Consider the following 57,671-nt stretch of genomic DNA (forward strand, 5'->3'; position numbering starts at 1 on the left):
AGCTACATTGCCTGCATTCATGTAAACTTCATCTGGCATACTCCCCATAATAAACTGTACACAGTCTAACTCATGTATATGATGGTATAAGTGTCCACCTGATTTTGAACGGATTTTTTTCCATGAGACAGATTCTTGTATGTCTTCCCAACCATTTCTTGCAGAATGGCAATAAAGTATGTCTCCAATCACACCTTCATTAATCATCTTTTTCGCATGTCTTACCCCATTGAAGAAGTTCATAACATGCCCTGCCATGAATATTACATTATTCTCCTTACAGGCCTTTACCATTTCATCACAATCTTTATAACTTAAAGCAATTGGTTTTTCACAGAAAACATGCTTGCCATGTTGGGCTGCCTTAATAACAGGTTCTTTATGTAAGTAGTTTGGTGTCGCAACGATTACAGCATCTACATCTTCTCTTGTAACTAACTCATCTAAAGAACTACATGCATTACAATCTATTTCCTCAGCAACTTCAGTGCCATGATAAGGGTCATATACTGCTGTAACCTTGGCATCTTCCTGCATATTCATAATGCGGCATAACTCCGCCCCAAAATATCCTACTCCTACAACTCCATATCTCATCATATTATCCTCACCTTTCATCTATTAAAATATTTATTTACTTTTCTGCTCCATCATACAGTCCACCAGCAATCTTCTTCTGGATAAAACAGAAGAACACAATAGATGGAACAACCACAAGTACTGAAGCTGCCATCATATCACCCCAGTCTAGTATTTCTGCTCCGTTCAACGAACGTAGGGCTACTGCAACAGTCATTTTTTCTGTATTGTTAATTAATATCAAGGCGTATAAGAATTCATTCCATGCATTGATAAATGTATAGATGGCTGTTGCCACAATCCCAGGAGCTGCAAGTGGCAGTGCAATCTTTGTAAATACTGTAAGCTTACTTGCACCATCTACCTGGGCGGCCTCTTCTATACCAATAGGTATAGCCTTAAAGAATCCAACTAGAAGCCATACCGCATAGGGTACACTAAAAGATAGATAGACAAGAATAAGTCCTGTACCTGTATTTGTCAGTCCAATCTTAGCCATAACAATTGAATAGGGAATCGCTAAAAGGATAGGAGGGAAAACATAAGATACTACAATCAATTTCGACATAAGCGTTCCCACCTTTGGGAAGAACCTGCAAATGCCATAAGCAGCTAAAGATGCAATAGTAATTGCAATAAGGGTGGTTACGAGTGAAATAATGATACTATTTTTTATGTTGTTCATAAATCCTAATTCAGTAATAACGTGCTTATAATAATCTAACGTAAATGTCGAAGGCCAAAACTTGGTTGGATTGCCTGTTAACTCTCCTCTTTCCTTCACAGAAGAAAGGATAATCCATACAAGCGGAAATACCGAAATAACTGTAAGCAAGATCAAATACACATGGGATATGGAATCCCAAAACCATTTACTTTTATTACGCATCTAGTTTTCCTCCTTTTCCCAGTGTCTAAGCTTTATAAAGTAAGCAGCAAGTACAAGGATTAAGAAAATAAATAGGAGTACCGTAACAGCTGATGATCTACCTATTAACTTTGTTCCCCAACCCATGTTATAGGCTAAGATTGGTATGGTTTCTGTAACACCTGCTGGCCCACCACCCGTAATAAGATAAATGATATCAAAACTATTAAATATCCATACCGTACGTAAAGCTATCAAAAGACCCATAACCAATTTGATATGTGGCATCGTAATATGGTAAAAAGATTGCCATGTTGTTGCACCATCTATCTTGGCAGCTTCATATTGATCCATTGGCACAGTTTGTAATGCGGATAAAACATTCACCATAATAAGCGGTGCCCCAAACCATATATTAATAAGTACCAAACAAATAAATGCACCTGTTTTATGAATCAAAAACTGTGGAACTGTTTCACAAATGCCTAACTCGACTAACATATTCGGTATGTAACCGTATACACCATTTAAAATCCATTGCCAGGAGAAAGCAATAACTATGGATGGGAACGCCCATGGAATAATGAGCAATGTACGGTAAGTTGATTTGAATAGTCGCACTCTATTTAATGCAAGGGCTCCTGTAAAACCTACAAGAATCTGCCCACCTAAAGAAAGAACTGTCCACTTAATTGTATTGAAAAAAGCATTCCAAAAATCTTTACTCATTAAAACGATTTTATAATTTTCTAACCCCACAAAATCATAGCTCGCTTTGATTAGGTTTTTGTTCGTAAAACTATAGTAAATACTTGAGCATATTGGGTAAAAAAGTAATACCCCTATTACTAGTAAAGCTGGAAGTACAAAGAACCACCTTGTATAATTCTTTCGCGTCACCATAATCACCACCTTTTAAAAAAGCAAGATAATTTATTATCATTATCTTGCTCTAATGTAATTTACTACTGAGTAAGCTTAGCGTGCTGCATTAAATAAGTCATTTAATCCATCTTCAGTTGCTTTAGCCGCTGTCATTACATCCGTACCATTTGTAATAATATCTTGGAACATGCCTTCAATAAGATGTTGACTTGTCATGATACCTGCTTCTATGTTTGGTCCATGTTCAAATCCAATTGCTGTCCCGCTATCCACTGCATTACTAATAACTTCTTCTGCATGTGCAAATTGCTTAACTATTTCATTGCTCTTGTATGCTTCTGTATCTGCAATACCACTAATAGCTGGTAGCATACCAACAGGTGTCGCATGTAAGAAATTAATATAAGCATCCTCTTCATATAATGTTTTCATAAATTCTTTACAAATTTCTGGGTACTTTGTATTCTTCCAGATCACCATAGGTTGGTTAGCGGTTGTAATACCGTAATCTGGGTCATTTTCATTAATTTTTGGAATTGGATAAGCATCTACATATTGAAGTAAATCAGGTGAGTTTGTCGCCACCCCAGAGATTTGGAAGCCACTATTAAAGTCAAATGCTGTTTTCCCTTGATAATATAATGTTGCTTGTTTAAGGACATCATAACTAATAGAGTCTTTAGGTGAGCAATCTCTATAAACTTTTAACCAAAAATTGATACCATCAATGGCTAATGGACTTGTAAGATCTGCTTGCAGTTTGCCATCTACTGATTTTAGTAAGCTACCCCCACCACTCTTTACATAGAAGTTAAGGAAATTAGTTGCTTGGAAGTCTGTAGAACCACTTGGGAAAGAACATCCATAGATACCATCTTTTGTAAGGGCTTTTGCTGTATTGTAAAATTCATCCCATGTCTTTGGAACACTTAAGTTATTTTCTTCAAGTAAATCTTTACGAATCCACATTACCTGTGCATGTGAATAAAGTGGAATAGAATATTCGTTGCCATCAACCGTTCCCTCTTCTAAAGCTTTTGCACTAAATTTATCTCTTCCAATATCATCAATCAAATCATTAATAGGAAGAAGCGCCTCTGCATTAATCATTTCTGCAACTTGCCCTGGTAATCCCGTACTCATATCAGGTACATTTCCTGAAGCAAGTCCTGTTGTCCATTTAAGATAAAAGTCATTCCACGAAAAGGTTTCGATCTTGATATTTACTTTTTCATGTTCTTCCATAAATTTATCCGCTGCTTTTTGAATGTTTTCAAGACGAGGTCCTTGTGTGAATGAATGCCAAAAAGTAATTTCTCCCTCTAACTGTCCATCTGCATTCCTGCCCGTTGTCTCCACCGCTTTATTTCCGCATCCAGAGATCATTGTCGTGATCATCGCTACAGCTAATAGACTACTTATTATTCTTTTCTTCATTTCAAAACTCCCCCTCTTGTTATCTGTTTTTTGTGCATAACGCTATCTATAGTCTAATTATATTGTTTTTATATGTGCAATTCTACACACAAAAACACTATTACTAGCATAAAACAACTACGTTATAATCTTTTTTACCTATTCATTTATAAATTAATTCAAAGTTTATAGTAACGTTTTACATAAAAAGAAAAAGGTATCTGCAATATTACAGATACCTTTTTCTTTTTATGTATTGACTTAATCTTATATAGCCAGCCTTTTAAAGTTAATACTTTGCATTATCACGATATTGCTTAGGTGTCATACAAAAATACTTTTTAAAGATACGACTAAAATAGTTGGGATCTTCAAATCCAATCTCATAGGCTATATCACTAATATTATCTCCTGATATAAGAAGTTTTCTCGCTGCGGTCATCATTCTAATTTCATTGAGATATTCTAGTGGTTTCTTCCCTACTTGCTTTTTAAATAACGTTCTAAACCTAGATTCACTTAGCTCTGCCATCCTACTCATCTCCAAAATAGTATACTGTTCCGAGGGATGAAGAATAATATAATCAATAACAACTTGTATTCTAGAATCTAATTGAACATCTGATTGTTGTATACGGGTTTTGATGCGCTCCAATGTAAAGTCCTGTTCAAAAAAAGGCGCACTCATCTTTTGAGAAGCATCTTTTTTTCCCTGCTCAATCATATATCCTATTAACAAATCCAAATAGCCTCTTACTCTAAACATCTTAGTTTCACTCTCTGACTTAACCCATTGATAAATATGATCAAAATATTGCCGTCCTAATTCACCTTGATCTTTTATAATAGTAGGAACATAAAAATAATCTGTTAATAAATCGCCATTATTATAGTTCACTGATGTGGCAAATCGCATGCTATAAAACTGAAAGTCTTCATTGAGTGCATGGCAAGATAACCTACAACCCACAGGTAGATAGACTATATCTCCTACAGTGACCTTAAATTCCTTGCCATCTACAAAGAAGCTTGCACTTCCACTTAGTATATATCTCACAATGCAGTAAGGTAAGTAATCTTCAGGATATACCCATGTCCTTCCAAAAGAATAAATATCAATATACAAAAAGTTAAATCTTATGGCATTAATGTATGAATTCATGAGCCTCCTTCATTAATCACTATATTCTGTTATATTTTTTTAATCTTAATATACTATACTTATCCGTCTATTTCAATTACAATCTAGTCATTTAATGCTATCATTAATCATTTTTCCTATTTATTCACACACTTCATAGGTACTATACTTATGTTATTAAACTCATTATGGAGAGGAGTCTATTAGATGATAAAAACAAAAGAAGGCTATGATCGGTTAGAATATTTCTCAGAAAATGTAGCCTCCGACCAAAGGAGAAAAGAATTTGATATCAAGAATCACACTATAATAGAAAATAAACTCACTCCAACCTTTCTATTTATTGGTGATTCTATTACACATTTTTGGGAACTTAATGCATACTTTAATCATCCTGACCATTTAATCATTAATCGAGGCATAGCAGGAGACACAACAACCTATTTACAAAAACGCCTATGGGTAGATGCCCTTCAGCTCCATCCCACCTATTGTATTGTAGGTATCGGTATTAATGATTCCATTGATCTGGAGGGAGACTATTGGAAGTTAATACCTGGCCTCTCCTACGAAACAGTCCTCAATCGTGCAAAGAATAATATTATAGATATAGCCTCACAATTTCGAGCATCAGATACTACCCCCATCTTCACTTCTTTACTGCCTATCAATATTCCTATATCTCTTTGTGAATATTTACGCAAAAAATACATCTGTGAGATGAACCATTTTCTTTATGAATATTGCAAAGCTGAAAATATTATTTTTGTAAACTATTATCCCTCAACAACACTCCCAGGCACAAATACCCAACTCTATGGAATCACCTATGATGGGCTACATCCCAATGCAAAAGGTTATAATATTATGGCTACCGTACTACGTAATACTTTAGAAAATCATAGTATTGTTATTTAAAATTTATGTTTTAATTATACTTATTGTAAGTAGTACCTCATTATTGAAAAAACACTACAGGAACACCAAAGTAGCTCGTCTGTAACTTGGTAACTCCACTAGGACTTCACTTATCAGTTATAATTTTTATCATAAAATAATAAGCCACCTTAATAATGGTCTTTCCGAAAACGTATAGGGAGGAAAGGACCATCGTTAAGGTGACTTGTTGTGTTTTTTATCTACAGATTAAATTGTGTTTAAATTGTTAAGTACCTGGTATATTAGTAAAGGCACAGCCTTGACTTGTTACGAATAGCAATCTTATTACCTATTTCTTTTATGCCGTTTTAACACTATATTTTTTGTTTGAAATAGTTAGGAAAATGATTGCAATAATCGCTGTTATAAACTCTGCACAAGGCACACTTATCCATAATCCCTTTGCTCCAAATAGCCCAGTTATTGCAAAAGCTCCTGCGACAGGTAAAATAATCCCTCTTGAAACCATGATGATAAGTGATTCAAAAGATAATTCAATGGCTTGAAAATACATACCGATTGAGATGCTAATCCCCATCAATGCATATGCCGGCATATAAAGGCGAATACTCTCAACAGATTTTTCAATTAACTCTGTACTGTCTGATGCGAATACTGAAACCAATTGTTCTGTAAAACCATATCCAATAAGTAGAAAAAGTCCCCCTGCAATCAAACTTGATACAATGGCATATTTTCGATACACTTTAACCTTATCTTGCTCATTTGCCCCATAGCTAACGCTAATCAATGGCTGAACTGACTGGGCGATCCCCATCGTCAAATTAAAGCAAATCAATGTCCAATTCATAATGATCGTATAGATGGATGAACCGACCGTTCCATAGAGGTTTGTTGCCTGCATAATAAAAACAAAGGTAACGATACCCGAAGAACATTCCAGTACAAAGACACTAAATCCATTTTTTATGATCCGAAACATTAGCCTAGGATTAAAATTCTTTATGATTGGTACAATATTCAACTTTTTAACCAAGCTATAGATAATATTAATAAGGATTGAAACTGCCGATCCAATGCAAGTTGCAATCGCTGCACCAAACATCCCCCATCCAAACACCATAACAAATAGCAAGTCAAGAACCACATTAAGTCCAGTACCTACGATTGTTGCTGTCATTGCTACATTGGGATGACCGTCATTTTTCATATAGCACATTATAAAAATATCCAGCATAAAACCTGGAATATAAATAAGAATACAACGAAGATACGGCATAACAAATGCTATATTTACATCGTCTGCTCCTAGTAGATATGCTAATGGATGAATAAAAACATTGCCTAGTACAGCAATCAAAACACCTACACACAACAACATAAAGAGTGATGTCGTAAATACTTTATTCGCACCTTCTTTATCCTTCTTACCCATACAAATAGAATATAAGGCGCCACCACCTACTCCAAATAAAAATCCTAGCGCAAAGGTGATGGTGATAACAGGCGTACAGATCCCCATTGCCCCTAACGCGATAGCTCCAAGTTTTTGTCCTACAACAAAAGTGTCAGTAAACGTATAGATTGCCACTAACACCATACCTAGCATACTAGGTATCAAGTACTTTAGAAAAATCTTTAATGTAGTATTTTCCTTTGATGTAATCATATTAATTCCTCCCCAAAAAAATAGAGCCAGACAAGATAATTGTAAAACAATCATCTTGTCTGGCTCATTACGTTTTGTAATTACCCTCCGACAGTATCCAAATACTACTGCCTTGTCCAGTGTATAAATACACCCTCCGATGGAATATTTGATATGTTAACACTTTCGCCTATCAAAGTCAAGTTGTAATGGTAATTGAATATCCCATATCACCCTACCTTTCTTTGTAACTCTTTAGGCTTATCCTATTTCTATATATATTCTTTAGCCTATTCATCCCTTACATACGTTTCTCTTACTTACGTTACTATATGTCTTGTTTTATATACTCCTCTAAGGACATTCATTCTACAACGCCTTCTCAGCCTGGCTAATTAGTCTTGCTGGTAGCGCCTCTTTAAGTTTCCATATAATATTTACTGGCTTTTGTCCATTATGTCTGACATAATATGCTGTACCTAGATATACAAAAGGACTTGTAAGCCCATTTTCTTGCTTATGTTCTCTTACAAAGAGTAAGATATGATGTTTCTTATCTTTATGTTGGATATAACGTTGACAGGTTGGTGAATCTGGGCTTATCTTACTCTGTGTTTGCCAGTGAAAAAGCGTTTCATTGATCGCATAATCCTTGTACATCGTAGAGGGTGAATAATGTTTCTCGACCTTATTTAGTGTTATAAATAGGGCATCAAGGTTTTTCTCCTTTACGTGTAATACGCCTTCTTGGAAATGGTATTTCTTATCTGCCGTATGCTTTCCAAGTGCCACAAGGATTTGATCTGTCGTATATTCCCCATGACATTCGAGTGGATTGTTTGCAAAGGTATGGTCCAAGGTTGTTACGCTATCAATACGTTCATAATTGTAGGTTAATATGCTTAGGATTTCTTCATAAATAGGCCTATTTTCATAAAGCCTTAAAAGACTATCATTAAGAGAATGCATCTCTACTGTATTCAAAGCTTCTCCCCACACTGTATAGTGGAACATCAGCATATAAGCCGCTTCTCTTCCCTCAAAGTTGTAGTCCTTATAGGTCTCTATGTTTTTCAACACTTCTATTATAAACCTCAAGAAATGCACACTTCGCATAAAGCTTAGTCTGCCTAAGGCATTGGCAAGCTTCAGTTCATCTGGATAATCACTTGCTTTCAACACGCCTGCTTCGATGCACAGTCTATAATAACTACCATTGATTGTCTTACCGTGAAGCTTTATTTTAATCTTATAGATTTCAGACAAACTCAGTCCATATACCTCAACAAATTCAGCTACTGAGCCTATTTTACCTTGGCTGTAATGGTAATCCTTAATTTTTTCTATAATCCCTTTTTTATTATTAATATACCCATCAATGTTTCGCAAGATATATTCCTTTGCCACCTTTTCCATATAAATATGGCAACCTTTAGGTAGTAAAAAAGATCCTTTTTCGATGCCGTCTTTTAGTTCTTTGCCACGTGCATGGCTTAGTGCTTGAAACTTTTCATAGTAATTATAGCTTTTATGAGCATGTCCTACATAGTCAAGTACAGTTAAGCACTCTTTTTCCGGTGACAAACGTAGCCCTCTCCCTAATTGTTGTATAAATACAGTCAAACTCTCTGTCGGACGAAGGAAAAGTACAGTATTAACATCTGGAATATCTACCCCTTCATTAAAGAGATCAACGGTAAAAATGAAGCTAATCTTTCCGTTGTTAAGCTCTGCAATCGCACGCTGTCTTTCTTCTTCTGAATGATTCCCTTGTAAGAATACGGATGAAATCCCTTTTCTATTAAAGTATTCCTCCATAAACTCACCATGTGCAATGGATGCGCAAAATCCTAGGCCTGTCACACGGTTTATATCTGTTAAATACGTCTGCATACTGCTAATCACAAGCTCTGCACGCTGGGTATCACCCGACACTAGTTTTCCTAAATCTTCTTTATTATAGCCCCCTCTTCCCCATTCAAGATTTGAATAATCTACACTATCTGTTATACAAAAATAATGAAAAGGCGAAAGAAGCCCATAATCAATTGCCTCTCCCAGTCGCATCTCAGCGGCAATTCTATCATCAAAATACTCTAATACATTCTTACCATCCATACGCTCCGGTGTAGCTGTTAAACCGAGCAATAGCTTAGGCTGGAAGTATTCAAGCAAGGCTTGATAAGATGCCGCAGCTGCATGATGAAACTCATCGATAACAATAAAATCGTAATAGTCAGGTTCTAAGTTTTCATAGAACTTCTTAGAATTAAAAGTCTGTACAGTCACAAATAAATGAGATAACTCCTTAGCATTTCTACCATTGTAATACAACTCCCCAAAGTTCCAATCCATCAGCACACGCCTAAAGGTATTGATACTCTGTGTTAAAATCTCTTGCTTATGTGCAACAAAAAGCAGGCGACATGCTTCACCCCTATGTTCTCTTCTAAAGCGTTTATAATCTAAAGCTGAAATAACGGTTTTCCCTACACCAGTTGCTGCAACTACCAGATTCTTGGTACGTCCATACACCGTTCTTTCTACCTTTAGCTTCTCTAAGATTTCCTTTTGAAAATAGTTAGGTGTAATGGTCGATTGTATTTCAATACCCGACTCACCCTTGTATCTCTCACCTTCTAATGCCTTTTTAAGTTTCTCTCCTTGTTGCTCTGTAAAAGTAATGAACTCATCATCATGCCAATAGGAATCAAAGATCGCCTCAAACTTGTCCATCACATCTTTAGAGTCTCTTTCGGTTACCTTTACATTCCACTCCAAACCATTGACTAGGGCCGAATGAGAGAGATTGGAAGAACCTATGTACGCTGTTGAAAAGCCTGTATCTCTATGAAACATATAAGCCTTGGCATGGTGCTTTGTTCGCTTGGTATCATAGGAAATCTTAACCTCTGTATTGGGTAGCTTGGACAAGAATTCAATGGCATGATAATCTGATGCCCCCATATAAGATGTTGTAATCACTCTTAGCTTCCTATCTTTCGTGTAGGTTTCAAGTGCTTCCTTCAGACATCGGATACCAGACCACTTGATAAAGGATACCAATAGGTCTACACGATCACTACTTAACATCTCAAGTCTAAGCTCATCATATAAGTTAGGCTCATTCTTCGCATTAGTAAATAGCATGGTCTGTGAAAGAGGTGTAACGGGCCTATTCTCCTTCGCAGGTCCATTAATGGCATAAAGCATTTTTGCCTTGTCGACAACATTTTCCCTTTGGAACTCTTCTCCCCTATCTTCTTCTATTAAGTTAATCATCTGATTAACAAGCCTTACCTGTCTTGCAACCTTGTCCTCTTTTTTTATATTACGATCTTCCTCAATTTGCCTTAATGCTAATTGTGTCACCTCTGTCAAATGAGCCGTTAATACCACATCAGCCTCCGCCTCTTGCACAAATGCAGTCTCTACTTCATCTGTAATCTGCTGTAAATTTTCCTCTATCTCATTGGTAACAATCTTCTCATATAGTCCCCGCTTCACTGCATTCCCTCCATGTCCTAAACCATTTTTCTTATAGTTTCTATTCTACTATATTTTTACAACTAAAATAACCCACGAATTTCTAACTACATTGTCAGAAATTCGTGGGTTATAACCATGGAGGTGATTTGTCGCAAGAACAACTCACGAACTTACTATTGAATTGTGTGGTTCTTGACACAGTTATGGTAAACTTGTTTACCATTTACTCATTAGTCAAGAGTTCTATTAGGCTCATATTGGAAGTTCTCCACACATTAAAAAGCATAACGAAGATAAACCTCATTTTTTAAATATCGTGTTTATTTTCAGCTCCCTACCCTTAACTTACGAAAAATGCTATGGTTGCAATAATCCATAAGTGAGCTGGATAAAAAGTATAGAAGAAATACTTACTCAACACACTCTTTGGCCCTCTTTCCCCATTATATAAATAAAGGAATGGAATCACAGAGATAAAAAACCAGTCACTATTAAACATAAGCATCCGCACTGTATCCTGCCATATGCCCATATCTTGGTAAGACATCAAAAATAATAAGATACTAAAAATACTCAATACAAGGTTTCTCACCTTTATTTTATTTCTAAACCCATAACAGATGAGCATAAATGGAATAACCACTATTCCACCCTCTGTAAAGAACATTCCTACCCCAGTAACAACAATCCCTATGATGATTTTTATACCTAGTAGAAACTTAGCGTTTAATTTGTTTCCATTCGTAACAAAATACCAAATATTTAATGCCAATATACCCATAGCTAAGGTGAGGAAAATATTATTACTCACATAAATCCCCTTTGATGTATAAAGATCAGTGAACAAATTATTCCCTAGTGACATAATCCCTGCCCATAAAAACAATCTACCATTGTACTTGAGACGGCTTCTTGTATACACAAACCCTTCAATAGCCATATAGGCAAAAAATACAGAAACGCACCGCGTCAGAATGTGAAATACCCCTGCCAAATCTGCTGAAATTAATCTTGGAACATGGTTTAAATGGTCAAAAACCATGAGGATTGACATAAATAACTTTAATTGTAATGCATTATATCTTTTCACAAATTCTCCTTCTATTTCTTTATTCTTACCACCTCTACTAACATACCTAAATTTTTGATAACATGCCATTTCATTAGCTTACATCTATCGAACAATTTTGTAAGATTTCTTTTCCCTACTGGTCACTGGTAATACAATATTGTGTATCCCTTGTTGTGAGATAAACTGTAGTAAGGTTCAAGGCTACGCCTATCCTAAAGCTACCTGCCACCTGACATTTTATCACAGCCTTACTTATTTTCTTTATTATTCACATTATATTCTATTTGCCCTAAGTTATAAACCATTCTTTTCTTAAAACTCCAAAACCCCCGAACCTAGTTTCCTAAGTTCGAGGGTTTAGTTCATGGAGGTGAGTCGCATCTCCTGATTTTCTCAAAATCAGAATAATTTATCTTAACTTAACAAATCCCTCATTTGTTAGCAAGCTCCACAAGTTCTTCTATTATTAGTACAATCTCATCAAAGCCTTGTATTTGTTCTTTAGTCATTTTTTTAGATATCTCATTACCATGTTTATTCTCATTATATTTTCTTGCTTGTAACCCTTGTTCAATAGCTTTTTGTTTTGCAAATTCTAGTTCTTTTTTGGGGTCTATTTTATAATTCTCTATGTTTATTAAATCTACTGGAATCTTTAATATATCTCCTACTAGTTCTAAAGAAAAGTAGTTTTCTAATTCACCATTCAATACTTTTATTCTATTTTTATTTTTAAGGAAAGTATGTTTTTGTTCTAAGTATGTTTTTATCTTTGCTACATTATCTTTCGAATGATTATCAGTATCTAGCACAACTAGAAAATCAACTTTAAAGTCACTCAATATATTTGCATTCGCATACCATTCAATATTCTTACATCCACTCATCTCTATAAAATAAATTCCTAGTTGTCTATAATTATATCCTAAAGTTTGCATCCAGTTCTGAAATGCATATTTGTCAGAAATACCTTCTACAAGACAGCAGACTTTTCCTGTTATCACTTCACTAATTTTCATATTCTCCCCTAATTCTGACTCAATATCAGCTTCAGGAATATGTTGTAATGATATAGTTCCATTAATACCTTTAATGAGTACTATAATATCTTCTTTATCACTTTCATCTATAAATAATGTAGAGTGTGATGTAAGAATAATTTGATTCCCTTTACTCGTTAATTCTTTTAATGCATAAAACAGTTCTCGTTGCGCACTCAAATGTAAAAATGCTTCTGGCTCCTCAAACAAGTATAGTACATTTTGATTTGCTAGATGTTTTTCATCTACATTGCCCTTGCTCATTTTTTCTAGAACTACTTGAATTTGATTTTGCGCTCTTAATGCTGCTATTAGTACAGACCTTTGAATTCCACTCCCCCTATTTTGCAATTCAGTTTGTACTCCTTCTGCATTTTCCATAAACATAGTAAAAGAAAATCCTTTAGATATATCTAACGGCTCTATCTGCTGACACAATTTATCCTCAAAGGCTGCTTGTTCTTTCAAGTTAGTTTGTACTATCTCTAATATTTTATTATTAATATCTTCTACTTTAGTTGAAATTATATCCAATGCTGCTTCACTTTCTTTATCAACTTTTAACCACTTTTTAACTGTGCTTCTAAATATTTTTCCAAACACTGTAGATTCTGAAGTAAGCTTTTGCTCATTAGTATGATCTTGAGAAGCTGGAATAAATATAACTTCTGGAAATCTTATTTTCATTTGCTTCCAAATCTCTACTTCTTCTATCCATTCTTTTTTTCCTTTTAAACCTTCTAAAGATACTTTCACCTTTCCCCTTAGCTCTTCTATTACGTCTACTTTACTTGGCTTTTTTACAGGGAACTCTATCCCTATTTGTGAACCTATCTTTTTTAATCCTGTATAATTTTCTAACTCATCTTCAGTTGGCAATGCTAGCTCTTTCCATATATATACGTTGCTTTTAATTTTTGCTTTTTCATCTAATTGATAAATTTGTTTTACCTTTATTACTCCTTCATCTTTAAGATGTTCAAAACCTTCTTCTTCAAAATATAATTCTATTTCCACTAAACCTTGAGAATCATTCTTACTGAAATCGTCTACTCCAAAGTTTTCATCTCCAAAAAAAATTCTTATTGCTCTAAGCACACTTGATTTGCCTATATCATTTTTACCAACTATAGTTAACATATTATTTACCATAACTGCTTCGAATACATCTATTCCTCTAAACCCTTTAACTTTTAAATATCTTATATTCATGTTTTCCCCCTAATAATAAAAAAACTTGCCAGCATATCATATCTTCACTGTACAAGGATTAGTCAATTTATCTCTAGTTTTCCAATTTAAGTAATTCTCCTTAAAACTCCAAAATCCTCGAAACACTCTTTTATCAGAGTATTTCGAGGATTTAGTTCATGGAGGTGAGGGGAATCGAACCCCTGTCCGAAAGCCCGTATATTGTGGTCTCTACCATCATAGTCACTGTTTTAACATTCCCTCCATGAACCGCCCAGAGACAGGCTGTTCACTTCAGTAGCTTCATGGTTACGGCATTGTGGGCAAAGCTTAGCACAAGTCGTTCCCCGCTGAGTCGGAGTCTCGTTCTAGGCTGCGGGTGACCTAGAGGAGACTAGCAGCATTAAGCTGCTAATGCAAAATTATTATCTGCGTTTAATTTAAATGCCAGCTTTTAACGTAGACTCCGGCGTTCTACGGATGGCTGCCCCGACATACGTGACCCCCGTCGAAACCAGTGCACCCCCTTATTAGATAAGGGTATTCGCTGGGGAATACACATACATGTAGGCAAAGCTTAAGTCTTAAATGTTCTTGATCTTGAACTCACGCTCGTTAGCACGGCGCATGTCTTTCTTAGCAATATCGTCACGTTTATCGTGAAGCTTCTTACCACGTGCAAGACCAATTTCTACTTTGACTAAACTTCCTTTGATGTATACTTTAAGTGGTACGATAGTCATACCTTTTGTGGAAACCTCACCGACTAGTTTGTTGATTTCCTTTTTGTGAAGGAGGAGTTTACGTGTACGAAGGGGTTCTTTGTTAAAGATATTCCCTTTGTCATAAGGATTGATATGCATATTGTAGATGAAGGCTTCTCCATCTTTAATACGGATAAAACTTTCCTTAACTGAGCCACTGCCTTGGCGGATGGACTTTACTTCTGTTCCAACCAGTACAATGCCTGCTTCAAACGTTTCTTCTATAAAATAATCGTGATAAGCTTTTTTGTTTTGTGCAATAAGCTTATAGGCATTTGGATTCTTCGCCATGACTGTTTCTCCTTCTTCTAAAATGTAGTGCATATGTTATTATAACATATCCTACTCATTTTTCAAGTAGGTGCCGTATACTATTTCTTCCTATTATAGAAGTGTTTGCTATAGAAGTATTTGGAGTCCTTTCTCTTCTTCACTATAAGCATTGATCGCTTCACCTTCATCTTCTACTCCTATAAGTGTTTTGAGTACTTCAACATTTTCTTCCCATACGTCTTGAAGTTGTTCAATCACGTTTTCTTGCTCACGAGTAGATGTAGGCTCTACTGTATATTTACTTAAAATTGCTCCTCCTATTACAAGTAGGCCTATGGCATAAGCTATCTTTCTATTCCTTTTAGTTTTCGACTCCATGTAGAGTACTCCTTTCATAATCTGGTTCTATTTATTAGTCCTTATATACACAAAGACCAACTGCCAAACTTTCCTATACAAGTTTGATGCAGTTGGCCATATTTTATACCTTTTTATTTAATTTTTCTTCTACATCTTTATTCCATTCAACTGGAATGGAGAGCATAGTAATCGTGTGTTCTTCTTGTCCATTGAGTAAAAAGCCTGCTACATCATAGGCATAGGTATCTCCTATAACTTGAATTTCATGGGCCTTAATATACTCTACCAACTTCTTATAGAAAGGTTGTACATCCCACTCCCCCCGTACCCGTAGTGCCACATAGTAGCCTGCTGGCTTCTCATGATAATATTGATTGTCACTTCGTCGATCAATACATGTGTAAATGTGACTAATAGCCTCCATCCCTTGTAATGTATGATTTTGTGGAATAATAGCCCCCAACTGATAATCTGAATTCACATCATACTTTTGGCAGATGTCATGTTGTTTTTGAAGCATGGCTACAAAAGTCATATCTTCATCCTCATTGGATTCAAACTCTCTTGCTGGGATAGCTAGTAAATGTTCTTTTTCAAAATAGCAAATGGTAGGCTCGCCATCTACAAATTCATTAGAGTTGCCTATTTCTATATTGGCGATGGACTTTCTTATGACCTGTTCCATCTGCTCAATTTCTTTTTTCTTTTCTTCTAAAATTTCTTGTTGCTTCTTCAGAACTTCTAATACTTTATCAGGATGTTGCTTAGCTAAGTACGCTTTAATTTCCGCTAATGGTGTACCCGTCTTCTTCAAAATATGAATCATATGATAGTCATAAAACTGTTCTACATCATAATATAAGTAGCCTTTTTCACTTTCATATAATGGCACCAAAACCCCTAAATTTCTATAATGGCGTAACGTCTCTTTGGAAGTCCGACAGAGTTTTGCAAACTCACCTGAAGACAGCTTGGTTCTATTCGTTGATTGCATCTTTCTATCTCCTTTAATTTTTCACTTGACCGTGTGGTTACCACACACTTTATTATAACCTTGTTACAAAAATAAACTATAAAGGAGACACATATTATGACTTCATCTTATCAACGCCCTGTTACCTTTAAAAATATTATGCGTTTTGCCATTCCTACTATTATCATGTCTGTATTTACTTCCTTATACACCATGATTGATGGCTTATTTGTATCTAACTTGATTGGTACTCAGGCACTTTCTTCTATTAATTTAGTTGCCCCTATTCTTTCTTTGATTACTGCTATCTCAGCCATGCTTGCTACCGGTGGTAGTGCGGTCATTATGCGAAAGATGGGCGAACAAAAAGCATCCGAAGCTAAGCAAGACTTCACCATGCTCATCTTGACTAACGTGGTCATTGGAGTGGTAATGATGATTTTAGGCTACCTCTTTATGGATACCATCTTTACATCGATGAACATCTCACCTAATGTGCTTAACTACTGCAAAACTTACTTATCACATTATTTACTTTTCACTATTCCAGTTTTACTTATGTATAACTTTTCTCTCTACATGATTGCAGCAGACAAATCTAAGCTTTCTCTTATTTGCTCTATTGCTGGGGGTGTTACAAACATTGTCTTAGACTACTTATTAATTGCTGTCTTGGATATGGGGATTGGTGGCGCTGCCATTGCTACAGGTACAGGTTACTCCATTACAGCCATTGCTGGTCTTATTATCTTCTCCAACAAGAAAAACCTTTTACACTTTGTAAAGCCTGTTTTCAGATGGCGTACCCTTGTTAAAACCTCCACCAATGGGATTTCTGAGATGGCCACCTCCCTTGTAACAGGTGTTGTGACCCTCATGTTCAATGCTGCTATGCTGAAATATGTAGGCGAAGACGGCGTTGCTGCCATTACCATTATCATGTATGTATTAATGTTTGCCTGCTCCTTCTACACTGGTTATGCCTATGGTGTTGCACCTATGATTAGTTATTATTACGGAGAAGATAACCACGACAAGCTACGTCGTCTTATTAAACTCAGCTTCACCTTCATTGGAAGTGTTTCTATCCTCTCAGCTATTGGTTCTTTTATTGCCACACCACAGATGGTCAGTATCTTTACACGACCAGATAATCCTGTTTATGATATTGCCATTACAGGGAATAAAATTTGCTCACTAGCTTTACTCTTTGTAGGGTTTAACATCTTTGCAAGTGGTATGTTTACAGCCTTATCTAATGGGATTGTCTCCGCAGCACTAGCCCTTTCACGTTCCTTTGTCTTTATGGTAATTGCCATTAGTATCCTTCCCCTTGTATTTGGCATTACTGGACTTTGGTTTGCAACACCATTTGCTGAATGCTTAGGTCTCCTTATGGCTGCCTTCTTTTTTAAAAGATATCAAAAACAGTATCGCTATTAATCAAAAAGCTGTTGCCTAATGAGGCAACAGCTTTTGTATTTAAATTTTATTTTCAATTTTTAGCTTTTCAATCATAAGCTTAATAGCTGTATAGGATACTTCTTCTGGAAGCAACTCTTTAATCGGTTTAAGTAACGTAATACCTACTTGTCCTATAGCCGCTTCAATAAGAGGTTCTTGTTCTGGTGTCATAAACTGATAGAAGTCTATCTCTAAGCCTTCTTCCACACATTTGACAAGATGATTATCTACAGTAAAACGTGAGAGACCTCTTTCTTTTGCAATCTCATCTAGAGATATGCCTTCTTTGTACATCTGATAAGTCGTTAAGTGGCTATCTTTCTTACTTTCTTTCTTAGCTGTCTTACTTGTTGTACTTCCCTTTTCCTTTTTGGCTTCTCTTACTTCTGGCTTAATGATTTGATTTTCTTGCACGTAATTATTGATAAGAAGTTCAAAGACTTTTCCGTACTTCTCATACTTGGCTACCCCAATCCCATTAATGGCAAGCATCTCTTCTTGTGTGGTTGGGTAGTACTTGCACATCTCACTTAAAGTTGCATCTGAAAAGACAATGAATGGTGGAATATGATTTTGCTCTGCCACTTGCATACGTAAATGTTTTAATTGTTCTAGAAGTTGTAGATCTACTGGTAAGCTCTCCACTTCTGGGACTCTTTCTTTTTCAGATACACGAAGGGCAATACGCATATTCACTTGTTTTTGTCCTTTTAAAACCTCATAGCTAAGGGGTGCTAACCTTAATATGGGGAACTTATCTCCATCTAAGGCAATATACTTTTCTGCAATTAAGAAAGACATCATTTCCTTAATCATCTCTTTACTATATTCACGCATAATGCCATAAGTAGATAAAGTCTGGAATCCAAACTGGCGAATCTTCTCCGTATTGCCTCCTTTAAGTACATCAATCACAAGAGTCATCCCAAAACGTTCACCCATACGTTTGATACAAGATAAAATCTTTTGTGCTTCTATGGTGATGTCTTCTTGAGCAATCTCACTGTTACAGTTGCCACAGTGGTCACATAGCTTAGTTGGTGATTCACCAAAGTAACGTAAGATGGCATTTCTTAGGCACCCCTCTGTGTTACAGTAATCCACCATCTGATTAAGCTTTTCATATTCTAAAGATAAATCTACCCCTAAGCCCGCATTTTCGATTAGCAAACGGTTGGTCATAATATCTGAAGAAGCATACATTAATGTACATGTAGACTCTAGACCATCACGGCCTGCACGCCCTGCTTCTTGGTAGTAACTTTCCATATTTTTTGGCATGTTATAGTGAAGGACGTAGCGAATATTAGATTTATCAATCCCCATACCAAAGGCATTAGTTGCAATCATAACACTAGCACGGTCATATAAGAAGTACTCTTGGTTCATATTACGCTCGCTTTCACTAAGCCCTGCATGGTATCTTACCACTGTCATGCCTTTTGAAAGGAGTTTTTCATATAGAGCATCTACACTCTTTCTTGTGGAACAATAAATAATTCCACTTTCTCCTTCATGCTTTTTAAGATAATCCAGTGTCCATTCTAGCTTACGCTTCGGTCTTTCTACTTCAAAGTATAAGTTAGGGCGGTCAAAACCTGTGGTAATGCAATATGGGCCCTGAAGCTCTAATAATGCCAGCATATCTTCCTTAACTTTAGGTGTGGCAGTTGCTGTAAATGCACCAACTACTGGGCGATGTGGTAGACTTCTAATAAAGTTACCAACACCTCTATAACTTGGTCTAAAGTCATGTCCCCATTGACTCACACAGTGGGCCTCATCAATAATGACATAGTCTATAGGCAGTTCTCTACATAAGCTGACAAAGTCATAAGACTCTAGTCGTTCTGGTGCCACATAGATCAGCTTATATCTTCCTTCTCTTGCATCCTCCATTACCTCTCTATAGGCATGGGCACTGAGTGTACTATTAAGAACAGCAGCTTCTACCCCCATCTCTCTTAAGGCATCCACTTGGTCTTTCATTAAAGAAATTAAAGGCGAAATGACCAAACTTACACCGCTCCCGCATAAAGCTGGTACTTGATAACAAATAGACTTCCCTGCACCTGTTGGCATAATGCCTAGTACATCTTGTCCATTTACCAATGCCCCTATAATTTCTTCTTGTCCTACTCTAAAACTACTATATCCAAAATATTGTTTTAAAATCTCTAATGGTCTCATATGTTCTATCCTTTGCATCATTACTCTTATCTCTTACTATAGCTCATTTTGCCCTACTTCTTCAACCTCTCTTCTTATAGAGAAGCTTCTTTATATAAGAAAATATAAAAATATAAGAACATCTAAAAAGGTGCTGCATCTACTTCTCATGCAACACCCCCATTTGCTTTATCATTTTAAGCTCTATTTCTACTCTATTATATCCCTATTACTCTGTATATACCTACTACTTATACCTTTTCATTTTTTTAACCTACTTTGAAATAATTAATCTTCTCTTGAAGTACTCTCGCGCTGGTCTCAAGTTCTTCACTACTTGCAGAGCTTTCTTGAGCATTACCGGATGTTGTCTGTACCAACCCAGAAATCTCTTCTACAACTGTGGTAATCTCATTAACGGCTTCGGATTGAATCTCTGCTGCCTCAGCAGTCTTTTTAACACTCACAATAACTGTATCAATACTTTCAACAATTTTGTTAAAGGAAGCTGTCGTGTTAGTGATAATCTGCGCACTACCTTCTACTGTGTGAAGTGTTGCCCCTACCAACTCTGCAGTTTGCTTTGCCGCTTCCATGCTACGTTCTGCCAGAGACTTCACTTCATTGGCAACTACTGCAAAGCCGCGCCCTGCTTCTCCTGCACGAGCTGCTTCTATAGATGCATTAAGAGCCAGTAAATTGGTCTGCGCTGCAATCTGGTCAATCACTTGGATGATCTCTGAGATTTGTCCTGCTGATACTTGTATATTGACAATAGCTTGTTCCATATTATGCATTTGGGTTGTACCTTGCTCGATCTCTTCTATCACATCTTGAGCAATCTCATCCATCTTCTTGGCATGTCTACTACTACGTCTAATCTGTTTAGCCATATCCCCTATGTTCGTGTTAATTTCTTCTACTGAAGCAGCTTGTTCTGAGGCTGATGTTGCAAGCTCATTGGCTGTTTCTGCTACTCTCTTAGATTGTCCAAAGACATATTCAGATACATGATGAATCTCTTCCATAGTTCCTTTTAAGGTCTGTGCAATGGAATTGAGTGATTGCTTAATAGGTGCAAAGTCTCCTTCATACTCTAAGTGACTTACTACAGTTAAGTCACCATCTGCAAGACGCTGTAAAACATCATCAATATCTTTCACATAGGTTGCAAAGCTTCCTATCACCTCTTGCAATGATAGATAAAGGGTTTCAAGTTCATCTCCTGTTTCAATAGGTTCTACTACAGAAGTTAAGTCGCCTTTTTGTAATTGCTTTGCACGCTCTGTTAGGGCTTCAAGTGGATGAGTAATGTTATAGGCTAATTTACGTATAGCACTCATTCCTAATATTAAAGATCCAATACAAAGTCCAATCATCACTACTGCTAAAATACGTATTTCCTGATACACTTCAGCATTAGGTAATGCCACACCTACTGACCATCTGGTACTTGGGATGGGCTCATAACCTACAAAATATTTTTTCCCTTCTAATTGATAAGTGTCTATTCCTTTCTCACCATTTACCATATGAGTATGTATACGTGAAAGAGATTGATACGCCTTATCCTCATCGGCTAATGCAATCACATTTTCTTGACTATTTACTCTTTCCATATCTAAATGCGCGATAGTGGTACCGTTACCATTTATGATGAAAACTTGACCCTTCTCCCCTACTTTGCTCTCTCTAATCATATCTGTAAGTTTCTCTGCATCAAAAGTTGCAACTAAAACATTGACCATTTCTTTTTCATAATACACAGGTGTTGCAATATCAAAACTCATTTTTCCTGATAGCGCATTGAGGCTAGGCGTTGAAATATAAGTCTTGCCAGTCAATGCTTGTTTAAAAGCATCTGTATCTTTTATATTTGCCTTTTTGCCATCTTGTCTAAGTATTTCCCCTTCTGTTGTTGCCATAACAAGTGTATCTGCATCTAAGTACTCTCTATTTTCTTCAAGTGTTCCAAACTTAGCACTCATCCAAAGTGATGGATCTGTAATATGATCAAAGCTTGCTACATTTATCATCACACTTGTATAGAATTCTAATTTGTTCTCTATAGATTTTGTCGTCATACTTACTAGCTCTGGCATCATATGCTTCACCACTGAATTCACCGTAATAGCCCCCACAGATATAGCTACTACTGTTAATAAAGAGGTGATAATAAGCAAAATCTTAGAAAACTGTATAACCATTTTTTCTCTTATTCCCCTTTTTCTCCCCTGCATCTGCTTCCTCCTCAAATTTTATGATTAGTTTTGACTTATTATTGGAACTTTTCACCCAAAATAACTAAATTTAGTATATAATATTGTATAATTTTATTCAATCATTTTTATACAAAAAAAGGCACTGCATCTTAATACAATACCTTTTGATTTTCTAATTAACTTTAAAATGATTAATTTTCTCTTGGAGTACTTTTGCACTATTTGCAAGCTCATCACTACTTGCTGAACTCTCTTCGGCATTGGCTGCTGTGGTTTGTACAAGCTGAGAAATCTCATCAATCGCTGCTGTAATATCTGTTACTGCTTCAGATTGACTGTGTGCAATCTCTGCACTTTTCTCAACACTTGCAATAACTGTATCAATGCTTTCTACGATTTTATTAAAGGACCCTGTGGTCTTTGTAATAATCTCTGTGCCACCTTCTACAGACTGAACCGTTGCATCTACTAATTCAGTTGTTTGTTTTGCTGCTTGCATACTGCGTGCAGCAAGGTCTTTAACCTCATTAGCAACTACTAAGAAGCCGCGTCCTGCATCCCCCGCACGTGCTGCTTCTATGGAAGCATTGAGGGCTAGAAGATTAGTTTGAGCTGCAATCTGGTCAATGACTTTAATGATTTCAGAAATTTCTCCCGTTGAAGCTTGAATCTTAACAATGGCTTCTCCCATCTGACGCATTTGACCCGTACCTTGTTCAATCTCAACCATTACAGTTTGTGCAACTTCATTAACTTGTTGTGCATGATTGCTACTTGTTTTGATTTGGTCTGCCATATCATTAATAGTTGCATTCATCTCTTCTATAGAAGCTGCTTGCTCTGTGGCTGAAGCCGCAAGTTCTGTTGCTGTTTCTGACACTCTACCTGCTTGTTCTAATACATGCTCAGATACATGGTGAATTTCTTTTATCGTTGTATTAAGTTTATTCCCAATCATATTAAGAGACTGCTTAATAGGTGCAAAGTCTCCCTTATACTCGATTTGACTGGCTACAGTTAAGTCGCCTTCTGCTAGGTTATGTAAGACATAGTCTATATCTTTAATATACACCGCTATACCTCTCATCATATCTCTAAGTGAAATAAAGAGGGTTTCAAGTTCATCTTTTGTTTCAATAGCTGCTATCGTTGAGCTTAAGTCACCTTCTTGCATCTTTTTAGCACGCTCTGTTAAGCTTTCAATAGGTTGTGTAATGGCGTAAGCTAATTTACGTATAATTCTTCCACCTACTACTAAACAAACAATACAAAGAACAAGCATAATGGCTACGAGCATACGTAATTCCTTGACTACTTCATAATTGGGTAACGAAATGCCTACAGACCACTGCGTACCTGGTATTGGCCCATAACCTGATATATATTTTTTCCCACCAAATTTATATGTATCCATCCCAAGCTCACCATTAATCATCTTTTCATGAACACGAGATACTGTTTTATATTTTTTATCTTCTTGTGCTAAAGTCATGATGTTTTCTTGGTTGTTCACACGGTCTGTATCTAAATGGGCTATTGTTGTACCTGTTTGATCAATAATAAATGCACGCCCATTGTCGCCAATTTTTAATTCACTAATCATCTCTGTTAACTTGCCTGCATCAAATGTGGCAACTAAGATGTTGACCATCTCACCATTGTAATAAATAGGTGTAGCTACATTAAAGCGCATGGTTTCTGATACAGGATTAAATTGTGGTGAAGAGATATAGGTTTCACCTTTTTTTGTGTGCATATACACATCCGTATCTTTAATGCTCGCCTTCTTACCATCTTGTCTAATAATATCGCCATCCATAGTCGCCATTACCAATGTGTCTGCATTGATATAAGCTCTATTTTCCTCTAGTTCCCCAAACTTCTCACTCATAGGAATATCTGGATCAGCAATTCCTTCCATCTTCGCCACATTGGTTACAACATTTTTAAAGAGCTCTAGCTTATTTTCTATAGCTGAAGCTGTCATTGTAACAATCTCTGGCATCATCTCTTTCACTGTATTATTCACAGTAGTATAACCAATGGATATGGCAACGACTGTAAGCAAAAGTGCTGTAAATAATAAAATCATAGAAAATTGTCTTTCAATTTTTTCCCTAATCGATTTGTGTACCCTTTTCATCTTCTCCTCCTGTTGTCTCATTTGTATAATTTCTTTTTTACAACTTTTACGCCCTAACTTACTATACAATAGTAAACAATTTTATTCAAATATAACCTTATATTTTTATTTTTTGTAGGATTTGCGCATAACATTTTCTATACCTATCTACTTAATTTACAAATAGACGTATAGAAATTTATTTTTAAAAGGGCTATACTAATAGGATGTGTTTACACAACAGTGGATTCAATTAAAAATTTAATATAGGGGGTTATACTTTCATGCAAAACAACAATTCAAGATCTGAAAGATTAGGTACAATGCCTGTTGGAAGATTGCTTGCAAGTATGTCTATACCAGCTATCTTTTCTATGTTGGTACAGTCATTGTATAACGTTGTCGATAGTATTTTCGTATCTCGTATTGGCGAAAATGCATTAACAGCGGTTTCTCTTGCCTTCCCACTTCAAATGCTTATTATTGCATTTGCACTTGGTGTAGGTGTTGGGGTTAACTCACTGATCGCTCGTAAATTGGGCGAAGGTGACAAAGTTGTGGCATCTAAAATTGCAAGTACAGGTTTCTTTGTAGCGATTATGAATGCCATCGTCTTTATGCTCATTGGTATTTTTGCAACACGCTTCTTTATGGGCCTTTTCTCAAACGATGCAACAATTATTGATATGGGGACATCTTACTTACAAATCGTACTGATCTTCTCATTTGGGATCTTTGTAGAGATTACTTGCTCTAGAACTTTACAAGCTACAGGTAATATGATTATTCCAATGTTCTCTCAACTTATTGGTGCGGTTACCAATATTATTCTCGATCCAATCCTTATCTTTGGATTATTCGGGCTTCCAGCAATGGGGATTAAGGGAGCTGCTATTGCAACAGTTATCGGGCAAATTTGTGCCATGATCTTTGTACTTGTGATGTTCCACATTAAATCACATGAAGTACATTTACAAATTAAAGGCTTCAAACTTGAAAAAGAACATATTATTGATATCTATAAAGTTGGTTTCCCAGTTATCGTTATGAATGCAATCGGTTCTGTAACAACTACATTCTTAAATGGTATCTTAATGGCCTTCTCTTCTACAGCAGTTGCCATCTTTGGGATCTACTTTAAGCTTCAATCCTTCATCTTCATGCCAGTATTTGGTTTAACTCAAGGCGCAATGCCTATTATGGGTTACAACTTTGGTGCTAACAACAAGAAACGTTTTATTCAAACCTTAAAACTAACACTTACAACTTCCTTCATTATTATGCTTGCAGGAACAGGAATCTTCTGGTTACTTCCAGAACAACTTCTTGCACTCTTTGATGGAAGTCCAGAAATGGTTCAAATGGGTATTTATGTTTTACGCGTACTTAGCCTTTGCTTCATTCCTGCATCTATCGGGATTACCCTTTCAACTATGTTCCAATCTATTGGACATGGTTTCAAATCATTGGTTATGTCCCTTTTACGTCAGCTCGTACTCATCATTCCATGCGCATGGCTCTTTGCTCAATTCGTAGGATTAGATGCCGTATGGTTCTGCTATCCAATTGCAGAGATTGTTTGTGCCGTTATCTTTATGCCACTTGCAATCGTTGTTGTAAAAAAAGCTTTCGCTGCTAAGTCAGTTGAAAACGAAGATGAAAACAATGCTGGTAACGAAGACGAAGTACCAGCACTTTAATCACATATAGTAAAAAGGGTGTTGCAATCACTGCAACACCCTTTTTCTATCCTTTATTGTTGTACGCTTGGTACACTTCTTAAGCTTTCATAAGCATTTTGAATACGAACAAGTTCATCTTCATTGAATTTTTTTGAAATATATCTTGCTTGCTCTATACGTTTGTGAGATTTCTCTACTTGCTCTTCAAAAATCTCAATCTCTCTAATATTTTTTCCTTTTGCTACATTCACTCTACGACGTACACTTAATATATCTTTAACCATTTGTTCTTTATTCATTACTTAAAAGTCTCCTTCTGTCTTGTCCATTGCTCGCTTCTATCTTATATAAAAACCTTCTTTTTGTAAACCCTAAGCCAGTATTCTACTTATTTTCCCATGTATCTATCACATTTTGAATATGTCCAATGTAGACGGCTCTTGTACTCGTATAACTGCCTAAGCCTTTTTGTACTACCTCTACCTGCTTACCCATTTGCTCTAACCCATACTTAAAAGATTCCTCATGGTCTCCCATCACATCTCTTAATATATGCATACCTGCTACAAGCATAAAAGGCACCACCGTAACCTTCTCATTTCTAAAAGGAAGCATCTCCAAATGACTCCTATCTTCTAAGGTTGTCACAATGCAGTTTAGTGTTGTCTTATCTAACATTTCTCTAAGCTGAGCATAGGATACATGGGCTTCATGGGTTGTACCATGTCCAAGTAAAAGAAGATCTGAATCTAGCCCACTGTAAAGGTCTTCAAGCTCCTTAACCACTTTTGCATAGTCCTGTTGTGTACTTAATAGTGCCTTCCCTACTGCAACTTGATGAATGCCTGCTTCTCCTTCATAGGCTTGTTGAAGTTCTAGCAATTTATCATATTCTATTCCTTCTATTAAAAAGAGGGGCTGAATAATAACTTTTTCATAGCCTTCTTGTTTCAACGCTTCCATACTTTCTTCTGGTGACAACATCTTTAGATTATGTTCTTTTAATAAACGCTTTCTCAAAAAACTTGATGAAAAACTTTCATACACATCCCAGTCACTAAAAGCTTCTTCAATGGCATGGATACATGGATTAATACTTTCTTTCTTCTGTTCTAAATAACTTGTTCCAAAGCTAACAACCAAAATGGCTTTTTTCATAGGTCTTCAACTCCTCTAGGTTTAAAGTAGCAAGGTGATTTAATATTTTTTTCTTCTCCATTTCATCTTGTACTTGTTGTAATACTTTTACTCTTAAACGTCTATGTACATCCATAAGTTCCACATAGGATGCATCATACTTTTCTTCTAATTCTTTTTTAATAAGGGCCGCTAGAGAAGGACTGGCTCCCCCTGTTGATACAGCAATCATCAAATCACCTCTTTTAAAGGAAGAAGGGACAATAAAACTAGAAAGTTCCTTATTATCTACCACATTACACAGTTTATTAGCACGCTTACAAAATGCTCCTACAGCTTGATTTGTCTCGTAATCATCTGTGGCTGCTACTACTAGAAAGCTATTGGCACAATCACCTTCTTCATAGCATTTATAAACAAGATTAACCTCTGGCCCTAGACTTTTAAACGCCTCTATAAAGCTTGGTGCAATAATATGTAAGTCACATTTCTCATTTTCTAATGCTACTGCCTTACGATATGCAACCTTGCCCCCACCTACTATTGTTACTTTCTTTCCTTCTAAATTCAGACATGCTGTATACATCTCTTGCCTCCATCTATTCCCTATTTTATTAAAAATTATGCTTTACCCTATCTTCTATATTCTCCCAAAAACACATCTTGGTCAAGGATTTTCCACATCAAAAAGGGCTACCTTTTGGCAGCCCCTTATTATCTATTAAAATTTTAATTTTAATCCTGACTCATATTTTTTATCATCTACAATAAGTCTTAAATCAAACTCACCTTTTAATCCTTCTTTATTTACATTGATCGTTACTGTACGATCATCTTTTGGTTGGAACGTACCTACACACATTGCAAGAAATGGTTTCGCACTTGTTGAAATATAATATCTATGCTCCTCTTCACCTCTTTCAAGTTGAAGCATAGCAAGTTGACCACGTTTGAATTTAGCCTCAAATACAATACGGTCTTCTTCTTCTACTACACTTGCTTCATGGAATGCAGGGATAAGCTCTCCTGTTATTTCTACGCCTGGAATCCCTGTTTCAAATTCTTCTGTTTTACCAATCTCACCGAGTACACGTCCTTTACCAAATGTAAGGTTCTCCCCTTCATGATAGAAACGCATTTTTTCTGCACGGTAGTAGTTAGATGGTAAATGCATTTCAAACATTACTTCCCCATCCATTATTTCTACTGTAATACTGTTAAGTTTGTTTTCTGGATCACTTAAATCCATATAAACAGGAAGTTCTTCACATGTTACACCATGATTGTAACCAATACCACCTGAGTGTACTAAGTAATACCCATCTCTATAGTATTCCACATTTGAGATATAAGAAGAATAGAAATGATTAGCCCTTTCCTTCCCAAATTGCCATACTTGCTCAATGGTCATATCTTCTGTATTAATACGGTATCTAACCCCACGTGAGAAGTTATCTCTATTAAGTACATAGTTTTCTTTATTTTTAGCTCTCCAGTGACCATTATCAAATACCATCACATCACCATCTGGAAGCATCATACAAGCATGTTGTTCATATTGCCAATCAAACTCGCCATTTCCTACAGGTGTAAAGAAGTACTTCTCTACCATTTCTTGTGGCCATCCTTCTGGGTCACCAATAATCCAGTTAAGATCTCCTGTTTCATAATCAATATTTATAACTGCATCTTGGTGTCTACCTGATAAGGTAAGAGAATTTGTACGTTTATCATACCAAACGGCATTATTGTGGAACCAGTCATGCTCACTCCAGCTACCTGACTTGGCTACATCTTGTGGAAGCACTTTTTTGTAATCCCAAGATTTGATGATTTCTCCTGTATTACGATCTACAAGAACACACATATCTTCTGAAGTTTTAGCATCTTTTTCTTGTGTTAAGATGAGTAAGTTGCCATCTTCCATTTCAAATTGATCATGGTGATAACTACCTGGAATACAATACTCTGTATAAACCTTACCCATTAGGCTCATTTCACATAATCCTGCTGTATAATAAGGTACCTTCATAAGACGATTAGAACCAATTAAAATATTTCCGTTTTTAGCACGCTTCATATCAAAGATAAAAGGTTCTACTAAATGCCAACGGCAATCCCCTCTATAATCATATCCTCCTGCAAGTGAGTCGCCAGATGGTGTGACAAACATAATTTGATCTTGCATGTATTCACTTGTTGTCTTGATATATGTAGCTTGATGAGGCATATCATTTAACTCATCTGTTTGCAATTTAATTTGTGTACTCTCCCCATTTGATAGTTTAATCTCTACAGTATTTTGGTAGTTTGGATATAGGCCTAAAATTGGAAGCTTATGTTCTGTACCTGCTTTAAATGTATGTGTAATATTTCCTGCTTCTTCTTTACCTTTTACAGTAATGGTAGCAGCAACAGATTCTTCAGTTCTAAACATAACAAGCGCTGTAAGAGGAGATACAAAATAAGGATTTACTTTTACATAAGGATTTTCTAAAGTATAGTGTCCTTCATTAAAAGTTTTTAACATCATTTGTTCTTGCTCGTACTGTCTATTAACTAAGTGGTCAATTTTTTCATACTTAATCGTTTCTTGTAACATATCTACACCTCTTTCATTAATTTGTTGTTAAAATTATAACATTTATAGCTTTAGTAAAAAACATCACGTGATATTTTTTAAAATTTTACTAAAATATATTCCAAATTTATCATTTTTCATTTAAAATATATTATATAATCACATTATTACTTCTTAAGATTTATATTTTATAGATATGAGGACACATATTATGACATCAAGAAATGTACATTTTGAACAACTAAAAAAAATCGGTGTCCATAGGATTGCCGTAAAAGATGAAGCACTTTATAATTCTGAACATGGTCATCACTTTGTCTACTGTCTGCTAGAGGGGGTATGTGCCCTTACTAGTATTTCCAGAAATGGCGATGAAAAGATTTACCAGTACTTTAAAGCTGGAGACTTATTAGGTTTCTCACCTATTTATTCACCTGCTTATAAAGATGATACTTTTTCTGCCTTTTCTATTATAGCTAAATCAGATTGCATACTTTATGAGATTCCCTATACTCAATTTACTTATTTTGTCAATACACATCCACATTTTTATCCTTGGCTTGTTGAAATAACACTACAACACTATGATGGTGTACTCGCTCATTTCCATCACTTAGAGCATGGTAATAATCTCTCTAACTTATGCAAAGCACTTCTAGAGCTGGCTTGTGTCAAAGATGGACAGCTTCATCTCCATAAATGTTTTTCATATGCTGAGCTCTCAAAATACATAGGTGTTCATGTTATAACAACCACAAGACTTATGAAACGTTTAAAAGAGGAAGGTATCATTTTCAAACGTGGGCATCATACGATTATCGCTGATAAGGCAAAACTTCTAGAGTACATTGAATAAATGTATAAATGAAGAGGCTATCCTAAATGGTATAGCCTCTTTATTTATAATTTTAGAGCAACCCTATAAGCTTCCAATATGGTACAACAATAAGGAAGAGATAGATCACACTAATAAGCATTTTTGTACTAAATGCTTTCATAAAGTCTTTAATATGGATAAGTCCGTAAGAGAAGCAAATCATATAAAGGGCATATTCATATGGCATAATAATTTGATCTAGCCCATTAAAGAATGTATATAGTACTGGCTCTACTCTTACACCCATATCTAGTGCCATTTGTGTAATAGGTGCACCTAGTGCTGCCATTGCTGCAAGTGGTGTCAGTAAGAAGTTTGTAAGTACAGCAATAAGCCAAATAATAAGTAAGAAGCCAATTGGTCCAATACCACCTAAGTGTGGAATAATTGAACTGGAAATAAGTTCTCCAACGCCAAGTACATTAGCCACTTGTCCAATAGACATACAACTTGTAATAAAGAATAAGAATGGATAGTTCACTCTTTGAATATCCTCTTTTGTCCCTGCATCAACCCCTGGCATATAGAGTAAAATAACAGCAAAAATATAACCATACACAAGTCCAATACCATGAATATTACTTGTAATAAGGAATAGGAAGAAGAAGATTAAAACACCAATTACTTTTTTCTCTTCCTTTTTGAAAGCACCCATTTCTTCTAACTGCGCCTTAAAATATGCCTTCCCTTCAATAGTCACATTAGCTTTAAAAAGTTTGCTCATTGTAAAGGCCATAACGAAGCCGAATGGTAAGAAAATAATATTTTGCATTAAATAGTCTGTATATGTAATGGTTAAATCAGTAACGCCTCCTGCTACCCCAATAAGAACTCCCACATTACTTGGATCCATTATAAAGAAACCTGGCATTAAGTTTGCCATAGCAGCTGTCATCATAATTCCTGCTGCTTCTTTTGATTTGCCTAAATTAAAAGCTTTACAGATCCCATATCCAAGTGCGGCAAACGCTACAGACCATGCACCTGGTAAGATTAAGTTCGCCACAATCCCTGCAACTACTAATCCATATAGAATCCCATTATATGTACCACCTGACTTTAAAATACACCAACAAGCGAGCCTTTGTAAAAGCCCTATTCTTTCTAATATCAGAGATAAAATAAATCCGCATAACACAGTCCATACAACTGTTACAGTCCATGGCTTAAGAGCCACTTCTAATGGCACCAAATTTGTTACAGCATAAGCAAAAGGTAATAACAAGCTTGGTATCATATTGTTTAAAAGTTCAAATGCGAAACATAATATAGCGGCGACAGTAATTGCAAAAAATACTTTTATTTCTTTTGTAACGCCACCTGTTTCAGGCACAAATAGTATCAAAATAGGAATGATGATTGTTAAAAGCCATTTAATTTGTTTTGTTCTGTCCATTTGTGATATTGATTGTCCCATAGTATCTCCTTTTTATTTGTTATTTTTTTAACACTTCTTTCTTTTATAAGTATATCATTTCTATGACTTACAAAAAAATATCTGGTGATACTTTTTATTTGAATTAGTTAAATTTAAGACAATATACTATTGTATTCAAAACCATCTTGTTGTATATGTATAAGAGACTATGTTCACTTAAATAAAACAAACTAAAGGGGGTTTTAGAAATGAGTATTTGTGGTAATCGTGCTTTTGAATTACTTCAAAAGATTGGATTTATCCGTTGTAGTGGGACAGACGAAGAATTAAAAGCTGCACATATTTTATTAAATGAACTTAAATCAATAGGTGTAGAAGGTACACTTGAAGCTTTTAAAGTACATAACTATACGATAAAAAAAGCTACTTTAGAAGTTCTTGAGCCTTATCAAAAAACTTATGAAGTAACAGGACTTGGTCTTTCTGGCAACACACCAAGTGAAGGTCTTGTGACGGAGTTCAAATACGTACAACAAGCTACCGATGTAGATCTTTTAGATGTAAAAGGAAAAGTTGTACTTCTTAATACACACCTTTCTTTAGAGACTTACGAACGCCTTATTAAAGCTGAAGTTGCTGGTGTGATCACTTATAGTGGTACTATTATAGATGACCCAGAATTAACAGATTTACAGTTGCGTGCAATCCGTGCTAAACACTTAGAACTTGGCCAAATTCCAGGAGTAACCCTTCGTGCTATTGATGCTTTTGATATGGTTAAAAACAAAGCAACCAAGGTACGCATGGTACTTGAACAAGATGACTATGAGGTAGATTCACATAATGTGTATGCTACTATTCCTGGGACAGATTATCCTGAACAAGAAATTGCCTTTATGGGACATTATGACAGTGTACCATTTAGTACAGGGGTCTATGATAATGGTGCTGGGTCTGTTATTTTAATGGAACTTGTTCGCCACTACTTAGCTCACCCACCAAAACGTACACTTCGCTTTATGTGGTTTGGCTCAGAAGAAAAAGGCTTACTCGGTAGTAAAGCTTATGTTGCAAATAGTAATGAAGAAACTCTTAAAGCTATCAAACTTGGTATCAATGTGGATGTAGCTGGTCCAATCATGGGTGAAGACCGTGCCATTGTTACTGCTGATAACAGCTTATGTCATTATATTGACTACTTAGCTAAAGAAGTCGGCTTTGCTATCAGTGTAAAACAAGATACTTACTCAAGTGACTCCATACCATTTGCAGACAAGGGCATTCCTTGCGTTAACTTCTGCCGTTTCGGCTCACCAGGTTGTGCTATGATTCACTCACGCTATGATATTATAGATTACTTATCAGGTGAATCCTTAGAAAACACTGCACGCTTTGTTCAAACCTTTAGTGACCGTGTAATCAACTCACCTGTATTCCCAGTAGAACAAAAAATGCCTCAAAATATGATTGAGGCAGTAGATAAATATTTACAAAAGAAAAAGGAAGAGAAGTAAAGTGAAGTAACAAGCTGTGAATGTTACTCTTCCAGCTTCCACTTCCACAACACTAAGAGCCTCTAAACTTAATCAGTTTATGAACGTGTCAAACTGGCTTTGCTCAAACATGACGCTAAAATCCATAAACTAATTTTCGTTAAGAGGCTCTAAGTATTATCTCATAAAGAAGCTTTCAGAATGTCCACACAGCTCTTTTACTTTAGCTTAACTTTCTAAGGTAGAAAAAAGAGGGTACTAGACTTTCCCGGATACCCTTTTACAGTGCTTCTACTCCAGCTTAGCTTTCCAAGGCAAGAAGAAAAACAACACTAAACTTTCTCATGTATTCTTCTACAATCCTTTTACTTCTGCTTAGTCTTTGGGAATAGAAAGTAACAAGAACAAAACAGATACACTAAGTTTTACTGCTATATCTATTTACATTATAATTAACTGACCAAAATTATTAAAAGGAGTTTTAAATGAAACACAAATATTGTACTTTCTTTATTATTTTAACCATTTTACTTTGTAGTATTTCTGTTTATGCAACACCTACTGTAAAGTTGAATAGAAAAACTATTACAACCACTGTTATGCAACTTCAAGATGGTAAGCGTTATTTATCGCTGAAGGATTTGCTGACACCTCTTGGCTACACTATTTCTTTTGATAAGCCTACTAAATCCTTTAAAGCGGTAAAGGGAGATAGTGTTCTCATTTACCCTCAAGATCAAAATTACATGTTTAAAAATGGTGTCAAAATCACACTTCCAAGTACAACTAAATCTTTAAATGGTAGTATTTATGTAGCTTCTGATGTATTGACACCATCACTTAATGCTACAGCCATGTATTTTCCTGATACAGAAACTTTAGAAATAGAAATTTACTCTCGTCTAATAGATACTCAATTAGCAACTATTCCAAAACTAGAAATGCCTCAAGATACGTTAGTGACTTACCGCCGTATTTTAGAACCTAAACTTACTTATGTTATTGATGAAAGACTTTTTACTTTAATGTGCTATGCCAACTATCATGGTTATAGCTTTGAATACAATACAGCCAAATGGTCACCGGTGAGAAAAAGTATTATTGCTACCTTAAAAGAAAAATCCTTTACATTGACAGTACCAACTCCAGACTTTTCTTCTAGCTGGTTTAAGAATGGTATGGTAGCACCTATTGCACGTACTCTAGGTCCTACTCCTGATTTTGATCTTCTTGATGATAGCCAACCTGTTTATAGTGAATTTTCTGTAGCCTTACGTGAGTTTTATCAAGCTGCCGATATTCATAGTCTTTTCCTTGCTCATCAAAAAGACTACGAAGAGGCTATCAAAGACTACAAAGAAAGTGAAATTCTAGATGCTTTATGTAATTTAATTTATTTCCTCAAAATTAAGCCTGAAGATGCTCCTCCTATGACCATTCTGATTAACTTAGCTGATGCCAATTTAAATGGTTTTGGACTTACATATGACCCTGCTTACCAAACCAACACTGTTATTATGGGACCTGGTAAAGTAAGTTCTGGTAAAGTTATCGTTATGCATGAGTATCTACATGGTATTGTCGGGCCTATATTAAATAAATATCCTGAAGAAATAGAACGCACCAACGCTCTTAGTGAAGTTTCTAATCTTAGCCTTATCAAAGCTCACTACAATGATTGGCAAAGTGTAGTAGAAGAATCACTTGTACGTGCTCTAGACATCCTACCTTTTAGTTTCCCTAGACATACCCAGCTAGGTGGACGTAAAGAAGAGGGATTCCTTTTAATTGACTACTTTTTCAATCAATTTGCAAATTATCCTAAGTATCAAGGTGATTTAGATAGCTTTATTTATAAATGCCTTGTCGACTACTCAACTCAATAAAGCCCCAAAAGAGAGGTTGTTACAAACACCCTCTCTTTTTTATATATTTTACTCACCTTCTGCTGTAAGCTCTACACTTTCTACTTCTTTATTTTTACCCATGAATACCTCAATCATATAGCCTACTAGCATTCCTACTAGGGCTGGTACTACCCATCCTAAACCTTTTGCATAAAGTGGAAGGTTACCAAATACTTTTACACCTACATTAATTCCAAATCCACCTAATCCATACATTATACTTACAACACCTGTAAGTAAGATTGTTAAGCCGTATACAGCTCTACTTTGTTTAAAGAATCTATCTAACATAGCAAGGACAATTAACATGATTGCAATTGGGTAAATCATATCAAGTACTGGGATTGAGATCGCAAGGATTTTTGAAAGTCCCATATTGGCAAGAAACATACTTGAAACGGCTAAGATTCTTACCCAGTTTTTATAACTCACTTTGTTTGTTAATGTTGCAAAGTATTGGCTACATGAAGTAATAAGTCCTACACTTGTTGTTAAGCATGCAAGTGTAAAAATCACTGCAAGTAAGACTGCTCCTGGTTGACCAAAGAGGTAAGTCATAACATTGGTTAATGTGTGTGCACCATTTTCTGTTACACCAAATCTTCCACCACTTGCTGCACCTAAGTGTGCAAGTACACCATAAATAACTACAAGTAAGCCACCCGCAATAAGTCCAGCTTTAATGGATGTGGATACAACGTCTTTTTCTTCTTGTACGCCTTTTGTTCTGATTGCAAGAGCAATGACAATTCCAAAGTTGAGAGCTGCAATGGTATCCATTGTTAAATACCCTTCTAAGAATCCTGTTACAAATGGTGATTCAATATAAGCCCCTGTTGCTTCTCCATAGGCACCTAATGGTTTAAAGATTGAGCCAATGACAACAACTAAAATTAAACTTAATAAAGTGGGTGTTAAAACCTTCCCCATACGATCTACTAGTTTTGTTGGTGATAAAGATAACCAATAAGCTACTAAGAAGAAGACTAACGTAAAAAGTAAACGTGCCAGTACATCTGATACACCTTGTGGTAAGTAAGGTGCTACAACCATTTCAAATGGTAAGCTTCCTGCTCTTGGAATCCCAAGACATGGTCCTATAGATAAATAGATTAAGATTGTAAAGATTGTTGCAAAGAGTGGATGTACTCTACTTGCTAAGTTAGGAAGTCCACCTGATTTTGCTACTGCAATAACACCTAATACTGGGAAGCCAACCGCTGTAATAAGGAATGCCCCTAACGCAATCCAAACTTTATCTCCTGCTGACTGTCCTAAAAATGGTGGGAATATTAGATTTCCTGCCCCAAAGAATAGTGAAAAAAGCATAAGCCCCACAAATAATAAATCTTTTTTTGATAACTGTTTCATATTATTTTCCTCCTTTTATGTTGACTCATTTTGTTTTTTGACAATAAAAAAACCGCCCCTTGATTTTACTCAAGGGACGGACTAGCCGCGTTACCACCCTAATTCTATAAAAATGTGTCTGCCTATTAGACCTTTTTATAGCACTCTATTCGTATCTAACAATACGCTTATCCTGTAACGTGGAAAGACTACGTCAATACTTACTCATCGCTTTTCAGTATTGCTTCTGGGAGATGATTTTGGGATATAATTTGAACATTGGCTTTCAGCATGTACCAACTCTCTGTAGAACATCTTATAACTTACTTTTTCTCGTCATCGAATTTACTTATGTTGTTGAAAGTATTCTAATAAAGTTTTGAACTTATGTCAATACTTAAATTTAATTTAAATTGAAATTTTTATAATCTAATATTTCATTTTTCACTTTCAAACTGATTTAAATAGCGTCTGAAGAAGTCCATTGTGAAAGCTTCATTAGGTATAATTTCTTCTATAACTTTCTTACTTGTGGCATAGGCCATATCATAGTCTTCTTTTGTGATATCCCCTACCTCTAAAGCCTCTTCTAACTCCTCTTCATCGAGTATACGTAACTTGGTATCCGCTGTCATAACTACATCTAAATAAAGGTCATCAAAGTAAGGGATTTCCTCCTCATTTACACCTGCCCCTTTAATAATATCAAAATAGATTTCAACAAACTTTCCCTCTCTATCAAATACAGCGCTTGCACACCATTTTTCATGATCTGGCAAGAAAATTAGCCCCTTATATCCATCATCACATAAACAAACATTTGGACGGTCATCATAGTCTACCACTAACTTCTCTTTAACACTTTCTATCTTAAGAAATGAGATATATCCTTCAAATAAATCTTCGATATACTTAATTTCATAAGTGTATTTTTCTAGCCATGTCCAATTACGTCCATCTAAAAACTTTCTTTTCATCTTTTTCTCCTTCTGCCTCACTTAAAATGTATTTGAATTATATTTTTTCCTAAATTCAATGGGTGAACAACCTTCGTAATTTCTAAATTTAGAACAAAAATAGCTGGTATCATTATACCCTACTAATTCTCCTATTTCCTTTACTTTTAGCTGTTCTTGCGTAACTAAATATTCTTTTGCTTTTTGGATACGAATTTGATTTAAGTAATCAAAAGGTTTGCTTTCATAGGTTTCTTTAAAAAGCCTACATAAATAGTATTTGGTTACACCAATTTGTTCTGCCAAGTCTTCTAATGCCAAATCTTCTTGGTAATGGTCATCCATATATCTCATTACTGGCGCTAACCTTTGATAAGCCTTATTCTTACCTTCGTTTTCATGGCTTATTTTACTATGCTGCATATAAATCATTAGCTCATACAAAGCCCCTGAGGCTTTTAGCATACTTTCATGGCGATTGGTCAATGTACTTAGTGTATAGAAGAGTTCTTTATAGCGGTGCTTAATCTCTGAATCCTTTTCTAATTCTAGTACCATAGTAGAACCAATACCCATATATTCTATAAGATTTTCTACTTGTTGCCCATTAAATGTAATCCAATAGGTTCGCCAATTTCCTGCTACTTTTTCATAGCTATGGGGAATACCTTTTCTAAAGAAAAAGGCTGTACCTTTCTTAATAGGGTAGATCTGTCCTTCAATTTTAAAGACACCTTCCCCTTCTAGACAATAAGCCCACTGATAATCCTGATAACCCTCTTCTCTATGTACACCATTCTCTTCATAGTCTATTCCTACTCCTGTTATATAAAAAGGCAACTGCTCCATTTCTTTTGTAACTATCGGAAAGATAACTTGTGCTTGCACACCATTCCTCCGTTCAATATTTTTATATTTTTTGCAATATCCTTAGATTTACTTATATTTTATCAGTATTTATAATTTTAGTATATATTAATATTTTTTCATATACACAACAATTATTTACATATAAAGGAGTAGATTATGCAAAATCAATTTGAATGGCAAGATCCAACTATTGTACAAATTAATCGTGAACCAGCTCGTACTTATTATATTCCATTTGCTAGTTGTACTGATGCATTAGCACACCATAAAGGGCTTTCTCCTTACTACAAACTCTTAAATGGTACTTGGAAATTTAATTATTGTGATACTTATATTGATGCACCTTCTAATTTCCATGAATTAGATTACCCAAATGATGACTGGGCCACTATTCCTGTTCCTTCTAACTGGCAACTTCATGGTTATGATAAACCTCAATATACCAATGTAAATTATCCATTCCCTGTTAATCCACCTTTCGTTCCAAACGAAAACCCAGCAGGACTTTATATTAAAGAATTTACACTTCCTACTAATTGGAGTGAAAACCAAGTTTTCATTAATTTTGAAGGGGTTAATGCTTGTTTCTATATCTGGCTCAATGGTACTTTCATTGGCTATAGTCAAGGTACACACATCCCAGCTGAATTCAATTTAACTAATGCCCTTGTTGAAGGCACAAATAAATTGGCAATCAAAGTTCTTAAATGGTGCGATGGTAGTTACTTAGAAGATCAAGACTTCTATCGTCTTTCAGGTATCTTCCGTGATGTGTATTTACTTGCAAGACCTCAGTCTCACATTGTTGATATCTTTGCACAACCTTCTTTAGATACAACTTATACTAATGGAACTTTAACTGGTACTGTTACATTTAATACATCTCTTTCAGATGAGTATGAAGTATCTTTATTTGATGCAAATCATCAGCTTGTAGCTACTAAAAAATGTGCTCAAGAAACCTTTACTTTCGAAGTACCAAATGTAGAAAAGTGGACTGCTGAAACACCTTATCTCTATACTTTAGTTCTTCATTACAAAGATGAATTCATTCCTCTTCAAGTTGGTTTTAGAACAATCGAAGTAGCTGATAATGGGGCCCTTCTCGTAAATGGTGTAGCAATCAAACTTAAAGGGGTTAACCGCCATGACTCTCATCCAGACCTTGGTCACTATACACCTATTGCTCATATGATCCAAGATTTAATAACCATGAAACGCCATAACATCAATACGGTTAGAACTTCTCACTATCCTAATGCACCAGAGTTCCTCAGACTTTGTAATGAATATGGTTTCTATGTAGTAGATGAGGCAGATCTTGAAACTCATGGTACAGAATCTGCTGCTGATTGCAATATCCTTACAAATGATCCAGTTTGGGAAACAGCTTATCTTGATCGTATGATTCGTATGGTAGAAAGAGATAAGAATCACCCTTGTATTATTATGTGGTCACTTGGAAATGAATCCTTCTTTGGCAAAAACCATATAGCTATGTCTAAATGGGCTAAAGACCGTGATCCAAGTCGTCTTGTTCACTACGAAGGAACTGTTCACTTTAGAGGTAAGACAGAGATTGGCTGCGAAGAAGGGCAAGTGCATCCATGCGTAGATGTAGTAAGCTACATGTACCGTTCTCCTGAAGACGTTAATAAAGAAGGTCAAGATACAACTGATAATAGACCTTTCTTCCTTTGTGAGTATAGCCATGCTATGGGTGTAGGCCCTGGAGATTTAAAAACTTACTGGGATCTCTTCTACAAATATCCTCGTCTTATTGGTGGATGTGTATGGGAATGGTGCGATCACTCTGTACGTCAGTATGATGAAGAAGGTAAACCATTCTTTGTATATGGTGGATACTTTGAAGAATTCCCTCATGATGGTAACTTCTGCGTAGATGGTTTAGTAAGTCCTGACCGTGTACCTCATACTGGTCTTAAAGATTACAAACATGTTATCCAACCTGTACAAGTAGAAGCTACGGACTTATCATGTGGCAAAATAGCTCTTACAAATCGCTATGACTTCTTAGATCTTAGTGGTTTACAACTTGAATGGACAGTAACAAAAGATGGTTACCCTTACCAAACAGGTACTGTGGCTGATCTTCAAGTTCTAGCTCATACTACATCTGAGATTCAACTAGATTATAGTCTACCTTCTCATATAGATGGAGACTTCTTCCTCAACTTAAGCTTTGTTCAAAAGGCACCTACATCTTGGGCTGAACGTGGCTATGAAGTAGCATTCCAACAGTTTGAATTAAAAGCTGTAACTATGCTTCAAGCCCCTGTGGTAGATACACTTGAACTGAAAGAAGATCCTACCCACCTTACTTTCATTGGTGAAAGCTTTGAATACCGCTTCAGTAAATTTGCTGGAAGCTTTGAAAGTCTCAAGACAAATGGCGTAGAACTTTTAGCAAGTACTCCTGAGCCATCTATCTGGCGTGCACCTACAGATAATGACCGTAATATTCAACACGGTTGGCGTCATCAAATGATGCACTGTGCTACAACACATGTTTACAACACTTCTATCTTAGAAACTACAAATACATTCGTTAAACTAGAAGTAAGCTACGCTCTTGGCGGTCCAGCTGTTCGTCCTCTTCTTCAAGGCACAACAACTTATACGATCTGGGCAACTGGAGAAATCCAAGTAGCTATGCATGCAGATGTAAGAGAGAACTTAAATGCACTTCCTCGCTTTGGTCTAGAACTTCATATGCCAGCAGGTAATGAACAAGTAGCTTACTTCGGTATGGGACCAAATGAAAACTATATGGACCTTTGCCAAAGTGCATACATGGGACGCTTTGAAACAACTGTATCTAACATGTACGAACCTTATATCAAACCACAAGAATGTGGTAACCGTACAAAAGTAAGATGGGCAAATATTCATAATGCTTCAGGTGTTGGCCTTATTGTTAAAGGTGATACAGACTTTAACTTTAGTGCACTTCACTATACAGCAGAAGATTTAGCAACTACAGCTATGGCACATCAGCTTAAACCACGCAAAGAAACAATTCTTCACATTGACTACCGTCAAACAGGTATTGGTTCTAACAGCTGTGGTCCACAACTTGCTTCTAACTACGAGTTCAATCAAAAAGTAATCGACTTCGCATTCTCAATCAAACCAATCTGGATTGAAAATATCCCAAGCGAACTTGAATACCGCATGCGCCCAACTCTTAAATAGTAAAAGGGCTCATGCAAAGTTACTATCATCACTTTTGTAGCAGTTTAAATAAGTAGAGGGCTGTACAGGACTACTCTGGAGGTTTCTTTATGAGAGATTGCTTAGAAGGTGTTTACGATATGTGAGCAAGGGTTTTAGCCATATGTTTGAGCGTCAGCGAGTTTATGGCATTCTTGTGAATATAGAGTTTACACCTTCTTAGTAACCTTGAAGTTGAAGCCGAAAGAATATGCACTGCATAGTTCTCTACTTATCTTAATTAGCCAAAAGAGCTCGTGCCTTTGCACGAGCTCTTTGCTATTTATAACTGACTATTTTTTCGATACTCTGTTGGTGAAATCCCCGTTACACTTCTAAATACTTTCATAAAGTGTTTTTCATTTTCATAGCCAACAGCATAACCGATCTCTGCTACTTTTTTATTGGTGCTTTCTAATAATTTTTTTGCTTTATTAATTCTTACATCTTTGATATAGTTCACAAAGCTCATCCCTGTGTATTCCTTAAACGTCTGTGAGAAGAATGAGTAGTTCATAGAAATATGATTGGATACCATAGCCATATTTAAATCCTTTTCATAGTTAGATTTTATGTAGGCTAGAGCTTCTTTCATCTTCACGTTATTTCTATTACTCTCATGGGTATCACAGATTTTATCATTAAGTTCTAAAAGATAAGCCTTAAGGTGTGCTTGATAACTTGTATAATCTGCATATTGATAAAAGTCTTTCACCTTTTTAAACTCTACGATATCGATTAAAGAACCATAGGCTTCTAGAATATGACCGATTAGCATTTCCATTAGTTTTTCAAAATCATCGTAGATTAGTCCTTCTATACTATCTTTACCTAATATCTTATTAAAGACTTCTTCAAATTCTTCTTTTCTTTCCGTTCCTATAAGTTGAATAAGCTTGGTAATATCTTTGTTTTCTATTTTCAAATTATGTTGCGTTGGGATATCTTCATAGTTCAAAAAAGGTACGTTCATAATATAGGCATATCTTCTTGCTAAAATGGCTTGCTCATAAGCAATTCTTAAATGATGAATAGATGCATAGCTACTACTTGCCCCTATATTTTTCCCTTGGTAATAAGCTTCTACTTTTTTCGTATCTTCGTCTTTTGCAATAACTATATAGCAGTTCTCAACTACACAGCTTATCACTTCTATTTCCGTTGGTAATTCGATGGCTTCATGCATGCAAAAAACTCTATAGGCTTCTTGATTAATCCAATGGTTAGAGAATCCTTGCTCAAAGCTACATAATTCACTTTTTGTAACAGAAGTATTCAGGAAAATATACTTAATTTGTTGCTCAAGTATATCATCAATCACTTCCATTGTTTCTACTAATTTATTCTTCTCTTTGATGATTTCTTCAAGTTCTTTCATCACCTTATAAATCGCCTCACGGCTTACAGGTTTTAATAAATAGTCTTTTGCACCACATTTAAGTGCTTCTACAGCATAACTAAAATCATCATAGCCACTAATAACAACTATTTCTGGCGGATTCGTACGTTCTTTGAGTGCATTTAATAATGCCAATCCATCCATTTTAGGCATTCTAATATCTGTAAATAATACAGATACTTCTTGCTCATCAATAATATTAAGTGCTTCTATACCATTAGGACATTCTAGTATTTGTTCCACTTCTACGCCTGAACGCCCAATCATTGCTTTTAAGCCTTGCCTAATCATTTTCTCATCTTCAGCAATTAGTATGGTTTTCACATTATTCCTCCTATACACTATACGGAATCTTCAACACAATTTTTGTAAAAGAACCTTCTTTAGATTGAACTTCTAAACCATAGTCTTCACCAAAACAAAGTTTTATTCTATCTTGTACATTTTTCAAGCCTATTCCATTTGAAGATTGTTTTTCCTCTACAAGTTCCCCTGCTATCTTCATTTTAAGTTGATCAAGTTCTACCTTACCCATACCTGTTCCAAAATCCGTAACCTCTATGATAAAGTAGTCCTTTTCCATTCTGCCTTTTATATAAATAGCCGTATCTTCTGCAACATCTTCTATACCATGCTTCATAGCATTTTCAACAATAGGCTGAATACACATTTTAGGAATCATTTGCTCATATAAGTTGTCTGGAATACTTATATTCGTCGTAGTCTTATAATCATATCTTAAATTTAAAAGTGCCATATAATTTTCTATATAATCAAGTTCCTCTTTAAGCTTTACCATAGGTGAACGCCATTTCATACTATACCTTAGTAATTTGCCTAAATAAGTAATAGCATCTGATATATCAAACATACCTTCTATTTCTGCCATCATTTTAATAGACTCTAAAACATTATAAATAAAGTGAGCATTAATTTGATTTTGTAGCGCTTTAATCTGTGAGTCCTTTACCAATGTTTCCTGGGTAATTTTATCATCCATAAGCTCTTTGATACTATGGGTCATAGTCTGAATACTTGTTCCTAACTCTCCCATTTCCCCGTTACCAAAATCTTCAATTTCTACATCAAAGTTACCTTTTTGAACTTCATGAATTGCATCAAGTATCTTATAGAAGTTTTTAAACACTAACTGAGTACTTTTATTAATAAGAAATGTAATAAGAGCGATTAGCGAGATCATTCCTACAATAACTGTCATACGTAACCAATTTATTTGCTGATACACTTCTTCTAATGAACGGATCTTAATAATATGTCCATCTATACTTTTAATAGCTTGATATCCAATGACAACAGGCTCTTGCCCTAAAGTCACCAAATTAATTTTTTTGTCCTTATCAAGTACTTTTACAATGTCATCCTTGTGCAACTTCCATTTATCTATTTGAACATAATCATCTTGGTAAATATTTTTTTCTGCATCAATAAAGTACATAACCTCTTGCTCTGTTGTCCCATACATTTGAGGGAACATGCAGCGCATAGGTGTAGCAATTTCAACAACACCTATTTGCTCTCTCTTTATGTTCTGATAAGGTGCTACAAGTGTTGCTAGTGGCTCTGCATAGGGTGATGCTTTCTGACTGGGTGTAACAGTATCTCTTTCATCAAAATATAGATTGATTCCTTTAAAGCCTTGTAGAAGTTCTACCTTATCAAAGCGCTCACTGGTATAAATAACAGGTGCAAGTTCTAGCATCTTGGTATTTATATAAAATCTTATACTATGAATATAAGGATTGGTATTAATAAGTCGTTCTATAGCTCTTATCTCTGTATTATTAAAATCTATAAGTTGATGAACAGATAATGTATCCCCATCTAATAGCTTTCCAACAAACTTTTCGACCTCATTATTAAGAAGCATAGTTTGCATAGTCATATTACATATTTCATAGCTATTCATGAACTGGCTACTAATTTCGATCAAATCACTTTCCATATCATTAATTTGCTCTTGTATCTGTCTATCTTGATAGTATTCAATGCTCCTCATAGCAAAGAAAACGCATGGAATAATGAGAATAAGGAGATTGAGTAGTAAGATTTTATGTCTTATTTTCATAGATGCTATAAAATTAATAAATCTAAATTTTAATACTTTCATCCTTATTCTCCCTTCTTTATCAATATATTTACTATTATCTCATAATTTATTATCGTTTACTAGATACTCTATCTATTGATAAATAAAGGTATAGATAGCTTGTGGTTCCACAGTAACTTTTGCATATCTTTGTTCTTCTCTTAATGTAATATGTTTAGCCTCTGATGTACGGTTTAATACAACAATAACCTTCTCATCATCTGGATTTACAAAGCCTACTACATCTAAATCTGCTGTATATTTAGTCGTTGCAATACGTTTAGCACCTTTTTTAATATACTTGCTAAAATGCCCTATATAATAGTAAGTTAAGCGCTTTTCATAATCTGTTTGCTCCTCATTGCACATAATAGGTGCATCACAGAAATTACCTACATGGTTAGGCCCACCCTTGTGGTCTAATACCATATTCCAATCGATGTAGCCATTCATTCCTGAATTAAAGTTACCAATCATATCATGAGCATACATATTTGCTTTTTGAACTGCATTGGCCTGGGCAAATCGACTATACTCTACACAACCTTCTGTGAAAAGAAGTTCTTTATCTGGATAGATATCTCTTACCATTTGTACTGCTTCAAAATGATCTCCTGTATACCAATGGAAGCCTATACCACTTACATAACGATTTGCTTTTTCATCTTTTAGTATATCTCTTGTACGTTCATAAAGGCGCTCTTTATTGTGATCCCATACGAAGATTTTTACATCTTCTAGTCCTTCTTCTTCAAAAATTGGGCCTAAATAATCACGTACAAAGATCATTTCCTCTTCTGATGTATAGACACAAGAATCCCATGTTTGTACAGCTTCTGGCTCATTCTGCACTGTAATCATTGAAATCTCAATGCCTTCTTCTTTGTAAGTCTTTATGTATTTAGCAATATATTGTGCCCATGCCTTTTGACACTCTGGCTTTAACTTACCACCATGATTCATCTCGCCTGTTGTCTTCATAAAGGCTGGTGGACTCCACGGAGATGCTAAAAATGCAATAGGCTCTTTAGTCACTGCTTGTGCTTTCTTAATCACAGGAATGATGTATTTTTTATCTCTTGAAATATCAAAAGTAGCAAATGCAGTATCTGTTTCATCTTCTACATAAGCATAGTTCCCAAGTGCAAAGTCACAGCTATTAATATGAGTACGACATAAATTATAGCCAATACCCTGTTCTCCAAAGTAATCCGCAATCAGTGCATCTTGTTTTGTTTCTGGTAAACCAAGCACATTGTATGCCATCGCTTCTGTAAAGGCACCACCAAATCCACTAATCGTTTGGTAAGTGATTTCCGGGTAAATATTAACAGCCTCCATAGCTGCATCTGTTTGATGTATAAAAGATACAGATTCTACTTGTTGTAAATAATGATTTTTTCCTTCGTTGGTTGTAATCACTTTAATATTCATAGCCTTCTCCTTTCAAAATAACCTGAACCATTAGGTCGGTTCAGGTTATTTATCTTTTACATTCTATTAATATTATTCTAAGCCAAGTTTTACTTTATTTTCTTCCATCATCGCTTGCTTAACAGCCATAAGTTTTTCATAGCCTAAAGATTCACGGTCTGCTAAGAACTTATTGAAGAGCTCATCAAACTCTGCATCTGATTGTGCAAGTAATAATTTTGGAAGAACTTCCCCCCATGCTCTACCTATTTTAAGTCCAATAATTTCTTCTTCTGTACCAACTGCTGGGTCCAACCCTTCATATTGAGATAAGAAAGTTGTATATGGATAGGTCCATTCTTCTAATTGAGCAAGTGGTTCTTGTGGTCCTTCTGTCCATTGAAGTTGCATTGCTAAGTCTTGAAGCATCCAGAATGTATCATCTGCACCGTATTTTCTGTCGTATGCAGTACGGTCTGTTTGAAGAAGTTGTTTCACTTCATCTTTTACAACGGGTTTGCCATCTACCATATCATAAGTTTCACCTTCTATACCAAGGCAAACTCTTTTTTGTCCATGTTCACTCATTAAGTAAGTTAAAAGTTCAATAGCTCTATCTGGTCTTTCACAGTTTTTAGAGATAAGTGTAACTGTCCAACCGTAAATACCACCACCTTGTAAGATGTGGTCATCACCAGCTGCATTCTTTGGTCCGTCTATAGCAATATAAATGCTATTTGGATCATTGTTGTAAAGAATTTTTTGTTGTGCTGCCATATCTGTTCTTTGATACATCATTGCAAAGTAACGACCTTGTGCAATTTTTTCTTCCATTTGAGAACGTTTATCTACAAATACATCATTTGCAATTAACCCTTCTCTACTTGCTTGATTCAATGTTTTTAACCATCTAACATATTCAGGATCAGTTGTTCTATCATAAAGCTTGCCATCTTTCTCGTATGGGATTGCTAAGAAATCTTGTAAGTATTTTTCTACTGACCAGTTACCTGTTTCACCAAATTCATGGAATCCGATTGGAATAAGTGGTTGACCATTTACTTGTGGGAACATCTCTTGAGCTTTTCTAAGAGCATCTAAGAAACCTTCTGGTGTACTCATATCTGGGCTACCAATTGCTTCATACATATCTTTTCTTACTAAGAATGTTTGGTTAGATGAGATATTATCATATTTTTCGTAATCTGATGGTGTGTATGATGAGTTTGGATAAGCATAAACATTACCATCTTCTTGTGTATACCAGCCTAAACGTGCATCATCCGCTACTTTGAAGAAGTATGGATCATATTGATCTGCAAGTTCATTAAGTGCATAGACCATATCACTATCAATCATTTCTTTGATTTGGCCTTCCCACCAACCAAGTGTTAGGATATCTGGAAGTGTATCTGAAGCAAGCATTGTATTAAGTTTTTCTGCTTCATTACCCGCTGGTACAATAAAGTCAATATCAATACCAGTTTCTTCAGTGATCTTTTGTGAAGTCATATCTTCACCCCATGGTGTTGTAAACCATGAGAAGTTAATATACCATTGAAGGTTCACTTTATCATCACTATTTCTCATCCAGCCTGGTTCATCTGCTGATACCTCTTTTTGTGTTGTTCCTTCTGGCTTAGCTGTTCCTTGTGATGCTTCTGGTTTGCTACCACTGCTACATCCTACTGTTCCCGCTACCATCATACAAGCCATAGTAGCTGCTAATGTTCTTTTTAATTTCATGTTCATACTACTACCCCTCTCTTTATATGTATCTATATATTTTTAATAATGTATTACTTACTCTTTTACTGCTCCAATCATCATACCCTTTACAAAGTATTTTTGTAAGAAAGGATATACACATACTATTGGTAGCGTTGTTACAACCATTGTTGCAAGTTTAATTGATAATGATGTGGTTGTACGTGTAATATTACCTGCTGTTGCCATCATCTGAGTAGAACCTGTTTCTGCTACAATACGATATAAGAATGTTTGAATCGGTTGTAAGTTTGGATTATTGATGAAGATAACACCTGCAAAATAATCATTCCAGTGATATACACCTGTGAAAAGTGCAATCGTTGCTAGTACTGGTTTTGATAATGGCAAGATAATTCTTGTAAATATGGTCCAATCTGTAGCACCATCAATAGATGCTGATTCTTCTAGGGCACCTGGTATCTCTCTAAAGAAGTTAACAAAAATAATTAAGTTAAAGAAGTTGAAGAGACCTGGAATAATGTAAACCCAGAAAGTATCTAATAATTGCATGTTTTTATAAAGTAAGAAGGATGGAATAAGACCACCACTAAAGAACATTGTAACGGTTCCCATAGCCATATAAAACTTTCTTCCTACTAAATGATCCTTTGATAATGGATAAGCTACCATTGCAGTGAAAAGTACGTTTGTTACTGTCCCTACCACTGTTCTTAATATTGTTACACCAAAAGCTTTAATTACCCCACTATTTTGGAATACTGCTGTATAATTGTCTAATGTAAACTTTCTTGGCCACCAAAAGATACCTCCTAGCATCGCATCGGCCCCTTCATTAAGTGAGTTTACTATAATATACCAGATAGGATAAAGGGTGATAAAACAAATAACGGCCATTAAAGTAACATTAAACCAGTCAAAGGCTATTTCACCATTTGTTCGCTGCTGTCTCCAGTTAAATTTTTTTCGCTCCACCTTTTTCCCTCCTTAGAATAATGATCTTCCTTGTAATTTTTTCGTTGTAAAGTTTGCTGTTAGAAGTAAGATCATCGCAATGACTGATTTGAATAACCCAATGGCTGTCGCATAAGAATAACGTCCCGCTCTCATACCCATTTGGTAAACGTATGTATCTATAACTTCACTACTTGATGCATTAAGCACGTTTTTAAGAATAAAGATTTGATCAAAGTTTGAACTGAGCATGTTCGCTACTGCTAAGATAAACATGATTGCAATTGTCCCTTTAATTGAAGGAAGTGTAATCTTCATGATCTTTTGAAGCTTTGTTGCACCATCTACTGTGGCTGCTTCATACATTTGTTGGTCAATCCCTGAGATTGCTGCAAGATAAATAATTGCTGACCAACCAAGTTCTTTCCATACATCTGATACAACTGTTAATCCCCAGAAATACTTCGGATCTGCTAAAAAGGCTATCGGTTTATCTAAAATCCCAAAGTTTACAAGTACTTCGTTGATCATGCCTGGCTCACTAAGCCATGTAATCATTAGCCCACCCAGTACTACCCATGAAATAAAGTGTGGTAAGTAAGATACTGTTTGAATAGTCTTTTTAAATCTCGCATGACGCACTTCATTTAATAAAATTGCGAATAAGATTGGTAATGGAAATCCTATAAGAAGTTTTAGTAAGCTAATACCTAATGTGTTAGTCATAATATTAGCAAAGTTTGGATCGCTAAAAAATTCTATAAAGTGTTCTAGTCCTACCCAAGGTGCATCTGCTATTGGTTTTGTAATTTTAAAGTTTTTGAAAGCAATTACAATTCCTGTCATTGGAATATAGTTAAAGATAAGCATCCAGATTACACCTGGTAAAACCATGAGTTGCAAATACTTCTGCCCTATAAGCTTTTTCAATGTACTTGTCTTTACTGTCTGTGTCATCGCCATCCTCCTCATCAAGTTATCATCTTTTATAACATTATTATAATTGACTAATTTTACTTACATAACGTCTCATTTTTTGTATTAGGTGTCTAAATTTTATAAAGGGTACTCTAAAAAAATAAACCACCTAGATCCCTCTTCCACTAGGGTATCTAGGTGGTTTATTTTCTTTACTATGAGTCAAACTTTATAAGTTTTCTCCGTTTGCTTCAATAACTGATTTATACCAGTAACCTGAATCCTTAATGATTCTTTCACCTGTTGCATAGTCTACATACACGATACCAAAGCGTTCTCCATAACCACTGTGCCATTCAAAGTTATCCATTAAAGACCATTGGAAATAACCTGCAACTTCTACACCATCTTCTCCTGCACGCTTAAATTCTCTTAAATAACGTTGTAAGAAATCTATACGGTTTGGATCATGTACTTTCCCATCTAAAGATACAACATCATGACAAGATAAGCCATTCTCTGTGATATAGATAGGTTTTTTATAACGTTCATATAAGAATTTAGGCCCCCAGTAAAGTGACTTCGGTGTAATTGGCCAGTTAAGAGCTGTCTTAGGTGAACCAGCTTCTCTGGTTAAATAGATAATTTCTCCATTCTCTCCTGCTTTAATTTCTCTTCCGTTATATACATTTTGTCCTAGGAAATCAAGGGGCTGAGAAATGATTTCCATATCGCCCTCTTTAATTTCTGGTAGGTAGTCTTTAAAAAGTTCTAAGCCATCTTCAGGATAATGCCCAAAGAATATTGGGTCATTCCACCATGTGATATTCCATGCCCATTCTTCACGAATCTCACGTGGCATTTCAAAGAGTGAACGTTTTGCAGCTTCAATGTCTTCTTTGCTATCAGAAGCTGGATAATTCATAGATGCTGTTGGTGCAAAGCCTACCTTTACTTCACCTTTTGCATACTTACGAATAGTCTTTACACTATGCCCATGAGCAAGCAAGATATGATGGGCCATTTCCAATGTATCACGAATAGATTGTTTAAGTCCTGGTGCATGTAATCCTTGTGAATAGCCAAGTCCTACAAAGCACTGTGGTTCATTAAATGTCATAAAGTACTTCACTCTATCTGAAAGCCTCTCTACAATGACCTTTGTATACTCTGCAAACCACATCGGACTATCTGGATTCATCCATCCACCTTTTTTATGAAGCTCATAAGGTAAGTCCCAATGGAATAAAGTTACATATGGTTCAATGCCCGCTTCAATCAGTTCATCTACTAAGTTATCATAGAATGCTAAGCCTAACTCATTTACTTCACCTATGCCATTTGGTAACACTCTTGGCCAAGAAATAGAGAATCTATAAGCTTTAATCCCCATTTCTTTCATCATTTTGACATCTTCTTTATAACGATGATAATGGTCACAAGCTACATCTCCATTATGTCCTTCATAAACTCTACCTGGTTGTGTACAATACACATCCCAGATTGATAAACCTTTACCATCTTCATAAGCTGCACCTTCTATTTGATAAGAAGAAGTTGCTACTCCCCATACAAAATCTTTATTAAAACTCATCATTTTGCCTCCATCTCTTGCTTTTAATTTCTATTTCATTTAATTTATATTATTTACTGTGTATCCTTAGGCATAAATATGGATACTTGTTACGTGATGATTTCTTACATCTTCTGCTAATGCACCACTTAGTTTATTAGCTTCTACAGTATGACATCTACCATCTTTGTATATAAGTTCTATTTTCTCTATCGTTGTATACCCTGGCATCATATCTTTTACTTCTTTAAAATGATAGTTTACTTCTATATCACCTAAGAACTTACATTTTACCGGTTCATCTACTGAAACAAGATAAGCTGGTAATGCTGGTGCAAAACTTAATGTAAGTGCACCATCTTCTACTGTAAATGGATTTTCTCCAATCATCATCACTTGCCACATGTGTAAGAATTCAGCTGTTGAACCACTTAAACGAGCAACAAATCCTCTACCATGGATTTTCTCATTTGGATTAGCACTACTTGCAATGAAAGATGAATTTTCTAAAATACTTCTTCCATATATCTCTGGATTTAAGAATGGTACTAATACATTTTGAAGTGACTCAAAGTATGCTTCATATAAACCTGATCTTAATAGCTCAAGTAAATATTTGTATTCCATGTGTAACCAAATAGATTCATTTTCTAACCAACCTGGTGTAAAGGCTTTTGCACGCCCTACTTCGAATGACGTATCTTTTAATGGACCATTTACTTTGTACATTTGTAACTTATGGTCGTATAAATCGCTTGCTTTAACTTTCTCATGAAGTGATGCTGCTTCTTTTCTACCTTCACCCATTTTTAGGTATCTTACTGGTCCTTCTAAGAAGTAAGGCATCTTCACCACGTCAAACTTACTTGGTACAATACCCTCTTTAGTTGTTGTATACTCACTCATTTCATAAGTAAAGTATGTTGGGCATAAGCCTTCTCCATAAGCCACAGCTCTTTCAACACCTTGGCGTAACTTTTCTAACCATGATGTTAAGATCACTTCTACCTCATGAAGTGTAAGTTGCTCTTTGTCACCTTGAATTCCCCATAGGATTTTTTCTCTATACACTTCTTTTGCTACGTTAACCTGATCCCAATAAGCAAGATCTGATAATTTACCTGCCTCGAAGCGAACAAGTGATTCTTGAATAGATCTAATAAAGGACATCACTTCTATAGGTAATGTAATCACATCTGTTCCTAATTTAAGACTTCCTAGCATAAACTCTACCATGCGATACAGTTCATAAGCCTCTGCCATAGAAGAACCAAAGATGCCTGGTACACCATTTAGTGCATCATACCAACCTGGTTTGCCACCTTCCATCTCAATACCCATACCATATGGATCTAAGGCTGCAAATTTATTAGTTGCTAAGATCATCATCTTCTCAAATAAGTTAGAGGTATACACTTTACCCTCACCGTTATTTTCTCTAGCTTCTTTATGACTTACATGCTCTTTGATGTTATGGTCAATGGCATTGTATTGTCTTACACCATTTTCAGTTAATACATAACGTTCTTTTCTTGGTCTAACTGTAGCGCCGCTTTCAAAATAAGTATAAGATCTATCATCAAAAAGAAGTTCTTTTTCTTTCTCTGGATAAATACCAAGGAAGCTTTCTACTAAATCTAAGTTATAAGTCCAGTGATCTGTCCAGTACCCTTCGCCAAATACAGCTTGAACATGTGATGTAGCATCTTTCATAATGCATTCAATAAAGGCTTCATTTGAAACGTTTAATGCAATATTTTCTGTCATAATCGCTTTTAATACACTTCCTGGAGTAAAAGGTTGTGTTAAAAGTGCTCTTATTGCTTCTGTTCCATTAATTTCTTTTAAAATACTCTCTACTTGTTCTTCTGTAAGAGTATAGTTCACCCCTTGTACTCCTAATGGATTGTATCCATCTAATTGAATGAGGTTGTAGAAAGTTTTTACATTATAGTCTTTTACAAAATCTGCAAAGTAAACATCACATCGTCTATTTTGATTCACATCTCTAAAGTTAGCATTTCCCTGGGAATAAAATTCTGGACTCATACTAAAGAAGTTATAATCTCTTTCTGTATCGCCATGTTTACGTGAATAGACATGATAAATATTTTTATCTCCTAATAGAAGTGGCATACCTCCACGTAATACGTTATCTAAATAAGTTTGTTTACAATATGCATCAAAGACTGGTGAAGCTGTTTTTGTTTCTATCACTTCACAGATTTCTTCTGTCAGGTGTTTGGCTTCTTCATGTTTATTCTCAAAATAATTGCCATCTACTATTTTTGCTCTTAAAGCCTCTAATTGTTCTTTTTGCTCTACTTGACCAATTAAGCTATAGAAACTATAAGCTTCACCTGGTTGTAATGTCGCTTGGCTACTAAAGAAGCCACATGGTAAATTGTTTTGACACATTTGTTTAGTTGCTAAAAGTGTCTCTCTATCTTGATTCATAAAGCCAACAGGTTTAGTTAATGCAGTATTTTCTAAGAATACAACTTCTGTATCTACAATAGCTGGTAATAATGCACCTTGCTCAGTCATTGTAAGGTAGAAATGTCCCCCTTTAACTTCTTTAACTACAGCTGAATCCTCCATACTTGCACGTACTGAATAAAAAGGTACATGTGCTTCTACATCTTGTACTTGCATCCATGCCTTAACTGTTTGCCCCATCATCTTCATAGCCCCTAAGTCTACACCATAAGGAATGACTTGTGGCATACCATCTAAAATATCTAAAGTATAAGGTTGATTACTAATATTTTTTAATGTCACCTTACGTACTAATCCACCCACTTCTTCGTTTGGTAATGTGAAATAAAGTACATTCGTTTGAATACCTTTTTCCTTATTTACCTCTTCAACTTCTACTTCATTGGCACCAATAAACATACTTCTACGAGCATCTGCTGCTTCTGGCCCTTCATTGTAAAATGGCTCATAGTAGTTATTGTCTATCTTTAAAAATGTTCTAAATCCAACTGTACTTACATTTTGATAAGCTTGTTGCGCTGCATGGAACTCCATAATACTATGATTTTTATCTTTTACACCAAAGCTAGTAATCCCTTGTCCACGGTTCACATAGAAACACCAAATTGGTGTTCCCATTAAGCCACTAATTCCTGGCAAGAAGCTAGCAAACGTAGGTTTATTTGTATAATCATTTATCATAAATCGGTTATTATTATCAAACATAGTCAAGTCTCCTTTTACTTTATTGTTCTATTATCTTTATTTTAAAGAAAAGGCCTATGCAAAATAATGAGTCATTTTTCATTTCAGGTATCTGTTTTTCATTCTCCTATTCTCTCTCAAACTTTTAATCAGTAATTGAAAAATAATTAGTATGATTTATTTAAAAAAGTTAAAAACTAGTATAAAATTAATCTTAGTTTTATTGTTCGTATCAACAAAGGAGGCTTCATATGTTAAAAACTCTTCTCGTTGCCAGCGCCGCTGGTATTATTGGAACAGGTCTCGGCGGTATCATCGGTATGTTCTTTGGCAATAGTTCAAAAAAAGCATTAAGTTCTTTACTCTCTTTTGCTGGGGGTGTTATGCTTAGTATCGTTTGTTTTGATCTGATTCCTGAGGCACTTTCACTCAGTTCTGTTCTTATAACTGCTGTTTCTATCTTCCTAGGTATCTTGGTTGTTCAAGCACTCAATACAGTCATTGACCATATTACTCATACAGAAGAAACTCACGTTGAGCTTGAAGACTTACGTCATCAGCAAGGTTTAATTTCTACATCCCAAGAAAAATCTATGCTACGCTCTGGCTTTATTATGTTTGCAGCTATTGCCCTACATAATTTACCTGAAGGCATGGCTATCGGCTCAGCTACTTCTCATGATGCAACCATGGGACTTACCCTGGCTTTCTTAATTGCTCTACATAATATTCCTGAAGGTATGAGTATTGGGGTTCCTCTTATCGAAGGTGGAATGAATAAGTGGAAAGCAATTGGGCTTACTTCTCTTTCTGGTGCACCTACTTTAATTGGTGGATTAATTGGAGCCCTTCTGGGTGGTGTAGGTGACCTACCTATTGCAGTTTCTCTAGCTCTCGCAGCTGGTGCTATGCTCTACGTTACTTTTTGTGAGGTACTTCCACAAGCAATCTTACTTCACCACGGCAGACGTCCTGCCCTCTTTGCCATTATAGGTATTGTATTGGGCTTTATCTCTGTAAATGGAATTATTTAAATAAACAGGGCTAAGGATTTAATATTAAATCCTTAGCCCTGTTGCTAACTCAAAAATCTTTTCATCTATTTTATATCACTTATGCTTGTTCAATAAGTCTTTCTATCTTTCTTTCTTTTTCTTGCAAGCTTTTTTCTTTTTCATTAAGTTGCTTAGAGAGGGCATTGACAACTTGCGTGACCTCACCAAAAATCTTTGCTACATTTTCTTTTGATTGTTTAATCTTAGATTGCATATACCAGTCAGCAATAAGTCCATCAAAGAAGAAGTCGGCAAGTACTGCACCTTGAGATACTTCTATACTTGAATAAATTTGCATATTCACATCTTGCAGCTCCACACGTAGTCTTTGAAGATAAGTTTGAGCTTCTAATATACGCCCTTTTGCTTGATCAATCTTACTATGCTTCATCATATCTGCCATTAAGTCTCCACCTAGAAGATCAAAGGTTCCCCAACTCCCTGCTGAATTTAATAAATCTAAAGCATCATTCAAAGCATATGTAGCTGACCTACCTGGTGAAATCGCCTCATTAATTTCTTTAATCTCATTTTTTAGACTTACTATTTCTTGTCTAAGTTTTTGAATCAATTGACTTTCTACACTATTTGAGTTTTCCACCAAATTACGTTTTTGCTCTTTCAACTTATCTATTTCTTCTTGAATCTTTGACATTTTATAGTGTTCTTTACTGAGCTTACTCATGTCTTTGACTAAGTTTTCTTCTCTTATTTTACACGCATCATATTTTAGCTTAGCAGCTAATGCTTCTGCTTTTTCTTTCTCAACTTTTTTCTGATGTTGCCCTAAACATTTATAAAAAATTGAAGTAAGACTCCCTTTTTCTATCTTTTCAACATCTAAGTTTTCTTTTACTAAGCTTTTTTCTAAGCTACGTAACTCATAACGTGTATCTTCTAGCAATTTCTTAGCCTCATTCATCTTCTTAGCAATTCGATCTGGATGAATATATTCTTCTTGTAGCATTAAAATCTCTTGATTAATTCGTCTGAGCATATCTCACACCCTCCCTAAGTTTATATTAAATATAACTTAGTTCTATTATCTCAGCCTATGCCTCCATATGCAATGCCTAATACGATAACAACGAGCGTTACACCTACAAAAACATACTTTCCAAAAGGAATAAATTTAGCTGGGAGAGGACGTTTCGCCCCTTCATTAATTGCTCCTAAAATTTCTTTGCCATCCACTAAGTAGAAGAACACCCCTGCTACAATAAGCGCTGCTACTGGTGATACTACAATTGTTATAAGGTCTGCAAATTTCCCAAAGTATGCCCCATTTGTTGCTAGTGGT

The 57,671-nt window shown here is 35.6% G+C and carries 41 protein-coding genes, 1 other RNA gene and 1 other annotated feature (2 of these 43 only partly in view); of the genes, 8 read left to right on the top strand and 34 right to left on the bottom strand.

Features of this window, described 5'->3' with window-relative positions; translation table 11 throughout:
- The 5 genes from BN2390_RS11880 to BN2390_RS11900 form a co-directional block, all read right to left on the bottom strand.
- Window positions 1-600: the 5' portion of a Gfo/Idh/MocA family protein gene (locus BN2390_RS11880; protein ID WP_053984565.1), read on the bottom strand. The gene continues 501 nt to the left of window position 1, outside the view; only the first 600 of its 1,101 coding nucleotides appear in the window; it begins with the start codon at window positions 598-600; its stop codon lies beyond the left edge, outside the window.
- 34 nt (window positions 601-634) lie between these two features.
- Window positions 635-1,468, bottom strand: coding sequence for a carbohydrate ABC transporter permease (locus BN2390_RS11885; protein ID WP_053984566.1), 834 nt, complete (start codon window positions 1,466-1,468; stop codon window positions 635-637).
- Entirely contained in the window at window positions 1,469-2,347 is an 879-nt protein-coding gene (locus BN2390_RS11890) for a carbohydrate ABC transporter permease (protein WP_198524909.1), read from the bottom strand. It lies immediately after the preceding gene.
- 78 nt (window positions 2,348-2,425) lie between these two features.
- The gene (locus BN2390_RS11895; RefSeq protein WP_408633742.1) at window positions 2,426-3,718 is read right to left on the bottom strand and encodes an ABC transporter substrate-binding protein; all 1,293 of its coding nucleotides are present in this window, start codon (window positions 3,716-3,718) and stop codon (window positions 2,426-2,428) included.
- Between the two features lie 319 nt (window positions 3,719-4,037).
- Entirely contained in the window at window positions 4,038-4,910 is an 873-nt protein-coding gene (locus BN2390_RS11900) for an AraC family transcriptional regulator (protein WP_053984569.1), read from the bottom strand.
- 186 nt (window positions 4,911-5,096) lie between these two features.
- On the opposite strand from BN2390_RS11900, the gene BN2390_RS11905 reads away from it, so the two are divergent.
- Window positions 5,097-5,807: an SGNH/GDSL hydrolase family protein gene (locus BN2390_RS11905; RefSeq protein ID WP_053984570.1), complete on the top strand. Its 711-nt coding sequence runs from the start codon at window positions 5,097-5,099 to the stop codon at window positions 5,805-5,807.
- Window positions 5,808-6,126: 319 nt separating this feature from the next.
- Here the strand turns inward: BN2390_RS11905 and BN2390_RS11910 are convergent, their stop codons facing one another.
- The 8 genes from BN2390_RS11910 to BN2390_RS11940 all read right to left on the bottom strand — a co-directional run bounded on the left by BN2390_RS11910 (window position 6,127) and on the right by BN2390_RS11940 (window position 16,620).
- Window positions 6,127-7,458, bottom strand: a complete 1,332-nt coding sequence (locus BN2390_RS11910; RefSeq protein WP_053984571.1) for an MATE family efflux transporter — start codon at window positions 7,456-7,458, stop codon at window positions 6,127-6,129.
- Between the two features lie 348 nt (window positions 7,459-7,806).
- Window positions 7,807-10,944, bottom strand: coding sequence for a DEAD/DEAH box helicase (locus BN2390_RS11915; RefSeq protein WP_053984572.1), 3,138 nt, complete (start codon window positions 10,942-10,944; stop codon window positions 7,807-7,809).
- Between the two features lie 322 nt (window positions 10,945-11,266).
- Window positions 11,267-12,016 carry a TraX family protein gene (locus BN2390_RS11920; protein ID WP_242847669.1) on the bottom strand — a complete coding sequence of 250 codons (750 nt, stop codon included), beginning with the start codon at window positions 12,014-12,016 and terminating at the stop codon, window positions 11,267-11,269.
- A gap of 413 nt (window positions 12,017-12,429) precedes the next feature.
- On the bottom strand, window positions 12,430-14,250 hold the full coding sequence (locus tag BN2390_RS11925) for an ATP-dependent nuclease (protein WP_053984573.1): 1,821 nt from the start codon (window positions 14,248-14,250) through the stop codon (window positions 12,430-12,432).
- 156 nt (window positions 14,251-14,406) lie between these two features.
- Window positions 14,407-14,756: a transfer-messenger RNA gene (ssrA, locus tag BN2390_RS21415) on the bottom strand.
- A 57-nt stretch (window positions 14,757-14,813) separates the two neighbouring features.
- Complete coding sequence (gene smpB / locus BN2390_RS11930; RefSeq protein ID WP_053984574.1) at window positions 14,814-15,284, bottom strand: SsrA-binding protein SmpB; 471 nt, start codon at window positions 15,282-15,284, stop codon at window positions 14,814-14,816.
- A gap of 108 nt (window positions 15,285-15,392) precedes the next feature.
- A complete protein-coding gene (locus BN2390_RS11935) occupies window positions 15,393-15,644 on the bottom strand; it encodes a hypothetical protein (protein ID WP_053984575.1) in 252 nt (83 codons plus the stop codon).
- 103 nt (window positions 15,645-15,747) lie between these two features.
- Window positions 15,748-16,620: a MerR family transcriptional regulator gene (locus BN2390_RS11940; RefSeq protein ID WP_053984576.1), complete on the bottom strand. Its 873-nt coding sequence runs from the start codon at window positions 16,618-16,620 to the stop codon at window positions 15,748-15,750.
- A gap of 96 nt (window positions 16,621-16,716) precedes the next feature.
- Here BN2390_RS11940 and BN2390_RS11945 point away from each other — a divergent pair, with 96 nt between their 5' ends.
- Window positions 16,717-18,042, top strand: a complete 1,326-nt coding sequence (locus tag BN2390_RS11945) for an MATE family efflux transporter (RefSeq protein WP_053984577.1) — start codon at window positions 16,717-16,719, stop codon at window positions 18,040-18,042.
- A 39-nt stretch (window positions 18,043-18,081) separates the two neighbouring features.
- Here the strand turns inward: BN2390_RS11945 and recQ are convergent, their stop codons facing one another.
- The 3 genes from recQ to BN2390_RS11960 form a co-directional block, all read right to left on the bottom strand.
- On the bottom strand, window positions 18,082-20,253 hold the full coding sequence (gene recQ / locus BN2390_RS11950) for a DNA helicase RecQ (RefSeq protein WP_082238918.1): 2,172 nt from the start codon (window positions 20,251-20,253) through the stop codon (window positions 18,082-18,084).
- 248 nt (window positions 20,254-20,501) lie between these two features.
- On the bottom strand, window positions 20,502-22,472 hold the full coding sequence (locus BN2390_RS11955) for a methyl-accepting chemotaxis protein (RefSeq protein WP_053984579.1): 1,971 nt from the start codon (window positions 22,470-22,472) through the stop codon (window positions 20,502-20,504).
- 154 nt (window positions 22,473-22,626) lie between these two features.
- Complete coding sequence (locus tag BN2390_RS11960; protein ID WP_053984580.1) at window positions 22,627-24,597, bottom strand: methyl-accepting chemotaxis protein; 1,971 nt, start codon at window positions 24,595-24,597, stop codon at window positions 22,627-22,629.
- Window positions 24,598-24,860: 263 nt separating this feature from the next.
- On the opposite strand from BN2390_RS11960, the gene BN2390_RS11965 reads away from it, so the two are divergent.
- Window positions 24,861-26,276, top strand: a complete 1,416-nt coding sequence (locus BN2390_RS11965) for an MATE family efflux transporter (RefSeq protein ID WP_053984581.1) — start codon at window positions 24,861-24,863, stop codon at window positions 26,274-26,276.
- 53 nt (window positions 26,277-26,329) lie between these two features.
- Here the strand turns inward: BN2390_RS11965 and BN2390_RS11970 are convergent, their stop codons facing one another.
- From BN2390_RS11970 to BN2390_RS11985, 4 genes are all read right to left on the bottom strand, one after another.
- On the bottom strand, window positions 26,330-26,557 hold the full coding sequence (locus BN2390_RS11970; protein ID WP_053984582.1) for a hypothetical protein: 228 nt from the start codon (window positions 26,555-26,557) through the stop codon (window positions 26,330-26,332).
- Between the two features lie 85 nt (window positions 26,558-26,642).
- Window positions 26,643-27,416 carry a sirohydrochlorin cobaltochelatase gene (locus tag BN2390_RS11975; protein ID WP_053984583.1) on the bottom strand — a complete coding sequence of 258 codons (774 nt, stop codon included), beginning with the start codon at window positions 27,414-27,416 and terminating at the stop codon, window positions 26,643-26,645.
- Window positions 27,391-27,981, bottom strand: a complete 591-nt coding sequence (locus BN2390_RS11980; RefSeq protein ID WP_053984584.1) for a precorrin-2 dehydrogenase/sirohydrochlorin ferrochelatase family protein — start codon at window positions 27,979-27,981, stop codon at window positions 27,391-27,393. The genes BN2390_RS11975 and BN2390_RS11980 overlap by 26 nt, the downstream gene beginning before the upstream one ends.
- Window positions 27,982-28,116: 135 nt before the next feature.
- Complete coding sequence (locus BN2390_RS11985) at window positions 28,117-29,997, bottom strand: aryl-sulfate sulfotransferase (RefSeq protein ID WP_053984585.1); 1,881 nt, start codon at window positions 29,995-29,997, stop codon at window positions 28,117-28,119.
- A gap of 190 nt (window positions 29,998-30,187) precedes the next feature.
- Between BN2390_RS11985 and BN2390_RS11990 the strand changes: the two genes are divergently transcribed.
- Window positions 30,188-30,832, top strand: a complete 645-nt coding sequence (locus BN2390_RS11990; protein WP_053984586.1) for a Crp/Fnr family transcriptional regulator — start codon at window positions 30,188-30,190, stop codon at window positions 30,830-30,832.
- Between the two features lie 52 nt (window positions 30,833-30,884).
- Here the strand turns inward: BN2390_RS11990 and BN2390_RS11995 are convergent, their stop codons facing one another.
- On the bottom strand, window positions 30,885-32,270 hold the full coding sequence (locus tag BN2390_RS11995; RefSeq protein WP_053984587.1) for an SLC13 family permease: 1,386 nt from the start codon (window positions 32,268-32,270) through the stop codon (window positions 30,885-30,887).
- Window positions 32,271-32,479: 209 nt separating this feature from the next.
- Between BN2390_RS11995 and BN2390_RS12000 the strand changes: the two genes are divergently transcribed.
- Entirely contained in the window at window positions 32,480-33,745 is a 1,266-nt protein-coding gene (locus BN2390_RS12000) for a M28 family metallopeptidase (RefSeq protein WP_053984588.1), read from the top strand.
- A gap of 464 nt (window positions 33,746-34,209) precedes the next feature.
- Complete coding sequence (locus tag BN2390_RS12005) at window positions 34,210-35,610, top strand: stalk domain-containing protein (RefSeq protein ID WP_053984589.1); 1,401 nt, start codon at window positions 34,210-34,212, stop codon at window positions 35,608-35,610.
- A gap of 48 nt (window positions 35,611-35,658) precedes the next feature.
- On the opposite strand, the gene brnQ is transcribed toward BN2390_RS12005, so the two are convergent.
- The 3 genes from brnQ to BN2390_RS12020 form a co-directional block, all read right to left on the bottom strand.
- Entirely contained in the window at window positions 35,659-37,002 is a 1,344-nt protein-coding gene (gene brnQ, locus BN2390_RS12010) for a branched-chain amino acid transport system II carrier protein (protein WP_053984590.1), read from the bottom strand.
- Between the two features lie 69 nt (window positions 37,003-37,071).
- Window positions 37,072-37,330: a binding site (T-box leader), on the bottom strand.
- An 88-nt stretch (window positions 37,331-37,418) separates the two neighbouring features.
- Window positions 37,419-37,958, bottom strand: a complete 540-nt coding sequence (locus tag BN2390_RS12015) for a DUF402 domain-containing protein (protein ID WP_053984591.1) — start codon at window positions 37,956-37,958, stop codon at window positions 37,419-37,421.
- A 21-nt stretch (window positions 37,959-37,979) separates the two neighbouring features.
- The gene (locus BN2390_RS12020; protein ID WP_053984592.1) at window positions 37,980-38,825 is read right to left on the bottom strand and encodes an AraC family transcriptional regulator; all 846 of its coding nucleotides are present in this window, start codon (window positions 38,823-38,825) and stop codon (window positions 37,980-37,982) included.
- Window positions 38,826-38,963: 138 nt separating this feature from the next.
- Here BN2390_RS12020 and BN2390_RS12025 point away from each other — a divergent pair, with 138 nt between their 5' ends.
- On the top strand, window positions 38,964-42,023 hold the full coding sequence (locus tag BN2390_RS12025) for a beta-galactosidase, LacZ type (RefSeq protein ID WP_053984593.1): 3,060 nt from the start codon (window positions 38,964-38,966) through the stop codon (window positions 42,021-42,023).
- A gap of 301 nt (window positions 42,024-42,324) precedes the next feature.
- Here the strand turns inward: BN2390_RS12025 and BN2390_RS12030 are convergent, their stop codons facing one another.
- The 8 genes from BN2390_RS12030 to BN2390_RS12065 all read right to left on the bottom strand — a co-directional run bounded on the left by BN2390_RS12030 (window position 42,325) and on the right by BN2390_RS12065 (window position 55,337).
- Entirely contained in the window at window positions 42,325-43,764 is a 1,440-nt protein-coding gene (locus BN2390_RS12030; protein WP_053984594.1) for a response regulator transcription factor, read from the bottom strand.
- 10 nt (window positions 43,765-43,774) lie between these two features.
- A complete protein-coding gene (locus BN2390_RS12035; RefSeq protein ID WP_053984595.1) occupies window positions 43,775-45,568 on the bottom strand; it encodes a sensor histidine kinase in 1,794 nt (597 codons plus the stop codon).
- A 72-nt stretch (window positions 45,569-45,640) separates the two neighbouring features.
- The gene (locus BN2390_RS12040; protein WP_053984596.1) at window positions 45,641-46,981 is read right to left on the bottom strand and encodes a glycoside hydrolase family 30 protein; all 1,341 of its coding nucleotides are present in this window, start codon (window positions 46,979-46,981) and stop codon (window positions 45,641-45,643) included.
- 72 nt (window positions 46,982-47,053) lie between these two features.
- Complete coding sequence (locus BN2390_RS12045; protein ID WP_242847670.1) at window positions 47,054-48,712, bottom strand: type 2 periplasmic-binding domain-containing protein; 1,659 nt, start codon at window positions 48,710-48,712, stop codon at window positions 47,054-47,056.
- A gap of 51 nt (window positions 48,713-48,763) precedes the next feature.
- The gene (locus BN2390_RS12050) at window positions 48,764-49,663 is read right to left on the bottom strand and encodes a carbohydrate ABC transporter permease (protein WP_053984597.1); all 900 of its coding nucleotides are present in this window, start codon (window positions 49,661-49,663) and stop codon (window positions 48,764-48,766) included.
- 12 nt (window positions 49,664-49,675) lie between these two features.
- On the bottom strand, window positions 49,676-50,599 hold the full coding sequence (locus BN2390_RS12055) for an ABC transporter permease (RefSeq protein ID WP_053984598.1): 924 nt from the start codon (window positions 50,597-50,599) through the stop codon (window positions 49,676-49,678).
- Between the two features lie 190 nt (window positions 50,600-50,789).
- A complete protein-coding gene (locus BN2390_RS12060) occupies window positions 50,790-52,154 on the bottom strand; it encodes a GH1 family beta-glucosidase (RefSeq protein ID WP_053984599.1) in 1,365 nt (454 codons plus the stop codon).
- Between the two features lie 66 nt (window positions 52,155-52,220).
- The gene (locus tag BN2390_RS12065) at window positions 52,221-55,337 is read right to left on the bottom strand and encodes a hypothetical protein (RefSeq protein WP_053984600.1); all 3,117 of its coding nucleotides are present in this window, start codon (window positions 55,335-55,337) and stop codon (window positions 52,221-52,223) included.
- A 230-nt stretch (window positions 55,338-55,567) separates the two neighbouring features.
- On the opposite strand from BN2390_RS12065, the gene BN2390_RS12070 reads away from it, so the two are divergent.
- Window positions 55,568-56,350: a ZIP family metal transporter gene (locus BN2390_RS12070; protein WP_053984601.1), complete on the top strand. Its 783-nt coding sequence runs from the start codon at window positions 55,568-55,570 to the stop codon at window positions 56,348-56,350.
- A 79-nt stretch (window positions 56,351-56,429) separates the two neighbouring features.
- Here the strand turns inward: BN2390_RS12070 and BN2390_RS12075 are convergent, their stop codons facing one another.
- Both BN2390_RS12075 and BN2390_RS12080 read right to left on the bottom strand, forming a co-directional pair.
- Window positions 56,430-57,368, bottom strand: a complete 939-nt coding sequence (locus tag BN2390_RS12075) for a coiled-coil domain-containing protein (RefSeq protein ID WP_053984602.1) — start codon at window positions 57,366-57,368, stop codon at window positions 56,430-56,432.
- A gap of 50 nt (window positions 57,369-57,418) precedes the next feature.
- Window positions 57,419-57,671, bottom strand: the 3' end of a protein-coding gene (locus BN2390_RS12080; protein ID WP_053984603.1) for a sodium-dependent transporter. 1,061 nt of this gene lie beyond the right edge of the window; 253 of the gene's 1,314 nt are visible here — the last part of the coding sequence; its start codon lies beyond the right edge, outside the window — the gene reads right to left on this strand; its stop codon occupies window positions 57,419-57,421.

This window comes from Niameybacter massiliensis (genome assembly GCF_001282685.1).
Taxonomy (GTDB): Bacteria; Bacillota; Clostridia; order Lachnospirales; family Cellulosilyticaceae; genus Holtiella; species Holtiella tumoricola.

What these genes read in the sequence shown, in the direction of transcription:
- BN2390_RS12045 (WP_242847670.1), bottom strand. Translation starts at nt 48,712, where the DNA reads ATGAACATGAAATTAAAAAGAACATTAGCAGCTACTATGGCTTGTATG.
- BN2390_RS12005 (WP_053984589.1), top strand. Translation starts at nt 34,210, where the DNA reads ATGAAACACAAATATTGTACTTTCTTTATTATTTTAACCATTTTACTT.
- recQ (WP_082238918.1), bottom strand. Translation starts at nt 20,253, where the DNA reads ATGAGACCATTAGAGATTTTAAAACAATATTTTGGATATAGTAGTTTT.
- BN2390_RS11965 (WP_053984581.1), top strand. Translation starts at nt 24,861, where the DNA reads ATGCAAAACAACAATTCAAGATCTGAAAGATTAGGTACAATGCCTGTT.
- BN2390_RS11960 (WP_053984580.1), bottom strand. Translation starts at nt 24,597, where the DNA reads ATGAAAAGGGTACACAAATCGATTAGGGAAAAAATTGAAAGACAATTT.
- BN2390_RS12040 (WP_053984596.1), bottom strand. Translation starts at nt 46,981, where the DNA reads ATGAATATTAAAGTGATTACAACCAACGAAGGAAAAAATCATTATTTA.
- BN2390_RS12065 (WP_053984600.1), bottom strand. Translation starts at nt 55,337, where the DNA reads ATGTTTGATAATAATAACCGATTTATGATAAATGATTATACAAATAAA.
- BN2390_RS12075 (WP_053984602.1), bottom strand. Translation starts at nt 57,368, where the DNA reads ATGCTCAGACGAATTAATCAAGAGATTTTAATGCTACAAGAAGAATAT.
- BN2390_RS11900 (WP_053984569.1), bottom strand. Translation starts at nt 4,910, where the DNA reads ATGAATTCATACATTAATGCCATAAGATTTAACTTTTTGTATATTGAT.
- BN2390_RS11975 (WP_053984583.1), bottom strand. Translation starts at nt 27,416, where the DNA reads ATGAAAAAAGCCATTTTGGTTGTTAGCTTTGGAACAAGTTATTTAGAA.
- BN2390_RS12070 (WP_053984601.1), top strand. Translation starts at nt 55,568, where the DNA reads ATGTTAAAAACTCTTCTCGTTGCCAGCGCCGCTGGTATTATTGGAACA.
- BN2390_RS11895 (WP_408633742.1), bottom strand. Translation starts at nt 3,718, where the DNA reads ATGATCTCTGGATGCGGAAATAAAGCGGTGGAGACAACGGGCAGGAAT.
- BN2390_RS11970 (WP_053984582.1), bottom strand. Translation starts at nt 26,557, where the DNA reads ATGAATAAAGAACAAATGGTTAAAGATATATTAAGTGTACGTCGTAGA.
- BN2390_RS12060 (WP_053984599.1), bottom strand. Translation starts at nt 52,154, where the DNA reads ATGAGTTTTAATAAAGATTTTGTATGGGGAGTAGCAACTTCTTCTTAT.
- BN2390_RS11945 (WP_053984577.1), top strand. Translation starts at nt 16,717, where the DNA reads ATGACTTCATCTTATCAACGCCCTGTTACCTTTAAAAATATTATGCGT.
- BN2390_RS11985 (WP_053984585.1), bottom strand. Translation starts at nt 29,997, where the DNA reads ATGTTACAAGAAACGATTAAGTATGAAAAAATTGACCACTTAGTTAAT.
- BN2390_RS11925 (WP_053984573.1), bottom strand. Translation starts at nt 14,250, where the DNA reads ATGAATATAAGATATTTAAAAGTTAAAGGGTTTAGAGGAATAGATGTA.
- BN2390_RS11980 (WP_053984584.1), bottom strand. Translation starts at nt 27,981, where the DNA reads ATGTATACAGCATGTCTGAATTTAGAAGGAAAGAAAGTAACAATAGTA.
- BN2390_RS11995 (WP_053984587.1), bottom strand. Translation starts at nt 32,270, where the DNA reads ATGGGACAATCAATATCACAAATGGACAGAACAAAACAAATTAAATGG.
- BN2390_RS12025 (WP_053984593.1), top strand. Translation starts at nt 38,964, where the DNA reads ATGCAAAATCAATTTGAATGGCAAGATCCAACTATTGTACAAATTAAT.
- BN2390_RS11905 (WP_053984570.1), top strand. Translation starts at nt 5,097, where the DNA reads ATGATAAAAACAAAAGAAGGCTATGATCGGTTAGAATATTTCTCAGAA.
- BN2390_RS11885 (WP_053984566.1), bottom strand. Translation starts at nt 1,468, where the DNA reads ATGCGTAATAAAAGTAAATGGTTTTGGGATTCCATATCCCATGTGTAT.
- BN2390_RS12015 (WP_053984591.1), bottom strand. Translation starts at nt 37,958, where the DNA reads ATGAAAAGAAAGTTTTTAGATGGACGTAATTGGACATGGCTAGAAAAA.
- BN2390_RS11910 (WP_053984571.1), bottom strand. Translation starts at nt 7,458, where the DNA reads ATGATTACATCAAAGGAAAATACTACATTAAAGATTTTTCTAAAGTAC.
- BN2390_RS11990 (WP_053984586.1), top strand. Translation starts at nt 30,188, where the DNA reads ATGACATCAAGAAATGTACATTTTGAACAACTAAAAAAAATCGGTGTC.
- brnQ (WP_053984590.1), bottom strand. Translation starts at nt 37,002, where the DNA reads ATGAAACAGTTATCAAAAAAAGATTTATTATTTGTGGGGCTTATGCTT.
- BN2390_RS12055 (WP_053984598.1), bottom strand. Translation starts at nt 50,599, where the DNA reads ATGACACAGACAGTAAAGACAAGTACATTGAAAAAGCTTATAGGGCAG.
- BN2390_RS11955 (WP_053984579.1), bottom strand. Translation starts at nt 22,472, where the DNA reads ATGCAGGGGAGAAAAAGGGGAATAAGAGAAAAAATGGTTATACAGTTT.
- BN2390_RS12035 (WP_053984595.1), bottom strand. Translation starts at nt 45,568, where the DNA reads ATGAAAGTATTAAAATTTAGATTTATTAATTTTATAGCATCTATGAAA.
- BN2390_RS11940 (WP_053984576.1), bottom strand. Translation starts at nt 16,620, where the DNA reads ATGCAATCAACGAATAGAACCAAGCTGTCTTCAGGTGAGTTTGCAAAA.
- smpB (WP_053984574.1), bottom strand. Translation starts at nt 15,284, where the DNA reads ATGGCGAAGAATCCAAATGCCTATAAGCTTATTGCACAAAACAAAAAA.
- BN2390_RS11935 (WP_053984575.1), bottom strand. Translation starts at nt 15,644, where the DNA reads ATGGAGTCGAAAACTAAAAGGAATAGAAAGATAGCTTATGCCATAGGC.
- BN2390_RS12000 (WP_053984588.1), top strand. Translation starts at nt 32,480, where the DNA reads ATGAGTATTTGTGGTAATCGTGCTTTTGAATTACTTCAAAAGATTGGA.